This is a genomic window from candidate division KSB1 bacterium (genome assembly GCA_024655945.1).
Classification (GTDB): Bacteria; Zhuqueibacterota; Zhuqueibacteria; order JANLFK01; family Oleimicrobiaceae; genus Oleimicrobium.
In genome coordinates, this window is sequence record JANLFK010000001.1 from 461,373 (window position 1) to 519,043 (window position 57,671).

Sequence of the window (57,671 nt, forward strand, 5' to 3'; positions counted from 1 at the left end):
CACCGTGCCCAGCAGAATGGCGAAAGTCATCACACACTTTCTCATTGCCTTCACCTCCACACTGTTCGCCTCATCGAATCCCACCTGAAGAAAAGACTTTGATCACTTGGAGCAAGCCAGGTCCCAAGAGAACCACAAACAGGGCTGGCAAGATGAAGAACACTAACGGAAAGAGCAGCTTGATGCTCGTCTTGGCTGCTGCTTCTTCGGCGCGTTGCCGACGCCGCGTGCGGAGACTATCCGACTGCGCCCGCAGCGTCTTGGCCATACTCGAACCCAGACGGTCGGTCTGGATGAGGATCGCCACGAACGATTGAATATCCTCCACCGGGTTGCGCTGGGCAAGATGGCGCAGCGCATCGTGCCGGGAGATACCGGCGCGCGTTTCTTTGGTGACCATCAGGAACTCTTCACTGACCACTGGACAGTGCAGCTTCAGCTCCTCCCCCACGCGCAGCAGGGCAGCGTTGAGCCCCAAGCCGGCTTCCACACAAACCACCATCAGGTCCAGAGCATCGGGCAGGCCGCGAACGACAGCCTTCTTGCGGCGATTGATCTGGCCCCGCAGCCAGAGTTGGGGCATAATGTAGCCCGTGAGGGAAAATATGGTGATAATCGCCACGCTCACCATCGCCGGCTTGTGCGTGGCCGCCGCCATGCTCATGCCGGCCAGCCCAAGGAGCAGCGTGAGGACAATCTGGGCGCCGATGAAGATGTGCACGGCATCGTTGCGCATCACGCCGGCCTGCATGAGCTCGCGGCGCAGGCCCTGCAACTTCTTTTCGCTCAGTGGACGAGACTGACTTACGCGCTCCAGCACCCGCACCATGGCCGGACGGAGCCTGTCCACCCCTGGCACTGTGCCTTCCTTCTCACGGACAGCATAGTCCTCCTGAACGTAGCGATGAAGGCGCTGGATAACCGGGTTTCGCTTCGTGAAAAGCATGTATAGCCCGTATCCGACCAGGAGGGTGATCGCAAAAGTTGCCAAAGCTGTCGCAACGATCAGGTCCATGTGATGCTCTGCCGATCCTAAGGCTTGATATTCACAACCTTCCTAATGACCAGGAAGCCCAAGAACTGCATAAAGAGGGCCATGCCGATCATGTACTGCCCAAGCCTCTCAGTCACCAAGAGCATGATGTACTGCCGGTTGAGCAGGGAAATGATGAGGGCCATGATGAAGGGCATGCCCGTGAGCATCCAGCCGGTGAAGCGCCCTTGCGCCGTCTGTGCCCGTACCTGGCCAATCAGCTTGAAGCGCTCGCGAATCGTGAGGCTGATCTTCTCCAGCAGCTCAGTCAGGTTTCCGCCTATGTCCCTTTGAATGAGCAGCGCCGTGACGAAGAAGCGCAGATCGAGGCTATCGATGCGCTGCGTAAGCCTCTGCAACGATTCCTCGATGGGCACGCCCAGGGCCTGCTCTTCGTAGGTCTTGCTGAACTCCTCGCTAATGGGCGGCTGGGCCTCTTTGCCCACCATCCCCAAAGCGCCGACAAAGGAGAGGCCGGCGCGCAAGGCGCTGGTCATGAGATCTAAGGCGTCAGGGAAGTGACGCTCAAACAGCTTGAGACGGCGCTTCTTCTTGCGCTTCACCCAAAGCAAGGGCAGAAACCCACTGGCGATGGTGACGAGCATGGTGAGAGCAGGATTCTGCAGCCGCACCGTAAACAGAAACGCCACACTGGCCACGATGAGCATGATGAGCACCATGCTGCCCACAGTCATCTTCATGCCCGCCTGGTCGAGAAGGCGCCGCAGCGCCGCCGCAAAGTCCATGCGCCGGAGGATGCGGTTGAAGAGTGGGATGGTACTGAGCTGGTCGCGCGTGATGACGATCTCGGCGGGCTCCTCCTTCTTGACCTGCGCCTTCTGCAAGGTGAACCGCTCCAACCGCTCGCGCACTCGCCGGCGCCGCTTCTCTGTGGGGAGCGTCACCCCGAAGTAGAACAAGCCAAACCCTAACAAACAGGCAATGAGTATGTCAATAGCATCAATCTGCACGACTTCCTCGACTTCGTGAAGACCGTCTTCCCGCTCCTTGGTCACAGGGAGCTGGCCACACCTTCGCGCTTGTAAAGACTCAGCAGTCGGCCGAGGACCTCCACAACAAACACCTGAGCATTGATGGCCACCCCCTTTTGTGCAGCCAGCTCACCCTTGCTCAACTCTCTCTGGAGCGCACGGGTGTGGATTTCCACGACGTCCCGCGCGCCTGCCGATTCCTCCCGCAGTCGCATGACCAAGTGAGCTATGCGTGGGTCAGGAGACTGGCGCACGCCGTCTCCCAAGTAGTCGTCCATCAGCTCGGCGTACAGTTCAGCAATCTCCTCCACGAAGCGCGGCTTCCGCTCCTTGAGCGGCTGGTCAACATCCTCGAAGATGGCCGATCTGCCGTTGAGCATCTGTCGGTAAGCGGCCAAAGCGGCCCGCAGGCTCGTCTTGTCGTCCTGACCGTTTTCGCGCAGCGCCTTCAGGTCATCCAAGATCTTGCGCCTTTCCACCGCATAGCGGATGGTGCGGCGCAAGGTCTCGCCGGTGGCGGTGCCTTTGACCAGATAGTCTTGGGCGCCCATATGCAGTGCCTCCACCGAGCTGCGCTCGTCGTCAAGCCCGGTGAGCACAACCACCGGCACCTCGGGGTTCTGCTTGCGCACCGCCACGACCGTGTCTAACCCCTGGCTATCCGGCAGAGAAAGGTCCAAGAGGACGACATCGAACTTTTCCTTTTCCAGGCGGCGGAGCGCAGCAGAGAGCAGGCCCACGCGTTCCAAGCTGAAGGGAAGGGGCCCAGGCTCCGAGAGGGCAATTTCCACCAGCCGCGCGTCGCCGGGATTGTCCTCCACCAGGAGCACCTTGTAAGGTTCTTCCACCATCGCATCCTACTCCTTGGGTAGGTTCACTACGGAGAGCCAAAAATGCTCTACCTCCTTGACTACCTCCAAGAAACGTTGCAGGTCCACGGGTTTGCTGATGTAACAATTGGCGTGGAGCGCATACGACTTGACGATGTCCTCCTCGGCCTGCGAGGTGGTCAAGATGACCACCGGTATGTGGCACAGTTCCGGGTCGGACTTGATCTGAGCGAGCACTTCCCTCCCATCCACGCGGGGGAGGTTCAGGTCCAGCAAGATGAGTCCCGGGCGCGCCGCATTGGCATAGGGACCCTGGCGCCGCAGATAGGCCAGGGCCTGCTCACCGTCGTTCACGACGTTGAGCTTATTCCTGATCTTGTTCTCCCGAAAGGCCTCTTGTGTCAGGCGCACGTCACCCGGGTTGTCTTCCACCAAGAGTATCTCAATGGGCCGTGCGTTGCTGCGATCGTCCATCATGCTTGTTCCTCCCTGCCATTGTTCGCGGGCAAAGTGAAGGTGAAGCAACTCCCCTTGCCAGGTTCCGACTCGGCGCGAATGCGCCCACCGTGGCGCTCCACAATCTTTTTCACTACGGCCAGACCGATGCCTGTCCCGGGATACTGCTCCCGGGTGTGCAGGCGCTGGAACACGCCGAAGATACGGTCGGCGAATTTCTGCTCGAAGCCGATGCCGTTGTCACGCACCGAGATCTCCCAGTTCTTCTTGTCGGACGCCACTCCCACATGAATCCTTGGAGTCTTTGCGTTGCGGAACTTGATGGCATTGCTGAGGAGGTTTTGCAGGACCTGCGTCATCTGGGTTCGGTCCACGCTGACTGTGGGCAGCGGGTCATTGGTGATGACCGCCCCGCTCTCCTCGATGGCGAAGCGCAAGTTCGCCTTCGCATCCTCCAGCACGGCGCCCAGGTCCACGGGCTCGAAAGGCTTGCCGCGGGTGCTCACGCGCGAGTACTGCAGCAGGTCGTTGATCAGCACCTGCATGCGTCGTGCGCCATCCACGGCGAACTGGACGAACTGCTGAGCCTCGGCGTCCAGTTTGTCCTTGTACCGTTGCGCCAGCAGCTGGCAATAACTGGACACCATGCGCAACGGCTCCTGGAGGTCGTGCGAAGCAACATAGGCAAACTGCTCAAGGTCGGCGTTGGAGCGGGCCAGTGCCTGGGCGCGGAGGGACAGCTCCTTGCGCGCCTTGCGCAGGGCAGCCAGGTTCATGGCGCGCGATACGGCAACCGTGGCATAGTCGGCAAGGAGCGCAAGGTCGGATTCGTCCTCCTGGCCGAGAAGCCTCTCCTGCTGCGGCTCCCCGACCACCAGGAGGCCATACACGCTACCACCCGGTCCAAGCAGCGCTGCGGCCAGGAGCTGCCTCTTGCCCTCTCCGACGCGCACGGCGCGTCTTGCCCCTTGCCTGAGGGGAGCATAGGCCTTGTCATCGTAGCACAGCACTTCTTGCGCCCAGGCACTGGCCTCTGCCTCTTCCTCGCTGCTGACGACAAGTTTCGCCAGCCCCTTGCGGTCACTGGTAAACTCCCCAATGGCGGCACGGCGACATCGCAACATCTCGCGCGCCGCATCGCATATCTGGCGGTAGATCCCAGCCACGTCTGAGGAGCGGATGAGCTGCATGGTCAGGCGGTTGATGACATCGGCGCGGCGCAGGCGTTCCTCGCGCTCTTCCTGAATCCGCTTCTGCTCGCTGATGTCCTCGACCATGCCATCGTAGTACAGAGGCGCACCGCTGTGGTCGCGGATGCACGTCGCCGACAATTTCGCCCAGAAGCAGGAGCCGTCCTTGCGCGCCAGGCGCAGTTCCAGCCCGTCGACCTTGCCCTGTTTGAGCAGTTGGCGCCGGCACGCCGCGGCTTCCTTTTTGTCCAGGATAAGCGCGGCAAGACCGATGCGCAGCAGCTCTTCGGGGTCTTCATAGCCGAGCAAGCGTGCCAGAGCCGGATTGGCACTGCGGAGGGTGGCACGCCGATCAGGGGCGGCGCGGAAGATGCCCACCGGCACGTTCGCCTGCAGGGTTCGGTACTTCTCCTCGGACTCTGCCAACGCCCGCTGCGCCCGCTTGCGCTCGGTGATGTCCTGATAGATGCCAAAAGCACCGATGCGTTCGCCGCGAATCATCACTGGCACGCCGAAGATCTCCACGTCCACTGGCGAACCATCGCGGCGATGGCGCACGGTCACCACGTGCACTCGGTCGCCGGCCATCACCTGCTGCGTCAGGGCAAGCGCCTCGCCCGACTTGTCCTCTGCCGCCACGAATGTATCCAGAGGCTGGCCGATGATTTCATCGCGCTGATACTGGAAAAGACGCTCAAAGGCGGGGTTGACGGTAGTAACCTTCCCTTCCAGGTCGACAGCCACGACAGCCAACGGGGAGTTCTCGATGAGCGCCTGCAGATAGGTGCGCTGTTGCTTGATGCGCTCCTCTGCCTCACGCCGCGCGGTGACGTCCTGGAAAACGAGCACCACCCCCAGAATGCGTCCGCTGTCATCTCGAATAGGAGCAGCAGTGTCGTCGATGGGGATCTGGCGCCCGTCGCGCCTGTTGACCAGGACGGTGCGCAGGAGCGTCAGCGGCTTGCCGTCCTTGAGCACCGCCGCGACTGGGTCGCTCACCGGGTCATGGGTCTCTTCGTCGAGGATGGTGAGGATCTCGTTCCACGCCTTGCCCAGCGCCTCTTCCTGCGTGCAGCCGACGAGTGCCTCCGCCACCGGGTTCATGAAGACGATTCGACCAGCGGCATCGGTAGCGACCACCGCATCGCCAATGCTGCGCAAGGTGGTGGCCAGCCACTGCTCGCTCTCGCGCAAACGCCGCTCAAGCGTGTGCCGATACAGGGCCATCTCCACGGCCGTGTGCAGCTCGCGCTCCTCGAAGGGCTTGAGCACGTACCCAAAAGGCTGGGTCACTTTGGCCCGCTGGAGGGTAGTCTCGTCTGAATAGGCAGTGAGGTAGACGACGGGAATGTCCATTCGCCGCCTGACCTCTTCGGCAGCCTGGACGCCGTCCATCTCGCCCTTGAGCTTGATGTCCATCAGGACGAGGTCAGGGCGCTCGTTTTCGGCCTTGGCGATGGCGTCTTCGCCCGAGGCAGCCACGCCAACCACCTCGTAGCCGAGCCCCTGCAGCCTCCGCTTGATGTCCATCGCGGTGATGGCGACATCCTCAACTACCAGTATTCTCGCTCTCTTTGCCATGCTCGACGACTTCCTCCTCCCTTCCCAGCGACAACACGCGTCCTGCTGAGCTGGTCAGCTCCCTCTCCTCAAGCCGCACCAACCGCTGCTATGCGACGGCAGCCGGCGCGACGCTTGTACGGCCAAGGGACTCGTCAGCGGAGCTGGTGCCTTGTTCTCTTCCATGTCCGATATCGCCCCAAAGGTCCTGCGCGGCGTGCGCCTGCGCGCTGCTACCCCCGCTCTCATGCCGAACAGCTTGCCCTTGTGCCCCGCCGTTTCCTCGGTCCAGACGCTCGCGCAGTTCTTCGATCTGCCGTGAGACGCCCAGCACGAACTCCTCCTGATTCCAGAACACGTTGCCAAGTTTCAGCCCCTGGTCGGTGATCAGCAGCTCTCGCAGTTCGGAGTCGTGGCGCATGCCACGCGACTTTACCACCAACAACCCGCGGCTCTGCCGTTCCGCGTTGCTCACCTGCCGCAAGCTGATAATCGTGTCGGCCAGGCAGTAAAGACCGGAGACCCAAGAGTTGCCGTTCTCGTGTTCATTCGCTATGCTGGCCGTCGCCAACAGGGTAATGCCACGGTTTTTCGCCTCGCTGAACAGGAAAAGCGGTAGGTCAAACCCAGGCTCCTGGCGATAGATGCGCTGCAGGGCCGAGAACGAATCGCAGGCGACCACCGCAGGGCGAAATCGATCGATCTCGGTGAGGAGCATGGTGAGATGCTCTTCGCTTCCGTGGGCTTCGGGCAAGACCCCCATCAAGCGCAGCAGTCCTTTACCTACCCAGTTTTCCACGTTCATGCCCACGCTGCGGAAGTTGCGGTGCAATTGCGCAGGCGACTCCTCGTAGGAAACGTACAGGGCGCGCTCGCCGCGAGCACATGCGGCGTCCAGACAGGCCATGGCCAAACTGGACTTGCCGGTTCCGCTGCCGCCGACGATGAGCACCGCGCTCTCCCGATAATACCCGCCGTCCAACATGTGATCCAAGGCCAGCACCCCGGTGGAGATCCGCTCTTCGCTGACCGCGCTGCTCAGTGCGAAAGTAGACAGGGGCAGAATGAGTAGGCCATTGGGCGTGATTTGGTATGGGCACTCGTGCGCTCCGTGAGAAGTGCCCCGGTACTTGAGCACCCGCAGCCGGCGACTTGCCACATTGTTGACCATCCGATGCTCAAGGCTGATTACGCAGTCGGCCAGGTACTCCTCCACACCACAACGCTTGCCGTTGCGCGCCTCGCCCGTGGCGGTCATGACCAGCGTGACCCCCTGGGCCTCAATGCCGCGCATAATCGTCTTGAGGTCAGAGGCAGTGTAGTCTTCTTGTCCTGTGCCTGGAAGGGTCAGGTTGGTCTCATCGAGGGCGACGCGCTTGGCGCCGGTGTGTTTCACTGCGTAAGCGACCGCCTCGATGAGCATCTCAGGCTTCAGGAGCGGTTCTTGCCCCCTCTCGGCACGCTTCGCAGGGAGGTCGGCCAGCACCAGGCGATTGTCGCGCAGCAAGGGCTCCAAGTCCCAATTCATAGTCCTTACGTCGGCCAGGATCTTCTCCCTGGGGTCGCCGAAATTCACGTAGATACCCGGCTCCCCGTACTGGGTTGCCCCCCGGTAGAGGAACTCAAGACAGAGAATCGTCTTACCCGCTCCCGGGGAGCCCACAACTACGGTGGTTCGTCCGGAGGGCAGACCGCCATTGGTAAGGTCATCAAGCCCCACGATGCCGGTCAGCGTCTTCGGCAACACCGTTCTTCGACCTATCTCGTTCATCTGCTCTCATCTCCTGGCTTGCATCGCCAAGCATGGTGCCCACGACTGGAGTGCCACGGAACACGGTGCGTCGGTCAACGCATGAGCTTCCGTGCATGCATCTCTATGTCCTCCTGCTGGTGGTCGCGGTGAATCTCCAGCAGAATAGACGGCTCGAAAGTAATGCTTGGCGGCAGCTCGATACCACAAGCCTTCAACTTCTCGGTGCACTTTGGACGGACACCCGTCGCTTTGAAGCTACCCACCACCGTGCCATCAGGAGCAACGCCAGTCTTTTCGTAGACGAAGATATCTTCCATGGTGATCGTGTCGCCTTCCATGCCGGTCACTTCGGAAATGCTGAGCACCTTGCGCGTGCCGTCGCTCAGACGGGAGATTTGCACCACCAGGTCGATCGCCGAGGCCATGTACTCGCGAATGGCTCTTTCCGGGAGGTTGGCGGTGGCCATCAGCACCATCGACTCCAGCCGGCGCATGGCGTCCCTTGGCGAATTGGCGTGCAGGGTGGTCATGGAACCGTCGTGCCCGGTGTTCATGGCCTGGAGCATGTCGAAAGCCTCGGCGCCTCGGCACTCGCCCACGATGATGCGGTCCGGGCGCATACGCAGGGCATTGATCAAGAGCTCGCGCTGCGACACGGCACCCTTGCCCTCCACGTTGGGCGGGCGCGTCTCCAGGCGCACGACGTGCTCCTGATTGAGCTGCAACTCCGCAGCGTCTTCGATGGTCACGATGCGTTCGTGGCCCGGTATGAAGCTGGACAACACGTTCAAGAAGGTGGTCTTTCCTGAACCGGTGCCTCCGGAGATCAAGATGTTCAGCCGGGCACGCACTGCCCCCTGCATGAGGAATGCCATGTCGCGCGTCAAAGAGCCGATTTCGATGAGGTCATCCATGGTGAACTTGCGCACGCCGAACTTGCGGATGGACAGCGCCGGCCCGTCGATGGCCAAGGGTGGGATAACAGCGTTGACGCGCGAGCCGTCCGGCAGACGAGCGTCCACCATGGGACTGGATTCATCGACGCGCCGTCCCACCTGCGACACGATGCGGTCAATGATGTGCAGGAGGTGGTCGTCGTCCTTGAACACCGTGTCGGTACGCTCCAACTTGCCAAATCGCTCCACGTACACCTGCTTGTGGCCGTTGACCAGAATGTCGGAGACGGTGGGATCGGCCAAGAGCGGTTCCAGCGGCCCCAGGCCAAAGGTCTCATGCTGGATCTCCGCCAGCAATCGTTCCCGGTTCACGCCGGCCACCGGCAGTTCATCGGCCTCGGAGTTTAGCAGTTCCTCGACGATCCTCCGGACCTCGGCGCGCAGCTGCTGCTCAGGAACGGCCCCGATCTGCGAGAGGTCCAGCTTGTCGATGAGCTTGCGGTGAATGCGGGTCTTCAGCTCTTGATAGGCCTTTTCGCGCTCGTTGGCACTGGACTTCTTGGGCATGCCAGTTTCCACCGCCGCGTCCGACGCCACCCCGAACTTTGCCAATCGTGCGCTTACTGCCGAATCCATGCTCCGCTCACTCCTGTGGCCTGAGGTTTCTTTCCTGCGCCATCTCGCTCAGCCGCCTGTCCAGAGCCTCTGCCAACTCAACGAGGCTCTTGTTTGCCTTAGACTTTTCGCCGCGCAGCGCAAACGGCTCCCCCTTGTTCACTGCTGCCAAGCACTCCGCATACTTGTGATTGGGAATCTTCCAGTCTATGGAGCGCTTGACCAACTGCGTGAACTCCTCGAGCATATACTCGTTCTGACTGACGTGCCGGTTGGAAACCAACATGGTCTTTCCCAGGTCAAAACCCAGCTTCTGCAGCAGGTCCAGCGTGCGATTGGTGTTGACCAAGGATGGCACATCGAGGTTCACCACCAGTAACAACAGGTCGGTCTCATCGAGGAACAGCGCGGTCGTCTCGTCCACGAAGCGGTCCAGGTCGACAACGATGTAGTCGTATTCCTGCCTGAGCAGGGCAAACAACTTGGTGAGGTCTGCCGGCGAGAGCTTGTAAACGCCGTTGTTCGCCTTTGGCGGCGGCAGGAAATAGATACCCGACGGATGCTTCGGCAAGACCCGCTTCAATGACTGCGGGTCGATCTGATCGATGTCGCGCACAAGGTCGGTCATGGAAATCTTCGGCTGAATGTCCAGGAAGATGGCCACCGACCCCGTCTGGAAGTTGGCATCCATTACCACCACCGCCTTCTCGAGCTTGGTGCCAAGATTGACGGCCAGGTTGGTGGCGATGGTCGTTGCCCCCAATCCGCCCTTGACCGCGTACACGGAGATGACCATGCCCGTCTTCTGCGGCACCAGGCCTTGCGTGACCTTGGTGCTCAGAAACCGCCGCACTGCAGCCGCAAGCTCATGCCGGTCTAAGGGTCTGACCAAAAACTCTCGAGCACCTGCGCGCATCGATTCCAGCAGCAGCTCGGGAGAGCCGCTATGGGCGGTGAAAAACGTCGTCATGGCGGGGAAGGAAAGGGCAGCGCGCATCAGAAAAGAGAGCGCCTCAGACGCGTTGGGCACTCCACTCAAGATCAACAGATGCGGCCGATGCACGCGCACCTGTTGCATCCCCTCCGTCAAGTTGGTGCACTTGATGATCGGCTCGAAGACGCCGGGCTCGTTGAGCACCTCCTCGATGAGCTGGAGGGAGGACTCCTCCGGCTCAATGACAACCGCGACCAGCTTCTGCGCATGTGCCGCCTCTTGCGGCTTTTCCTGTTTCCGTGACTTGCCAAGCATCGCCACACCCACGCATTCTCTTCACGTACGCATCAGGAAGCCGAACAGCAGTCGGCCTCGCTTTCACTCCTGCAACTTGACTTCTTGCACCTCCTCGGGGCGCATCGGCTGTACGATCCGGGGTACGATGAGGATGATCAACTCAGTCTCCTGGCGATTGGCACGCCTGCTCTTGAAGAGATTCCCCAGCACAGGTATATGCCCGAGGATAGGTATGCGGGACATGGTGTCCATGAGCTCTTTGGTCATCAAGCCGCCTATGACCAACCCCTCGCCGTCCTTCAGGTGAACGGTGGTGAGCGCCCGGCGCGTGAGGAGGGCGGGAATGCGAAAACCGCTCAGGACCACGCCGCTTTCAAAGTCCAGGCTGCTCACCTCGGGAGCCACCTTCAGCTCGATGGTCTCGGAATCGAGGATCGTCGGGACAAACTTCAACCGCACACCAAACTCTTTGAACACAATGGTCACGCCCTGGAAGTTGACGATGGGCACAGGGAACTCGCCTCCGGCCAAGAAACTGGCAGTGTCGCCGTTGGCTGCGACCAGATTCGGTTCGGCCAGAGTCGTCAGCACCCTCTTCTCCTCCAGGGCGCGGAGGATGGACGAGAGCTTTTGGCTGGGAATGGAAAAGAAGAAGCTCACATTGTCGTCCAAGCCAGGGGGGATCGCCGGAGTATTTACCCTCCCGGCGAAGCTTCCGACGGTGAGCTCCTCTGAGCCGACCTTGAGTTGCTCGATGATGAAGTGGGCCCCCAGTTCACGCAGGGCGCCGCGGCTCATCTCGGCAAAGCGCACCTGCAACATCACCTGGTCGGCCGACTTTGCCCGGCCCACTTGGACCGTGTACTGCTGGTAGGTCGTCTCGTTCGTCCAGACCACGACATTCGTCACGCCAGCCTTCTTTCCCACCACCAGCAGATGCTTAGGCGTAGTGACGGTGACGTCGGCGATTTCGGGATCTGCGACGAAGACCTTGGTGATAGGGGCCGTAAACTCCAACACTGCACACCGCGACGGCTCCAGCGTCACGGCTCGCTCAGGGCCACCTTGGTCAGGTCCGGCCCATAGCTGCGTGTTTACTGCCCATACGAGCAGAGGCAACCAGGCACAAAAGACCCCCGCTCTTCCTGCATGCTTGAAGTCACACCCTCTGATGCGCATGTTCCTCTTCCCTTCCTCTTCCCATCCTTACGCATAGCGCCAGAGGGGGCACGGCGCGCTCATGGCTTCTCGCGCTCGGCACCCTCCTTGAAACTGACTTCCGACTTCTTTCCCTGGCGGAACACCTCCACGGTGTAGTCCTGTTTCTTCGGCTCCGGAGCTGGGCTCGGCCGCGGCCGGTAGGTTGGCTTGGCCGGCGCTGGCGTGTAGCCCTCGACCAGCTCTGGCAGGGAGGTACCTTTCGTCTCGTGGCGCAGCGAATCGGCGGCGTTGCGCAGAATGAGCTGCAACTTGCCTTCGCTGCTGGCCAGTGCTAACTTCTCAGCCTCCTCGGGCGTCACCAACAATGTGACCGCCTGCACCGACATGGGCGAGTCGCCCCCCCGCTTCGTCTCCTGGTCAACGGCGATTACTTCGACGTTCTGCAGAATAATCTTGGTCTTTGCGGTGTCCTTGGAGTAGCCGGTTGCAGTGGTGACAATCACATCCACGCGGCACCCGGGGAGGATGAAGCCGCTCACGCCGCTGACCACGTTGACGCCCACGGTCATGGCAACTTTGCCTGGCGGAATCACGCTCGACAGCCCTTTCCGCGCCCCCACCGGGGCGAGCTTTCGCTCCGTGAGGGGATCGCCGGCCAGAATGTCGTAGCGCACCACCCTGCCGACTATGTCGTCGATGCTGTGGAACGCGTCCGCGGGCGCCACCTCCGGGGGCCAATCTTTCACCACCAGTACCTCTTTGGTCAGCTCGGTGCCGATTTTGAGATCGGTGCCAGCCAAGACCACGCTGACCGTGGTCGGCTGGGCGACGGGTTCGCTCTCACTGTGGGCGGCCATCTGGGCGATGCGTCCCTTGGCAATGTAGGCCGCCCCTAACGAGCTGACCAGCGCAATTGGGACAATGATCTTAGCCTTTAGCATGGTTCCCTTGCCACCTCGTGTTGAGTCTCCACCATCCCCACGCGAGCCGTCTGCTTCGAGCTTCTCGCGTGTCTACCCCTCCCAACGCATTACTGCAGTGTGGGAGATGTTGAGCTGGCCACCAAGGCCCGGCACCATGTTGCCCGTTAAGAACGTGTGCGGTATCGTCACCGTGCAGCGCATGTTGTTGTTGCCGTCGGGCCCACTAATGGTAACCGAGTAGTTGTTGTAGCCAGCAGCGGTGATGACGTTGATGGCGGCCTGCCTGGCGCTGTTCGAGCCGGCGCCGGTTGCCGCCACGCGCACCCCCTCGCGCGCTGCGCCGCTGGCCACATTCAGGGTCATCATCGCCCGACCGAACTCGATAATGGCTGCCAGGATCACCAGCATCAAGGGCAGCACCAATGCAAACTCGGCCAGGGATTGACCGCGCTCGCCCAACAGCCGTTTTTTTCGGTGGATTCGTAGCACTGCCCCTCGTTGCCTCCTTGTTCTACAGCACCAACGCCAGCACAGCTCCTCCGGCAATCGCCACCCCGTAGGGGACAGTCATTCCTTTCTGCTGAACCTTCGGCATCTCTTCCTCACTGCAGGCGTTCCTCATCGCCCTGGCCCTGCGCCAGGCGACGGCCATGACCAGTGACAACCCGGCGCCCAAGAGCGCCATGTAGAAGAGCGCCCGCGGGACTGCCTCCCATCCGATCCATCCCCCCAGCGCCGCTGCTAACTTGACATCTCCTCCGCCCATCATGCCGCCGGCAAACAAGGCTGCCATGATGAGGAAGGCGATAGCCAATCCAACGGCTCCTTGGGCCGCCACCCCCGGTCCCCCTAGCACCAGCCGGACGGCAATCGCCACGGCTGCTGCGGGATATGTCAACCAGTTTGGTATGCGGCGCCATCGCCAATCGTAGTAGGCGGCCACCAGAGCCACCGCCATGACTGCGCCGCATACGGCTCCTTGGAGAACTGTTTCGTCAGGCATGCTTGCTCACCAACTACACCGGCAAGAGGAGGGAGGGTAAACGCCCTTGAGAAGGGGCTGCCGCCGGACACGGGAAGGGAGCGGGTGGGCAAGTACTGCCCCCCGCAGGGCCCGGGGCAACCTGGCTGCTTTCAAGTGGGTCTGCGGTGTGCCGGAACCCTCCCTCCTCCACGCTCAGTGCGTGCTGCTACGCGTCACAACGCATTGGAGATCTGGTTCAGCAGGTTGTTGATGTTGCCGCCTAGCAGCGTCAGGGCCGCGATGCACACGATCGCCACCAGGAAGATGATCAGCCCATATTCCGGAAGGGTTTGACCTTCTTCCCGCCTGACCAGTGACCAAATCTGCTTAAGAGCCATCACGCACCTCACCTCCCTTCGTCCACAGGTTTAGGGTTCACGGTTTATCGGAATTGACACTCTTTCTCTTCATTTCAGTGAAGACCTTCGTGCGACAAGGTAGTTCGCGCCTACAGCGCATTACTCGCGTTATTGAAAAGTCCACTCACGTTCACCCCCAGAGCCGAGAGCAAGGCAATGCAGGCGATGACAACGAAGAAGACGGTGATGGCGTATTCGAAAAGGGTCTGACCTTCCTGTCGGTCGACCAGCAGTCGCACCCAATGACGCGCCTTGTCCACCACACCTCCTCCCTCCGCACCGACCACGCTTGACCTCACTTCTTGCGCCTCTGCAGCGCACCACCACCCGACCTCCAGCGGCACGACGGCCAGTCACGAACGGCCGGGACAACTCACAAATGCGGGATTGTTGACGGGGTATCGCAGGTTCCCTCGTGCCTGGGACTTTCCTCAAGACACACGGGAATGGTCCACATTCTGTGACAATGCTCGGGTCCTACCTCCTGCTCAGATTACCGACCGCATTCACCCCTGTTTCGCCTCAGTAGTAACCGCATTCCGGCCTCTCCTCATACAACATGCATGCCATTCTTTGGAAGGAAGGTGTTCAGCCTTTCAAGTGCCAAAATATTAGACAGTTATTCGGCACCTTCAGACCTATTTGGGCATGGATTTTCCGCCGTTTGGATCGGAAAAATGAGGCGCAAAGGAAACAACGGCTAAAGGAGGCCGCCTAACATGTTGAAACTACAGGCAATGGTCGTGTGGCATGCGGTCTACAGTGCCGGTGCCGGCTGTCCCAACCGGGCCACAAACCGACGCCGAGACGTGCGAGAATCAGCGAGGACCACGAGGGGAGAACGAGAAAGAGTTTCGCGCTGCAGGTGGAGAAAGTAAGAGAGCGAGGTCCGGAAAGGGGGTGGGACGTGTCCTCAGCCGGTGTGACCAGAAAGGAGCGCACTCACCCGTGCCATGACATCTGCAAATGTCCTGAATGGTGCATGGGCCAGCCCCTCAAGCTGACAATAGCGGAGCAGATCCCCCTTGGCGAACACCACGTCGGCCTCGGCTGCCCCGCAGCGGTCGGAGAACCCGTCGCCCACGTAGACCACCACCTCTCCGTCCTGGCGGTGCGTGCGCACGTGATAGCCCTTGCAATTGCCGCAGACCCGGCAACCGAGCTCGAAGTACGGGAATTCCGGGCGGATGGTGCCATTGGGGCCGAACACGAGATGGTTGCTGCGAAACGGGATGTGCGCCAGCCCATGCCGTGCCAAGATACGCTCGATGTAGTAGTCGAGGCCATCGCTCAGCACCATCAGGGGCATGTGGTGTTGGGCGCAAAAGTCCGCAAACGCGCGAAAGTGGGGGTCAAGCTCCCGTTCGTCTGCATAGGCGGCAAGAGAGGCGGGCGTGACACGGGCCAGGCGACACTCCCGCTCCAAGCATTCCCGGGAGCTTATGAGCCCCTCCTTCCACGCCTGAACCGCTTTGCGCCAGTCGGGGTGGGCGAAGCGGGCGAAGAGCCCATCGCCGACGTCCTGAGCTGCCACGGTGCCGTCAAAGTCGCAGAAGATGCGCAGTCTCATCGTTACAAAAAGAGGCGCCCGCCTTGGCAGGCGCCTCTCTCCTCTTGTTCAGTCAAAGCCTACTTGGCACGCCGTGCAGGGCCAAAGCGGACTGCAGCCCTTGCTGCGGCAAGGCGCGCAATCGGCACCCGGAACGGTGAGCACGACACATAGTCGAGTCCGACGCGGTGACAGAATTCGATGGATGCGGGATCGCCGCCATGTTCCCCACAGATGCCCACTTTGAGGTTGGGACGCACTGCGCGCCCCTTTTGCACGCCCATCTCCACCAGTTGACCGACGCCCGTCTGGTCGAGGGTCTGGAACGGATCATCAGGCAGGATGCCTTCCTCAAGATAGCTCGGCAGAAAGCCCCCCACGTCGTCCCGCGAAAAGCCGAACGTCGTCTGCGTCAGGTCGTTGGTGCCGAACGAGAAGAACTCCGCACTGCGTGCGATCTCATCTGCGGTCAAGCACGCGCGCGGGATTTCGATCATCGTCCCCACCAGGTAATGGAACTTGACCTGGTACTTGTTCATGACCTCTTCGGCGACTTTGCGGACAATCTTCTCCTGGTGCTGAAACTCCTTAACCGTGCCCACCAGCGGTACCATGACCTCCGGATAGACGGTCACACCTTCTTTGGTAAGCTCAGCCGCCGCCTCGAAAATGGCGCGCGCCTGCATCTCGGTGATCTCCGGGTAGGCGATGCCCAGCCGGCAGCCCCGATGACCGAGCATGGGGTTCATCTCATGCAAGGAAGCGATGCGCGCTTCGATCTTCTTGGCAGGCATTTGCAGCTGGTCCGCCAGTTCCTTGATCTGCTTCTTGGTCAAGTTGATGAACTCGTGCAGCGGTGGATCCAGCAGGCGGATAGTCACCGGCAATCCTTGCATGGCCCTCAGGATCCCCACAAAGTCCTTCCTTTGGTAGGGCAGCAGCTTTGCCAGGGCCTTGCGGCGCTCCTTCTCGGTCTCGGCAAGAATCATCTGCCGCATGGCTAAGATGCGCTTGGGGTCAAAGAACATGTGCTCGGTGCGGCAGAGGCCAATCCCTTCTGCCCCGAATGCGCGGGCCTGGGCAGCGTCAGTCGGCCGATCGGCGTTCGTGCGCACGCCGAGGCTGCGGATCTCATCAGCCCACTTCATGAGCTGCAGATAGGCCTGATTGTGTTCCAGGTCCGGCTTGACCAGGGGCAGCTGCCCTGCGTACACCCGCCCGGCAGTGCCGTTAAGGGTCAACCAGTCGCCTTGTTTGAACACCTTGCCGTTGACGGACAGCTTCTTGCCGACAGGATCGATTTCCAGCGCCCCGCAGCCGACGATACAGCACTTGCCCCAACCCCGGGCGACCAAGGCGGCGTGGCTGGTCATGCCGCCCTTTGCGGTCAAAATGCCCGCCGCCCCGTGCATGCCGTGTACATCCTCAGGGGTGGTCTCTTGTCGGACAAGGATGACTTTCTGCTTGTCCTTGGCGAGCCGTTCGGCATCGTCGGCAGTGAAGACGATCTGACCGGTGGCGCCACCCGGGCCTGCAGGCAGACCCGTGGCCAACACCTGCGCATGCCGCTCCTTGATGGGGTCCACCATCGGGTGCAAGAGCTCATCGAGCTGCAAGGGCTTGACACGCATGATGGCCTCCTTCTTGTCGATGAGGCCCTCGTTGCACATGTCCACCGCCATGCGCACCGCCGCCTGGCCGTTTCTCTTGCCCACGCGCGTCTGCAGCATCCACAGCCGCCCTTCCTGGATGGTGAACTCAATGTCCTGCATGTCGCGGTAGTGCTTCTCGAGGGTGTTGCGGATACCCACCAACTGCTCATAGAGCTCCGGCATCATCTCCTCGAGGCTGGGGAGGTGTTTGTTCTCCTGGGTCTTGTTCGCCTTGTTGAGCGGGTAGGGGGTGCGGATGCCGGCCACCACGTCTTCGCCCTGGGCATTGACCAACCACTCGCCGTAGAACTCATTTTCGCCCGTGGCCGGGTTCCTGGTGAAGGCCACGCCGGTTGCCGAGCGCTCGCCCATGTTGCCAAAGACCATGCTCTGCACATTCACCGCCGTGCCCCAATCGTCCGGAATGCCCTCGATGCGGCGGTAGGAGACTGCCCGCTTGCCAGTCCAGGACTGGAACACCGCGCCAATTCCTCCCCAGAGCTGCTCCATGGGGTCATCCGGGAAGGGACGGCCCAGCACCTGCTGGACTTTCTTCTTGAAAATCTCCACCAGCTGCTTGAGGTCCTTCGCAGTCAGTTCGGTGTCCAGCTTCACGCCGCGCTTGTTCTTGAGCTTGCGCATCTCATCCTCAAGCCGCTGGCGCACCGCCTTGCCTTCCTTTCGCTCGATGCCCGCTGCCTTTTCCATCACTACGTCGGCATACATCATGATCAGCCGCCGGTACGCATCGTAGGCAAAGCGCTCGTTCTGCGTCTTGGCGATCAGCCCCCTAATGGTGGTGGAGGTCAAGCCGATGTTGAGCACAGTTTCCATCATGCCCGGCATCGAGCTCCTTGCACCTGAACGGACGGAGACGAGCAGTGGGTTTTCCGGGTCGCCAAAACGGCTGCCCATGAGCTGCTCCATTCGGCGCAACGCCGTCTCCACCTGCTCTTTGAGGCCGGCGGGATACTTCTTGCCGTTAGCATAGTAGTAGGTACAAACCTCGGTGGTGATGGTGAACCCTGGAGGGACAGGGAGGTTCAAGCGGCACATTTCCGCCAAATTCGCCCCCTTGCCGCCAAGGAGCTCCTTCCTGTTCGCATCGCCTTCTGCCTGGCCTTGTGCGAAGAAATAGACGTACTTCTTCTGTGCCATCGAAACAGTCCTCCTCGAATGATGCTCCTGCGTTATCTGGCACACGGTGCCGGTACTCACCCAGAGGGCTTAGACACCGTGCCTGTGGACACAACCAACTTCTTCCCTTGCTTCTCCAGCGCGCAAATCAACTGCTCGCTCACCCCCCAACCGTCGTCTTCTTGCCGAGAATGGAGCCATACTGGAGCGGATTGCTGAGCACTTCTACTGCCTTCTGTACGACCTCATCGTCGTCTAGGACCGCGCTAATGCCTGCGGCAGTACCCCACAGCTTGGTGATAATCTCCCTCTCCAGCGACTGTCTGATGTAGCTGAGGCTCTCCTCGAACTCACGCTTCTTTTGCTGCGCCAGAGCGGCTTTGATCTGCTCCAGCGCTGGCGTCACATCGGACAGGTAGCCACGCTTCCTGGCCGCGCGCTCGAAGGCCTCCAGCTCGGTTTCGCCGTCGGTCTTGTACTCGAACTTCTTCTCGGCCAGAAACTTGCGGAATTCGTCGACCACCTTGTCGTCGGCCACAAAGTCGCGGGGCAAGTCCGGGTGCCGCTGCACATAGCCCACGGCAAAGTTGAAGAACATCGACTGGCTGAGCAGGGCGAACTCCAGTCGGCTCAAAGTGTCGGGGCTGACCTGGATGTCGGGGACGATGCCCCCTCCGCCACGGACTAGGCGCCCGGAGGTGGTGCGATACTCCTTTTTCGGGTCGGCCGCCTCTTCCAGCCGTTTGATTCCTTCAGCGTAGAGCACGCTGGTGCGCCCCTTGTCGAAGACGGCCGGATTCTGGATCAGTCGTCCGCTGGGCACAAAGTACTCGGAGGTGGTGATGCGCAACGTGGAGCGGGGGCCCACGCCTACCACGCGCTGTACCAGCCCCTTGCCGAAGGTGGTGCTTCCGATGACTACCCCGCGATCCAAGTCCTGAATAGCGCCGGCCACAATTTCGGAGGCGGAGGCGCTGTAGGAGTCCACCAACACGGCCAGCGGCAGATCGCCCCACACCGGGTCTTTGCTGGCACGGTACTCGCGGTCATCGCTCTTGTTCCGCCCTTTGGTGGAAACAATCAGCTCGCCTTTGGGAACGAACACGTTGGCGACCTCGACGGCGGCCTCCAATAGCCCACCAGGGTTGGAGCGAAGGTCAAGGATGAGCTTCTTGGCTCCTTGCTGTTTCAATTTGCTGACGGCGCGCTCCACCTCCGTGCCGGCGTTGCGCCCAAAGCGGGTCAGGCGCACAAATCCCACGTCGCCATTGATGATGGTGGCGCAGTTGATGTCTTCCACGGTGATGACGTCACGGATGAGGCGGAAAGTCAGCACCTCTGACACCCCTTCGCGACGGATCTTCACCACCACCTCCGTGTCGGGCTCGCCCCGCAACAGAGAAGCAGTTTCCGAAATGGTGAGGTCCTTGGTGCTCTTGCCGTCAACCTCAATGATCTGGTCGCCCTCGCGGATGCCGGCACGGAAGGCCGGCTTGCCGTCAAATGGCTGCTCCACCACGGTGGCCCAACCGTTGCGCATGCCGATGCGCATCCCGACGCCGCCGTACTTGCCCGAGGTGAGGATCTCGATTTCGTCGTCCTCCTCAGCCTTCCGGTACACGGTGTACGGGTCCAGGCGCTCCAGCATCCCGTCGATGGCGGCCTGCACGCACTTTTCCGGGTCGACTTCCTCGATGTAACGCTGCACCACGGACTCGTAGACATTGCTGAACAGGAGGATGCTCCTGCGCAGTCCTTCATTGTAGTCCGGTCCGCGGTTGCCCACCACCGTCGAGAGCCAGCCGCTGACTCCCACCGTGACCAAGATGAGCGCCACGATGAGGAGAATTTGCTTCTTGGTGCTCATTGTGCACCTCCACACAAGAGAACTTCTCGCAACTACCCCCCGAGCACTGCCGTCACCAATTGCCGAATCTCCGCGGCGATGGTGCCGACAGCCCTATCGCCTTGAACAACTTTCACCCGATCTGGTTCCGCCCGCGCCAGGGCCAAGTAACCCTGCCGCACACGCTCGTGGAACGCGCGCTCCTCCTGCTCCAGGCGGTCCAGGGCGAGGCGTCCCTTTCTCTGCAGCGCCACCTCGACGTCCAGATCTAAGAGGATGGTCAGATCAGGCACCAGCCCGCAGGCGCCGATGCGATTGGCCTGCATCACAGCCGCCAAGTCCAGCTGGCGCCCGTAGCCCTGGTAGGCAGTGGCGGAGTCGTAGAAACGGTCGCAAATGACCACCTTGCCCAGGGCCAAAGCCGGCTTGATGCACTCCTCCACCAGTTGCGCCCGCGCCGCCTCGTAGAGCAACAGCTCCGTCCATGGGGACATTGCCCCGTTGGTTCGATCCAGCAGAATCCGTCGGATCTGTTCGGCAATGGGGCTCGTTCCCGGGTCGCGCAGCAGGAGCACCGCGCGCTGCTTTGCCGCCTCGAGCCATTGGCGCAATGCCTCTGCCTGCACGCTCTTGCCCGCCCCGTCGATCCCTTCAAAGGTGATGAGCAGCCCGCTCACGTCACACCCTGTGCGCGACTTGGCCACGGTTGCCATGCAGGCGATGGTAGGTCACCGTCAGCCTGGTCACTTCGCCGGTGCCGTGGACCGCCCAGAGCCCGACCAGCCCCCACCCCAGCACGAAAGCCGCAGCGTAGTTCAGTCCGATCTCGAAGATCAGCACCGACACGATGGTCAGCCACATCAGAAAACGAAGGTCGCCGGCGCCGCGCAGGCTACCGGCCACCGAGCCCAAGAGCGCCTTGGGAATTTGCGCTAAGGCGAACACATAGACGGCGGCGGCTCCTTTGGCCAGCACCGCGGTCTCGCGCCCGGTCAGGAAGAGCGCCATGATCTGGTTGCTGAATAGCACGAGCAAGACGGCAACCGCGATGACAAAGGCGAAAGTCACCCTCATGGACAGCCGCGCCGTGCGCAGTGCCCGCGCTTGGTCGCCTGCTCCCAAGTCCATGCCCACTAAGGTCATGGCGCCTAAGCCAAATCCCATGTAGGCCATGGACAGGACCGCCTGCACTCTTACAAAGACCGCATGCGCCGACAGCGTGGCCAGCCCGAGGCGGGCAGCGTAGCTCATCATGAACAGTACGCCTACCGAGGTAGCAAGCTGTTCCACCGTGGTCGGCACGCCCGTGCGGAGCAGGCGACGGAAGGTTTCCTCATTGGGCCGCAGCAGCTCCCGCAAGGGGAGGCGGAGCCGCCCGTGGGGGCTCAGCAATAGCCCGAAGGTCAGAAAGAAGCCCACCGAATGAGCCACGCCTACGGCCAGGGCAGCACCGCGCACCTCCAGGCGCGGCAGCCCGAACCAACCAAAAATCAGTGACGGCGCCAGCACCAGATTCAAACCGTTGACCACCATGTTGATGACCATGGAATGGCGCGTGTCGCCGCTGCCACGGATGATCCCCACCCCGATGAAATTGGTGACAATCAACGGCGCGAAGAACGAAACCGTACGCAAGTAGGTGACGCCGGCCCGCTCCGCGGCAAGGCCTGCCTCCTCCGCCCCTGCCTTGCCAATGAGCTTGAACAGGTGAATCGCCCCAGAGTACCAGATCACGGCAAAGGCAAAGGCCATGACCACCCCGAGCAGCACGGTCTGGCCAAGGATATGGTTGGCCTCCCACTGGTCGTTTCTCCCCAGAGCGCGGGCGATGATGACCGAGCTGCCCACCACGAAGGTGAGGAGCACGGCGAAGAACACTACCACGATCTGGATGGCCATGGCCACCCCGGCAAACGCCGCCGCCGATAACCTGCCCACCAGAATCGCCTCGATCGTCCACATGATGGTCTGCGAGGACAGATCCACCACGGCGGGCATGGCGGTCTTGAGAATACTTTTCAGGTGCGCGGAGCGATGCAAGCAGCGTCAGCCTTCAGTCGTAGTACTCAAGACCCAGGTGGGTGATGAGCTCCTCGCCGCGTAGGTAACGCAAGGTATTCTTCAACTTCATCAGCTGAATGAACAGGTCATGCTCCGGATAGAGCTCCCGGGCACACATCGGGCTCTTGAAGTAGAATGAGAGCCACTCCTGAATGCCGTGCATGCCCGCCCGCTGCGCGAGGTCCATGAAAAGCACCAAGTCGAGCACAATGGGCGCCGCCAGAATGCTGTCGCGGCAGAGAAAGTCCACCTTGATCTGCATGCGGTAGCCAAGCCAGCCAAAGATGTCCAAGTTGTCCCACCCCTCTTTGTTGTCTCGCCGCGGCGGGTAGTAGTTGATGCGCACCTTATGGTAAAAGTTGCCGTACAGTTCCGGATAGAGCTCCGGCTGGAGGATGTACTCCAGCACCGAGAGCTTGCTTTCCTCCTTCGTTTTGAAGGAATCCGGATCATCCAGCACCTCGCCATCGCGGTTGCCGAGGATGTTGGTGGAAAACCATCCATCCAAGCCCAGCAGACGAGCCTTCAGCCCTGGTGCGATGATGGTCTTCATCAGGGTCTGGCCGGTCTTGAAGTCCTTGCCGGCGATAGGCACCCGCTTCTCGCGCGCCAGCTGCACCAGGGCCGGAATGTCCACCGTCAGGTTCGGGGCACCATTGGCAAAGGGCACGCCGCTCATGAGGGAGGCGTAGGCATAAATCATACTGGGCGCAATGGCCGGGTCATTCTCCTTCAGCCCCTTCTCGAAGCTGGCGATGTCCTGATGGACAGCCGAGGGGCGGATGAAGACTTCCGTGCTGGCGCACCAGACCATGACCATGCGATCGAGGGCGTGCTCGCTCCGGAAACGCTCGATGTCCTCCATGAGCATCTTGGCCAGATCGTACTTCGTCTTGGCCTTCTTGACGTTGGGGCCATCGAGTCGCCGCACATAGTCCCTGCTAAAGACGGCAGGCCACGGCCGGATGGCAGCCAGTTCGTCTTTGACCTTTTCCAGATCGCTGACCTCCAAAACCCCCGCTTTGAGCGCCGACTCGTAGCAGTTGTCCGGGAAGATATCCCACCCCCCAAAGACCAGATCCCCGAGTTCGGCAAGAGGCACAAAGTCCTTGATCTTCGGGATGCGCTTCTCGGTGCGCTTGCCCAGGCGGATAGTGCCCATCTGCGTCAGGGAACCGAACGGCTTGCTGTGGCCGTTGCGCACCAGTTGCACACCGGCAATGAAAGTGGTACCCACGGCGCCCAGCCCTGGCAAGAGCACCCCCAACTTCCTCTGTGGCTGCTTGATCTCTACTGGTTGCTTGCTCAAGAGTCTCCCTCCTCAGCTAACACAAGCGGTCCTATTTTCTCGAAGCCTTTGCTGGCTCCACAACACGGTTGCGCTCGTCGACGTGCACAATCTTCGTCCTAAAGGTGCCTACCTCCTCCTCCGGGACCCAGGCAAAAGACAACAGGATCACCAGGTCGCCAGGATGGGTGTTTCTGGCAAGTGCACCGTTGGCGCACACGACGCCGGAGCCAGGTTCGCCCTCGATTACGTATGTCTCGGCTCGGGTACCGTTGTTGAGGTTGAGCACGTGGACCTTCTCGTTGGGGAGCAGGTCGGCTGCCTCCATCAGCAGGCGGTCGATGGTCAAGCTCCCCTCGTAGTTCAGGTTGGCGTCCGTAATGCGGGCGCGGTGAACCTTTGATTTACACATCTCGCGAAACATCTGCGGTCGTTCTCCCTCCTCTGTTCTTTCCCATACGCAGGAGCGCTGGCCAGCCACTTGCCTTGGCCTCTATTCGCTTCCTGCGTTTTGCCTTAGGTGGCGTCCTGCGACCTCGCCCTCTTCTCGCTGGCCCACACATGATAAAGCCTCTGCCCGGCAGTAAAATTCGACAGAAGGGCGATCACAAAAATTGCCGCGATGAGGGCATACTCATGCGCAAGGCTGCCTGCGCCCACCAACACCAGGCGCTCAGGTCGTTGCATGAGCCCCACTTTGCACTCAAAGCCCAGGCCCTCGGCGCGCGCGCGCACATAGCTGACCATGAGCGAGCCGGCGAGGGCCACGCAGATAGCCACCGAGACCAGCAGCTGCTGGTGAGCCACGAAGTAGAAGGCCATTCCGAAGAAGGCGATTACCTCTGCGTAGCGGTCCAGGGTCGAATCGTACAGAGCGCCAAACCTCGTCACCCGGTTGGTGGCCCTTGCAACTTTGCCGTCCAGAGTGTCCAGCAAGCCGCAGATCAGCACCAGCGCTCCGCCCCATCGGAGGTAGCCTTTCGCGTAGCACACGCCCGAGGCCCCGCCCACCAGCAGGCTGAACGTCGTCAACCAGTTCGGATTCAACTTGAGCTTCACCAACCACCCTACCAAGGGGTTCAGCCCGTTGAGGAACCCCTCTTTCAGCCTGGGCGGCAAGATAGAGAACTTCATACGCGGAATAGTCATTTCACCTCTTCACCGGGTGCTGTCTGCCTGTCGCTTGGACCGGCCTTTGCCGTCGACAACCAGCACCACCTCGCCTTTCACCGTCTGCGTTTCGAATCTGCTCACCAGCTCACTGAGCCGCGCCCGGATGATTTCCTCAAACTTCTTCGTCAGCTCTCGTGCCACCACCGCTTGCCGGTCTCCGAGCACGGCCAAGAGGTCGCGCAAGGTTCGCTGCAAGCGCCGCGGCGACTCGTACAAGACGAGCGTGCGCTCCTCATCCCGCAGGCTCTCCAGGCGTGTCTTGCGCCCCTTTTTTGTCGGCAGAAAGCCCTCGTATGCGAAGCGCTCCGTGGCCAACCCGGAAGCGGCTAAGGCCGTCATCAAAGCCGTGGGGCCGGGGACTGCTTGCACAGGGATGCCGCTGCTGATGGCAGCCCGCACCAAGTAGGAGCCAGGGTCAGAGATGCCGGGGGTGCCGGCATCCGAGACCAAGGCCACGGCTTGCCCTTGTTTGAGACGCTCAATCAGCTGGGGTGTCCTCTGCACCCTATTGTACTGGTGATAGCTTATCAGGGGCTTGCGGACCCCATAGTGCCGCAACAGGATGCCGGTGTGGCGCGTATCCTCAGCAGCGATAAGGTCCACCTGCGCCAGCACATCCAGCGCCCGCAGGGTGATATCCCGCAGGTTGCCAATCGGCGTGCTCACTAAGTAGAGGACGCCAGGAGTCACCGCCGTCTCGCGCTGCGGAGCACCTCCGTCATCCTCCTCCGGCACCTGGCCACCGTACATCGGCCGACCCGCCCAGGAGTCGGAGCCACGTCTTGCGTCACGGCTGGGCCTTGCCATACGTGGCCCTGGCTTCCCTCACGAAAAGGCTCAACTGCTCTGCCTTCCTCGCGCAGGCTCTCGGCAGCGCTGTCTCCTGAACGGCGTTCCGCACCACGTGCATCGCCGAGTCCTTCATTTCCCCGAGGGCCTCTGCCAACGTGAACGGTTCATTACGATGCCTCACATTGGGATAGGCCTTGGCGTAGTAGTCCACGGTTTTCGCCATGATAGTTGCGAATATGTCTGCGTCACTCATGCTCATTCTGGAGCCCACCGTAGCCTTCACGCACTGAATGGCGTCGCCGAGGATATGCTCCCTAATGTTCGACCAAGCAGACTCTTGCCAGTTGCTCGGTCGCTTTCGGCACACCAGGACACAGTCATATCGAATGTTGCCTTTGCTTGAATGGAAACCGCTCTTTCCCTCAGATCGCACCATGGGGCTGGCTACCACGTAGAAACCCGTATCCAGGAGGATCCTGCCGAGGCTCTCCCACGCCCACACCTTATTGTGGTGAAAGGTAAAAACCAAGAGGCCCTCGGCCTTGAGTACCCTGTGGCATTCGGAAAAAACCCTGGTCAAGCCTGCGCAGAACGCTTCGATCGACATTCCCTTCTTGTCGTTCTGCACAATCTCCTCGCCTCTACTGGACAACTCCGGCTCGAACCAGGGATAGTCCTTCCTCAGACCGAGTCTTAGCCACACGTAGAAGAAATCTGCAAGCTCGGAGTACTGAATGTTGTCAAAATAGGGCGGATCAGTTATCACCGCGTCAACGGACTGGTCCGGGAGGAATGACCGGTCCTCCGAGGAGGCGCAACGCAGCAGCGCAGCGCGCTCGGTCTCGCGCAGCTGGGTATAACAACTATCAACCAGCCTGCCCTCGATCCTCTCGCCAGCAGAAGTCTGGCGCTGTTCAGTGGCCCTCACGCGACCGACTGGCAAGGGGCTTGCGCAGAACTGCTTTGCTCGCCGGACCTTGTGAAAACACCGAACAAAGGTGCCGCGCCCAAACTGAGTACCCCAAACGTTGTTCTCTGTGAGTCTCTCGATGCGATGATAGGCGTGCAATCCAAAGAAGAGGGAGATCTTGTGCCACTGCACCTCGTACGTGCAGAACATGTTGTTGGCATCCAGACAGTCAGAGAAGGCGAGAAGCATCGCCTCGCGTACGTTCGCATCGGGGATCTGTAATATTGCCTCGAGCAGACGTGACAAACACAGAAGCTGCCGTTCGTTAAACATGTCGCGGAAACGCATATAGCCGTGATTGACAGGGCGTGGGTCACTTCTGCCTTCTGCTGGGATCACTTGGTCAGGGAGAAGAAGTTCTTCGCGCACTCTCTCGTATTCGGCTTGAGCCCGCCTCCACAAAGCCAAGTCTTCGTCGTCTACTTTCTTGAAGAACCTACCGCAACTCGGACAATACCCCTCAAGCGCGTGAAGCTGACTTGGAATGGCACTGCCCCGGTGAGCGACAATCTCGAGCAAAGAATCCTCGGCGTGGCACCTCGGACAACGTACATTGCCTCTGCTGGCTCCTCCTGCGTGCGGGTCGAATACTCTGCCACAGTCACTGCAAGTTACGGTGCCACTCGTCGCCTCCGTTTCCAGCACCTGCAGGCAACTCGGACACACCACTACCATTGAATGGTTTCTTCTGGATAGCTGGTAGTCCGGGAAGAGGTGCACCACCTCTCCACAGGTGCGACACTGGATGACTTTCACCCAGAAGAAGTACATCACCTCGGCCTCATGTCCGCGAGGGCACGTCGTTCGGTAGTACTGCTTGATCCAGCTCCCGACGGTGCTTTCCAACTGCTTGAAGGCGCGGTCCAGTTCGCCGATGTCGACTGGTTCAATCTCTTTCTTGGTGACAAACCACGCCACAGGGTTGATATCCATCCCGATCACTTTGCAACTCAAGCGAAGAGCTTCCACCACCGTGGTACCTCCGCCCATGAATGGGTCAAGAACCACAGGCCCATGCAGGTCGGCCCCAGTGATGAACTTCTGGCATGGGTGCTGTTCGGTCTCTGCTTCCTCGCCGAAGGTGGCCAGAATGATCATGCGAAATACACTTCCCAACCGTCGAGCCCACCACTTGTGCATCTTGTACACCGGCTGCTTGGCGCTGCCTTCGGCCAAAGCCATGGGGTTGAGGAACCTCGACGGGAATGTGCGCTCTAGGGCTCGCATTACCTCGCGTAAGAATTGCGTCTCAGGAGCTCATTCCACATTCCGGCGCCGCCTTTCCCGTATGTCCGCTCAGATTCTTCAGTCAACTCGTCAATCTCGTTCCGTAGGACCTCTGCAAGAGATTGCCCAGACGTATCCCGGAACGACTCCGCCACGGAACGTGCGATTTCATAGACCGTGTCGATGCAATCTGGTTCACCAGAGATGAACTCCCAGAACTCGCGCCCAGAGAGATACTCGACACCGCCTTCCTGTTCGACGTATTTCCTCACAATGCTGGACACTCGGGCGCGGTTGCCATGGCACATCCCGTACAAAGCCACCGAGCCTCGATTGCGACGCTCCGCCGAGCGGAGGAGTTGAGCGATACGGACACTAAGGTCCTTGGGAATGGTATTGGGCCCGCTCTTCACTTGGATGTAGTAATGCCTCCCCTGCTTGGTCTTGAGAATGTCAGCCCCTTCCACTCCAGTCCCTTCTGAGAACACCTTGGCTGCATCTTGCAGAGCAATGCCAAAACCCGTGACGGTGCCACGCTCCAACCGTTGATTCACCAGCCACTCTACGATAGCCCGGGGCCGATGCAACCCCAATTTAGCTGAGAGCATGCGGACAAGAAACGGGTTTATGTCCAAGTCGTCGAGTTTCAAACGACGAATTCGGTCCGCCCGTTTCTCCAAGAAAGAGCGAAATATGCCCTCGATCTCGGCTCTCTCTTTTTCGCCGATCACAGGCCGAACCCCGACCAGGTGCGCATCGCGCTAATTCGCCCTCAACTGCTCCACCTTCTCCTTGCACCTAATCCCCAGTCCCTCTAACTCCTTGAGGATCGGCACATAGATCTCCGGCGTGACGGGGGTGATGACACCCTTCCTGGTAATCTTCCCCTCCAGGATGTAGCGGGCACCAATAGCCGCAGGCAAGCCCACGGTGCGCGACATGGAAGAATCGCCGCCTGGGATGCCAAAATCTATCAGGCTGGAGGTGATTTTCTCACGACGCCCCTCTGCCGGAAAATCAGCGAGGAATTCGTGCACCAGCACAATCATGTCGCGCTCGTTGGGCTTGTACGCCATCTTTTGCAGCATGCGCGCAGCCAGGATGTCCAAATTGGAGCCCTGCTCCACGGGCAAAGGCTCTTCGCTGAACAGGCCCAGCCACTCCAGACGGTCCAGAATGTCTGAGTCCACGGGAAGTTTGAGGAAGGCCGCCACCTTTGCCCGCAAGTCTTGGCCTGGAGCCGCTCCCACCAGCTGTCTGATCAGCTCGGCGAAGGTCATCCCTTTCACCGAGCGCACCTTGTCATCCAGCATGCCCAGCTCGACGATCTTCTTCATCGTCTTGCACCATCCCAAGTTCCGGAAGGTGCCGCGGAACATGGTCTTCGTCTCCTGGATGCCGTAGGTGTCGATGTACGGCAGCGAGTTGCGATTGGGGTACACCTCCATCTCGCCGAGCGTATCGACCTTCTTAGTCCAGTAGTGGTCAAAAAGGTCCTCGCCTGGAATTTCCACAATGTTGCCGTCCTTGAGGTATTTGGCGGCATTACGCCCCGCCATGACCACGCCGCGGGGACTCCAGGAGAACTTGTAGCCAAATGGGTTGTCGTTCGCCTCTGGCGCCGGCAGCCCACCACAGCACGATTCAAAGCTGACGATTTGCCCGCCCCGTTTGTGCACATCGTCGATGATGCGCATCGCCGACATGTGGTCGATGCCCGGATCAAGCCCCAGCTCGTTGAGGATGGTGATGCCCGCCGCCTTCGCCTCGCCGTCGAGTGCCGCCATGGCGTCGCTCACGTACGAGGTGGTCACCATGTGCTTCTTGTGCTTGATGCAGTGCTTCGCCACCACCACGTGATAGGTGTAGGGGACCATGCTGATAGCCAAGTCACAACCGGCAATCAGCGAATCCAGCTGGGCCTCGTCGTCCACGAGCAACGCCTTGGCCACGCCGCGCGGATGCCCTTCGATGAGCGCTTCCGCCTTGGCCACCGTTCGGCTGGCAACGATAACCTTCAGGTTCGGTTGCTCCAGAAGGTAGCGCACCAGTGGACGAGCAACCAAACCGGCGCCGAGAATCAAGACGTTTTGCATAGCCAGTTCCTCCTGTTGTCCCTCTCTGCGTTGGCCACGTACTGCTGCAAATACCGATAGTCCGGGGTCAGCTCGCCACGGTGCACGATCACCGCGCGCTTGATCTCCGGCGGCAATTCGAGCGCCTGGAAATCGCCACCATAGTCGGCGGTGACGATGGCCGGCACATAGTCCTTGAGCACGCTGCTGAAATAGACCGATGAGGCGCGCGGCAGCTCGCAGGGGAGATTGTCCACCGCCAATACCACAACCCCTCGCCCTTCATGCCCAGGCGTGGCAGTAGCCGTCAGCGGGTCATAGACAAAGATCGGCTCATCCGGACTCGTAGCGCGCACGGTACATTCAATCGAGCCTTCGACGTCGCAGGAGATGTCGCCGATCACCCGCAAGCGCGGCTTCGATCCTTGTGCAAAGAGAAGGCGCAGGTGCTCTTTGGTCACGAGTCGTGGACAGCGCGCGTCCCAGTAGATGCCGTTGACCAGCACCGAGAGGTGGGGCACATAGTCGGCGAAACGCCCCTCGTACCGCTGCGGATGCTGGTAGTAGTCTTGCAGGTCGAAGCGACCGTTGGGCTCCACCGGTCTGACCATCTCCTCCTCATGGAAGACGACCTTGTAGAGGATGTTGCGCGCGCAATCTCCACCAGCACTCAACTCCGATAGCTGGGCAGGCGCAACCTTGCGGTGGGGGAGCAAGTCGAAAATTTCCTGCGCCCCCTGAGAGACATGCCCATATCCCGCAAACCCGCAGACAAAGGGCACCAAGCCCTCGGGGAGGCCATCGCTGGCAATCCGCTGGCCCACGCGCTCCACCGCCTCTTTTGCCTCCTGCAGCGTCGCATAGCGGTGTGCAGGCTGAAGCGCGGCGAACGGCGTCTCCAGCCCCTCGTTGCGCAGGCGCAGCCCCAGCGCCCACAACGTGTCCAGCATCCCCGCCAGACCGGCATGCCTGCCGAAAAAGATCAGCCGCCTGCCGCGCTCGTCGACAATCCTCTCATAGTCTATCAGAGTGCAACCCAGTTCCAAGAGCCTCTTTAGCATGGGCATATTGTGCTTCTGGCCCTTGATGACGTGAGCAAAAAAAACGTACGTACCGCCCGGCCGGAAGAAATGCAGCGGAATTTCCTTCACGGCAAAGACCACGGGGCAGTCGCTCACATCATCCTTGACGGGAATGCCCAGCTCGCGGTACTGCTCGTCGGTGAACACACGGATGGGCGAGCTTTCGACGACGCACTGCAGCCCGTGCTCCGCACACAGCGCCTGCACGTGGTGCGGCGTGAGCGGCGCGCGCCGTTCCCAGCGATTCTTGTCTTCACGCCTTATGGCAAATAGCTTGTTCACAGGCTCTCCGGTGCTCAGTCACCAAACTTGATGCCCTGGGCCAAGGGCAGCTCGGTGGACCAGTTGATGGTGTTGGTCTGGCGCCGCATGTAGGCCTTCCAGGCATCGGAGCCTGCCTCGCGACCGCCGCCTGTGGACTTTTCGCCGCCAAAGGCGCCACCGATCTCTGCGCCGCTGGTGCCGATGTTAATGTTGGCGATGCCACAGTCGCTGCCCCGCGCAGAAAGGAAGGTCTCTGCCGACAGCAAGTTGGTGGTGAACATCGCCGAGCTCAACCCTTGCTCCACGCTGTTGTGGATTTCGATGGCCTCATCCAGAGTGGCGAAAGGCATCACGTAGAGAATTGGGGCAAAAGTCTCTTCGCCGACAATGGGCATGTCCGGGCGTGCTTTCACGATGGTCGGTTCCACATAGCATCCTGACTTGAACTGCGGGCCGGTCAGCTCCCGCCCGCCATAGACAATCTCCCCGCCCTGCTGCTTGATAATCTCAATCGCACGCAGGAAGACCTCCACCTCAGAACGAGCAACCATCGGTCCCATGAGAACGCCCTTCTCCAAGGGGTTGCCGATGCGCACCTGTTTGTAGGCATTGACGAGCCTTTCAAGAAGAGTATCAAAAATGGTCTCTTGGACAATAAGCCGCCTGGTGGTCGTGCAGCGCTGTCCTGCGGTGCCCACGGCCCCAAACAGCACTGCGCGCACGACGAGGTCCATGTTGGCATCCTCCATGACGATGATGCCGTTGTTGCCGCCCAATTCCAGGATGGTGCGCCCCAAGCGCTGGCCCACCACCGCGCCAATGCGTCGGCCCATCTCGCAGCTCCCGGTGGCGCTGATGAGCGGGAGGCGCGGGTCGTTGATCATCTTCTCCCCTACCACTCGCCCGCTGCCCACGGCCAAGTTGAGGATCCCCTCGGGCAGGCCGTTGGCCTTCGGCACATCGGCCAGGATTTTGTGCACGGCGATGGCGCACAGGGGCGTCAGGGACGACGGCTTCCAAATCATCGTGTCGCCACAGACCAAGGCGATCATAGCGTTCCAGGACCAGACGGCCACCGGAAAGTTGAACGCGGTGATGATCCCCACAATGCCAAGGGGGTGCCACTGCTCGTACATGCGGTGCATCGGGCGTTCGGACTGCATGGTCAGCCCGTAGAGCTGCCGCGAGAGACCCACGGCAAAGTCGGCCATGTCGATCATCTCCTGCACCTCGCCCTCGCCCTCGGGCAGGATCTTGCCCATTTCCAGCGTGACCAGCTTGCCCAGCGGTTCCTTGTATTCGCGCAGCTTCAGGCCCATCTGGCGCACGATCTCGCCCCGCTTGGGGGCAGGCACCATCCGCCACCACTTGAAAGCTTCTTGGGCTTTGGCCACGATGGCCTCGTACTCCTGTTCGTCCACCTGGCGCACGGTGGCAATCACCTCGCCATCGATGGGGGAGATGGACTGCAGCACACCACCTTTGCCTTCCAACCACTGGGTGCCGGTACACCCACCAGAGTTTTCCTTCTCAATGCCAAGGGTCTTTAGGAAGTCGTACATGGGCAAGTCCTCCGTCACGCATGTGCCACTGTCCGGTGCGCCTCCCTGATCACAGCTGAGGACCTGTGGACGCGCTTCTTAGCTGGTAAGTATAGCAAAATTTCGCCTAAAAGTCAAGCTGAAAGGCCTTGTGCGGTGGACGATCCTTGTCACGCCAGGGTTAGATTGAGGAGCGTGCCCACTGCCAACGTGACCACCAGCATGATCGCCGTCGCACGCAACATATCTTTGATCCCCAGCTCTTTGAGCATAACCACAAAGGTCGCCATGCAGGGGAAATACATGGTCAGCACCACGCTGGCGATGACCAGCTGCCTCATGCTCATTTGCAACGGGGCCAGCATGCCCACCGCCACATCTTTGCGCAGGAAGCCAACAATCATTGCCCCGACCGCCTCCTTGGGCAACCCCAGAAGACCGGTCACCACCGGGGCAGCAATGCTTCCCACCACGCCAATAATGCCAAAGCGGTACAAGAGGTTCACGATCAATACCCCCAGGAGTACGAACGGCACCGCTTCCTGGAGGAACCAACGCAGGCGCAACAGCAGCTTGCGCAGCAGCCCAGGCACGTAGGGGAACCTATAGGGAGGGATCTCCACGAAGATTTCGGGGCTCTCCCCTTTGAGTAACAGGTTCATGACCACGCCCAGCACTATCCCGACCGCCAAGAGGGTGCCAAACACCATGAGCAGGGCCGAGGCGCCGTAGCTGCCCACCAGACCGATGATGACCGCGGTCTGGGAGGCACAAGGAACGGCGATGGCCATCAAGGTGGCTGCGATGAAGCGCTCACGGCGCGTCTCAAGGATGCGGGTAGCCATGACTCCTGGCACATTGCACCCGCACCCCAGGAGCATGGGCACAATAGCTAAGCCGTGCAGGCCGAGGCGGTGCATGATGCCATCCAAAAGCACGCTCAGCCGCGGCACGTAGCCAGAATCCTCGCCGATGCTCAAGACCAGATAAACAGCGACCACATACGGAAATACCACCGCAAAGTCGACAAACAGCCCTGTGGTCAGGAGCCCCAATGACTGGAGAAAGTCGATTCTGCCTTCTACCAGCCGACCCACCAGGATGTCGTGCAGCACTCCTCCAGACCCCAACAGGTGGGAAAGGCGCATCATGAGCGAGCCCCAGTAGCGCTCGAACAGAGGCTCCATCAGGCGCGTGGCCAGTCCCTCGCCGACGAAGCGAATGACCCGGAAGGAGAGATAGAGGACCACTGCGCCCATGATGGTGCCGGAGAAAGGCTGCAGGGAGGCATCACTCAACTTCTCCAACCAGGTGTGGTGGCGATGCTCGACCTCCTGCACCTTGCGCACCACCTTGCCGACTTCCGCCCACCGGTCTTCCTCGTCGAACTCCCAGGTGCCGCCGCGCGCTTCAGGCAAGCGCTGCACCAGCGAGCGGATTCCCTCCCCAGTGATGGCTACTGTCGGCACCACCGGCACGCCGAGGATCTGCTCCAACTCCTCGACATTGATGGACACTCCGACGTGCTTGGCCTCGTCCCACATGTTGAGCGCGACCACCATCGGCACGCCGGCCTTCAGCAGTTGCAGCGTGAGGTTGAGGTTGCGCTCCAAGTTGGTGGCATCCACCACGTTGATGACTATGTCAGGACACTCGCCAGCGGTATGCGCCTCCCGCAACATCTCCAGGGCAACTTCCTCGGCACGCGATGTAGGCTCCAGCGAATAGGTCCCGGGCACGTCTACCACCTCCACCTGTTCATCGCCCATGCGCATGAAACCCTTGGTGTACTCGACGGTGGTGCCCGGGTAGTTCGAGGCGATCACGTTTGCGCCGGTCAGGCGCGAAAAGACCACGCTCTTGCCCACATTGGGGTTACCCATGAGGAGCACACGGCGGCGCCTCTGCGGAACCCGCTCGTTCATCGCCGCACGATTACCTTCCGCGCAAGGCCAAGACCGATGGCGTAGTGGCTGGAGCCTACGCGAAAGGTCACCGGTCCGCGCAGCATCTGGCTGGCGACCTTGGTCACCGTGACCCCAGGTTTTATTCCCAGGACTTCCAACCGCTTGACAACTCCATGGCCTCCGGCAATTCTCACCACTGTGCCACTCTCGCCCGGGCGCAACGCAGCCAAATCCACCTCAGCGGACCTCTCCTGCTCTTCCTTCTGCCGCCCGTGCATCCAAGGGCCCCAACACCAGTGGCGTGCCGTTCTTGTCCTCTGCCTGAACCATTCTATCATTGCCATCCTGCGAAATCACCGTCCTTTGTCCGAGTGCGTGTCTGGAAAAGAAATGCTATCTCGGGTCGAGAAAACCGCGGAGTAGACGTGAGACGTTCATGGTCTTCTTGGCCGGTGCAATGATACAAAAAAAAAGCCACCTGCGCAAGGTCTTTCTCCGACCTCCTAAGGCGCAGGTGACTCACACTGCTCGGGTCGGCAAGGCGCTAAGCTGAAGGCCGCAGTTGAAAGTGCTCTAAGCAGCGAGCGCACCCGTCTTGCTGGCAGAGCGTTTTCCAGAGCTGGATCAATCCCTGCTGGCGGCGAGCGCTATCCACCGCTGCTCCCGGCCTTCTGGCGAAGAGGCGGTGCCTCATCTGCCTGATGATGGTGTTGTCCGCAAGCAACGGCCTTTGGGCGTAAGCTTGGGCGAGGAGCGTGCACAGCTGCCCGTCGTCGGTCTCTTTGGCGTAAGCCATCAGGCAGGGGAAGACGATGTTGACCACCATATCGGCGGCGCGTTCTGGGCCGAGGAGTCTACCACCGCCGCTCATCGCGCCACAGGTGGCCGCCTCGAACCAGTAGTGGCTGCGCCAGAATTGGTCCGCTTCCACGGACAGCGCGGCGGTCAACTCCCGTCCCAGGTGTGCGATGCGCCGCGCGCCCATCTTCACCTTCCGCACCAAGCTCTCCAGGAAGCCTTGTGCCGCGAAGCGTACCACGAGGGCGGCCAGGGCGGGGATGCGCCTGGTGGGAAAATTCTGCGGGCGCAGGCGAAAGAAGAGCCACTCCTCCTTGCGCAATGGGTCGATCTTGCGCCGGTAAGGGAAAGCCTCCCACTCGGCGGCCAGAGCAACCACGTAATCGCGCATGGCAGCATCTGCGCCGGCCAGCTCCTCCGGCGTGGGCAGCAGGCCAGCCGTGCCGAACAGATAGGCCTGCGCGCGCCGCAATGCCACCTCCTCCCCTGTCCCGTAGATGGCGCGGCACATTTCGGCAAAAGGAAGGCGATCAGCGAGCTTGCGGAACGGCACCTGGTTCTTGGCGTAGCCCAGTGCTTCCGCAAAACCGCGATACAGAATCTGGTCCCAGTCGTCGGTTAGGCGCTCTTCCTGAAAGCGCAGGCATTTGGTGCTCAGCCGCTCGTCGCCGGCCATCTCCACCACCTGCAGAATCTCCGCCTCACTCAGCCGCTGCAAAGCGCAATCAACAGCAGGCGGCACGGTCGATGGTGCACCCTCGTCGGCGAGCTGCTCTGCCGGCTTCGGGAGAAACTGGTCGAGGTTGAGCACGGGGATTTCCACCCCGTCTTGCCGCGTAGTGCGTTCCTCCGGGTTGGCCTCCATGGTCACCACGTGCAGCACAACACTGTTGTAGCGCGGGTCGCGGTGGTGGCCGTGGCGGTACCAGTCAACTGCTACGGGATGGATCTCGATGTCGCCGCAGCACATTTGGCCATCGATGATGACGGTGGCGCCGCGAAAGTCGGGGCCGGCGTCCAGGTTTCGGGTACCGCGGGCGACAATCTCCAGGCTCCGGCCGTCCACCGTACACAGCCGACGACCGATGAGATCCTCCCCATCCCACAGCTGGTAAAGGAAGCGCTCCGGGGCAGGTTCTTCGATTTTCATGCCACCCCCTCCTTGCTGCAGAGAGAGAACCTTTTGCTTGCTTCGCCGCGTAGCCTGCGGCAGTCCAGTCCCTCAGGGTCTCATCCCTGCGCGACTTTCTTGACACAGCTCCAAACGGGTCAACGCCTGATCCGCGAGCCAGAGGAGCCCTGCCCGCCGCGGCGGCCATTGGCGTGGGGAAGAAGAAAGAAATGCCTGCCAAGCCCAATGCGCCGGGTGACCTCGTTAAAGGTCTGGCGGACCAAAATGGCAGTGGGCACAGCCTCCTTTTCGCGAACACGGTGCAACAGGAACAACCCTGGGAAGCGCAGCACCGACGTCAACGTGAAAAGCACCTGGTAGTTGCCAAAGGGGAGGCCAGCCAAGTGGAATTGGAGCCCACTCAGGCGGAGGGCTATCCAGCCCCCCAGCGTGATGGCAACAAAGTTCATGACACCACTCCACGCCGAATAGGCAGCCATGTAACCGGGTCTGCCCTTTGCCGGCAGCGCGGCCAACACCAGGCTGAAGATGGCCAAGTTGAAACCCGACCAAAACACCCCGGCCAACACGGCATTGACCCATATCGGCCACGACACCCCCGGCGGACAGAAGGCGTAATAGAGCGGCAGATGCAAAATGGCCACTTCGCAGACGGTCAGCACGGACTTGTGCCCAAACCTGTCGATCAGCCGTCCCCACAAGAGCTGAGGGAGTATCGTCATCGCCGCCGTCACGATGTTCAGATAGGCGATGGCCTTAAAGTTCCACCCCAGGTTTTTGAGCAGGTGCGCCGCGAAGAAGGGCGTGGAAATTCCCACCGCGAACAGCCAATAGAGGTAGAACGCCAGGATACGGCGATAACTGCGATCGCGCAGGGGGCGCGCCACGTACTCGCCCAAAGGGGGCGTCTTCTCGGCACGATAGGGTGGTTCGGGCTGCTGGCGGATGTAGTGGAAAGCAACCGCCGCGGCAACCACCGAGATCAACTGAACGGCAAGAAAGCCATCATATTCCCGCCCGTGCTCCTTGGCCAAATCCAAAATGAGGCCGGCAATGATGCTCGTGCCCATGGTGACGATGCCCACCACGCGGTTGCGCCAGCCGAAGTAGCGACCGCGAATCTGTTTCGGCACCAGATCGCCCATCCACGTCAACCAAGCTGGCGCAGACAGGTTTTGCAGCAGCGTCCCAAAGCCATACAGCGCAAGAAACGGCACAATGACGTCACCCCGGTGGAGCAGAGGCAGCAAGGCGATGGGGAGCCACATCAGCCGGCCCGTAAAAGAGCCCCAGGCGCAAATCTTCTTGCGCTGGCCGGTGCGCTCCACCAGCCGTGCGCCAAAGATCTGGAACAGCTGCATCAGCAGCGGCACGGAAGTGACCAGGCTCAGCTGCAAGTCATTGGCCCCCAAGAACAAGGCATAGCCGGTGAGGAAGGCATTCGTGGTCATCACGATGTGCACCGTTGCCCACGACCCCTCGATCACCGAAATGCGCAACCCGCGCCGCGTCGCTTCCGGAGTCAGCCTTTCGCTCTTCGTCCGCCTCCGAACCTGAGTTGCTATGCTATCCTCTCCCACGCCGATGACCAGTCACCACCCTTCAGTTCACCTTTTCACGCCACTCTCTGCCTTGATGCTGCCGGTAGCTCTGATGACCAGCAGTTCCATCACTCCGAGGCAGGGCTCTGCCCTTCTCGCCCCACGGGCTCGGGCGAAAAAAGCACGAATCCATAGTCGTCCAGGATCTGTCTGCCGTTGTTCAAAGGTGCGGAGATCTCTGCCATCCGCGCTAAGGCTGCCGCCCGTGCCTCTCCGCGCAGCAGGCGCGGCTGATAGTAGACCTCGCGATAGTACACAGAGATAGGAATGACTCGCGCCAGGAGCGGGCCTTTTTCGTCCAGGTAGACCTTGAGGATCATGCTCTCGCGCGAGGACTCGCTGCGCGAGCCGAAAGCAAAGTTTCCCAATCCGTAGGCGATGAGCTTGCCCCGATAGACTTCCAACCCCTGCAGCACGTGCGCGTGATGTCCCAGCACCAAATCTGCCCCGCAGTCGATGGCCTGGTGGCCCAAGAGCCGCTGGTAGTCCTTGGGCATGGTAAACAGCTCCGCGCCCCAATGGAAAGAGACCACCACGAGGTCTGCCCGCGCCCGGCTCTCCTGGATAGCCCTCCTCAACTTCTGCTCAGAAGGGAAGCAGGTGCCCGCGCGGCTGTGCGTGGCCCAGAATTCTTCTGGGAAGGTAGTGGAAAAGCCCAGGAAGGCAACGGTCTTATCCCCGACCTTCACCAGCGCCGGCGCGGCTGCCAGCGAATCGTTTGCGCCGGCGCCGCAATGAAGGAGCCCCAAAGAGTCGAGGGTGGCAATGGTATCGAAAAGACCCTCGTGCCCATAGTCGAGGATGTGGTTGTTTGCCAAGTTGAGGACGTCGAACCCGGCGTTCTTCAACCCTGCTGCCCACGGCGGCGGCACCCGGAAGGTGAACGTCTTGTCGAAGGCCTTACCCCGTGTGGTGAATGGGGCCTCCAGGTTGCCAATGGCGACATCCGCACTCTGCAGCAGAGCCCTGGTCGAGTCGAAGGGGTACCCGCAACCCTGTGCCTCGACGATGCACAGCGCGGCGCCGGCAAGCATCACATCGCCGACAGCCGCGATGGAGACAATCTTGCGCTCGGAAATGGTTTCCACCGATCGGCGCCACCGCACCGTGTCCTGGGCGACCGAAAAGGTCGCGTTCATTTGTTCGCCGGCGGGCAAACGCTCCTGTTTGCCACCGCAGCACGTCAGAAAAAGACCTACGGCCCACAGTCCAAGGGCGATTGTGGTTCTTGAATGGATCAAATTGTTCTCCCAAAAAACTACCCCATCTCCGTGCGATGGGGCATTCCCGAAGTCCTCCCCTCCCTCGTTTTTTAGCAACCAAGGCTCCCCTGTGCTCAACGCTCCGAAATCGCTCTCGCTCGCATCCCTCGTTCAAGCTCCTTTCGGCGCCCCGGTGTACTCCGCGCCCCTCAGGGCCGCACCGGACGCATGGCCAGCTACAGGCCCGAGTCCTCACCGCCTTCTGTCTTTTTCGTGCGCGCTGCGCGTGGGCGCTTCTTGGCTGCCACCTTTGCGGGCTCAGGCTTTGGCTCCGCCTGCGGCGTGGGGGAAGGGGCCCGCGAGGAAGCTTTCTTCTTCCGTTGCTCTTCTTTTTCCTGCTTTATCTTCTCTGTCTCCGCTTGCTTTTGGCGCAGTTTCCCCTCCAACTCCCTGATGCGCCCCACCAGGGAACTGACCTTCTCATCGGCTGCTACCTGGCTGCGGGCATCCTGTGCCAGAAGCTCGTACACTCTCCCGCCCAGTTCGGCGAACAACCGATTGATGCTGTGCTTGATCGCCGTCTCGTCCACCTTGAGCCGACCGATCTTGGTATACTGGTCGGTGTAGTCGGCAACGGTCTCCAGCCCTTGCTTCAGGCTCTTGCGGATATCATCCCACAGGGATCCCATAGACCTCAGCTCCTGTAGTGCCGTGTTTGAGCGTTACGTCAACGGACCTTAGCGCAATAGCACCAACTTTCGGACGCCCGAGTAGCTACCCGCACGCAAGCGACAGAAGTACACGCCGCTCGCCAGGGCGGCGCCAGCGTCATCCCGTCCATTCCACACCACGTACGTGCGGCCTCCTCTGATTGTGCGTACCTGCCTGCCCCGTGTGTCGAAGATGGCGATGCTGACGTCAGAAGGCAAATTGTCTTGAGGAAACTCATACCTGATCACGGTGCTCTGCACAAAAGGGTTGGGGTACCCGGGGAACAGCCGAAAGGCAGTCGGCAGATTCCCCTCCTGGGGCGGGAGAGCGATCACGGCCCCAGCCCACACCTTGCCATAGCCCCAACTGTTGTTGGGCACCATGCCCGTAAAGGCATCTCGGCGCGCAGAGTCCTGCAGCATCTGCCGGATCTGCACACACGTGAGCGTGGGATCGCGCTCCAGCGCCAGTGCCACCACCCCGGCCACGTGCGGTGCCGCCATGCTCGTTCCCTGGCTTATGGCATGCACGCCGTCGGGCAGGATAAAGCCGTTGGGGAACTGGGCGCTGCCGGTATAGAACATGCTTGTCGGCTGGGAGGGATCAGCATCGGCCGAGAGAGCGGCGGCGATCTTCTCCCCTGGTGCTGCCACTTCCGGCTTGGTGCGATCGTCACGCGTCGGCCCGGGGTTGGAAAAGTCCGACAGCTCGCCGTCATGCTTGTTGCTCAACCCTGGACTGGTCAGGGTGTGGCCGTCCAGGTCAACCCATGTGCGCTTGGTAATGTACGAGCCCACCGTAATGGCAAATTGGGCAGTGCCGGGGATGCTGACCTTCATGGTGTGGTCTACGTGGTCGACAAAACGTGCCTCCATCGAGGAGGCGGCAATCCAGCCATCGAAGCGCCCCGAGGTGCCACTGATGGTCAGTTCCCAGGTGCCTGCTGCCGGCTCCGAGCCCGCGCTGCGGTCGTAGATCTGAATGAGCAGCTCCTTGTCGCCGTTCCGCGGGTTCACGCCCCCATGGGCGTTGTCGATGTAGAGAAAACCCTCCTTGGTGTCCTCGTAGAAAAGGCGCCCGCTGAGGAAGGGGCCGTACGTCCGTCCCGCTGGCGTCGTGACTGTGATCGATTGATTACTAAACCCCGAATACCAAAAATCCAGCACGAGATAGTCATCTTGGGTAGCGCTGTTCTTGTCGTAGGGAGCGATCTCTGTTCTGATGGTCACGCTCCTGGTAGCCGGGCTGAGGGTGCCGCTGGTGTGGATGTTCTCCTGGCCATCGTTACCGGCAGCCACCACTACGGCGCGCCCAGGACGCCCCGGTCCCACAAGCTGGTCAATTGCCTGTTCGGCCACATCGGTGCCGTCGTGTGCACCCCAGTTGGAGCCAAGGCTTAGGTTCACCACATAAGGCATCCCCAGTTCGCCGGCTTTGCTGTGCACAAAGTGCAGTGCGTTGACCTGATCGTCGTCGGCAATCTTGTCTGCCCCTTCCACCCGCGTCCCTTTGACGATGACAAAGGCCGCCTCCGGAGCCACCCCGACATACTGCCCGGCTGGCTGCTTCCTCCCGGTAGCGCGACCGTTGCCCCCGGCACATCCTGCCACGTGCGTGCCGTGGCCCACCACGTCGCGATGCGCAAGGGAGGGCCCTCCTTGCAAGGCGGTGTTGATCTCGGCTTCCGTGTGCAGCGTGCCGCCGTAGTCGTCCGGGCCGTCCAACTTGTTATCGCCGTTCACGTCGCCAGGGTCGCTAAAGTCCAGCAGGTACTTGATGCGCGTCGTGCCGTTGTTGTGCCGAAAATCCGCATGCCGCCAATCGATACCGGTGTCCACGATGCCCAGCACGGTGTTCTTGCCGGTGAGGCCTGAGGAGCTTCGCACCGCCGTCACACCGATTTCGGGCACGCTGCGGTCCAACTGCAGCCGGCGCGCTTTGGGTGCCTGCACGTAGACAACCTCATCCAGGCCGATAATGGCCAGCAACTCGTCCTCGGTCACCAGGGCAGTAGCGACGTTCCCGACCACTGCCTGCACTTGGGCACCGGTGGCGAGCACACCCGAAAACCCATTGCGGACCTGGATCAAAACGCGCAGGTACTGCTCGGGGGCGGTCTTCATCAGCGCCGTGCCCGGCACGGCACCTCTGGCCACCGCATCCGGATGCAGCACCACCATACGGAGGCAAGGGTCCAGTTTTGCGCGCTGTGACTCGGACAGGTCGGCCGGAACGCACACATCGACCAAAGCCAACAGAACCACCGCCCAGACCACGCTCCTGCCAAGAGTCATTCTTCGCCCTCCAGATGTGGGGCAGAACAAAGCAATGGGCAACATTAGACTGGCTCCCAAGAGGTGGCGGGCCAGTCCGGCTCAAAGATAGCAAAAATGGAACGCGTGCACAAGGGGAAAATGAGAACGAGATGGCTCTGTCGAGCGCATCGCGCACAGAGGAGGGGACGGCGCCGAAGGCACTTTGTACTGGGTTCGCCTACGGCACCCAGGAAGGGTACTCGTTGGTGTGGTCCCCGAAGGTAACTCGTTCGACCTGCGAACCGTCGCTGTGCATGATGGCCAGGTGGTCGCCGCGCCCGAAAAGGATCTGCGTGCCATCACGCGACCAGGCCGGGTGCCAGTCGCTGATCCCAGTGGTCAGCCTGGTAGGCATGCCGCTGGTCAGGTCCAGCACCCAGATCTCGTCCACCCCGGTCACCTGCACGCGCACAAAAGCGAGCCTTTCATCGTCTGGTGACAACGCAGGGTGCTTGATAATGGCCTGGTCCACGGCCACCTCCAAGGTGTAAAGTAAGGTGCTCGAGGAGGAAGCAAAGTCGAAGCGGTAGAGCGCGGCGTGGCGCGCCGTGTCCACACTGACGTAGATGAACGAACGGCCGTGCGAAAACCAGGCGACGCGAGTGTGGATGGAATCGCTCACATCAACCACATGGCGGGCCGAGTCGCTGGCCAAATCGACCAGCCAGATGGACGACCGCAGGTCCCGGTTGGACCAGAACGCAACCTGACGGTCATCCGGCGACCACGTAGGGAAACTGTCGTCGTAGTCGGAGGGCGACAGGCGCCGCCATGAGGTAGTGGCAACATCCATGAGGTAGAGTTGCCAGTTGTAACCCCACAATATGCTGGCCGGGATAAAGTAGCTGAACAATGCACGGGTGCCGTCATGCGATAGCGCAAAATTAGCCGGCACATACGCGCCGAAATAAGCTATGGCTCGCAGGTCACGGGCCTCCGCATCGAGGAGCATGAGGTAATACTCACCCGGCCAGTCGTGCAGGGTGCGACGGAAAAGAATCTTGCCGGATAGCCGATGGAAGGGGATCTGGGAAAGCTCATCCTTCGACACCACTTCTGGCTCGGTGGGGACGTGCTCGCAACTGAAAGCGATGGCAAGCGCTGCTGCAGCCATCACCACCCAGCGTCGAAAACGGCAGTTCTTCATGACTGCCTCCTTTTTGCCCGCGTGCGCGGGAAATGGAGATTCCCCAAAGCACGTCAACTCACGCTTTGGCCCCCCGGCGCCGCCTCTCCTTCCACCAGGTGTAGATCCCTGTGCCGAGCAACAGTGCCATCACTGCCGCAGACAGCGCCGCCTCCAGAGGATTGCCCTCCTGCAACCCGTCCACGAGCAGGCCAAAAGCAACAAAGAAGGCTATCAAGCCAACCCCTTCCACAATCCACGAGAGAATCGCTGCTTTCTTCACCGGCGTGCTCCCTACTTCGTGAAGTAATCCAAACACTCCCCTCGGGCTGGTGTCCCCTCCACCGAAACGCTCATGCGCTACGAGGGCTCACTCACCGCTGGTCGCAAATGGCCAGGACCAATGCCGCCGCCAGCACGGCTGCCGTTTCGGCCCGCAGCCGACGACTGCCCAGGCTCACGGCCGTGAACCCTCGTGCCACTGCCGACGCCACCTCCTCGGCGGTAAAGCCGCCTTCTGGACCGACAAGCAGTGCCGCTTCGGAGATGTTTCTGCCTTTCAGGCCGAGGAGCACACTCACCAACGGCTCGCAACCCGCCCCTTCGTGAGCCAACAAGCGCAGTGGCGCACCCGACAGAGCGTCCATGGCCTGCGGCAGCGTGCACGGGCCGGTGATTTCCGGCAGCATCGATCGTCCGCACTGCTTCATTGCCGCAAGGGCGACCCTGCGCCAGCGGTCGATGCGGTTCTCAACGAAGCGCCCGCTCCTTGCCGTGCACAGGAGCACGAACTTGCTCACCCCAAGCTCGGTGCCTTTCTCAACCAAGAGGTCAAAGCGCTCCCCACGCAGCGGCGAGGCCGCCAAGGTAAGCCGCAGCCGCGGCTCTCCCACCCCCTGCATGCGTCGCACGATCCTTGCCTCGGCGCGCTCCGCTTGCGTGCCCGCGAGCTCGCACTCATAGCAGTGACCCAGCCCGTCCACCGCGAAGAAGCGGTGTCCTAGGCGCGTGCGATGCACCACCACCAGATGGTGCCGCTCTTGGTCGACGAGGAAAAGACGGTCCTTGTGCACGTCCTGCGGCCTGACGTAGAAAAAGTCCGCATGTGATGGCGTGTGCATCTCGTCGGCTCAAAATACGGAACAGCCCGCAAGCAAGTCAGAAGGCAACGCCCAAGTCCAGAATCATCTCGCCCTTCAGCTTGCCGTCCCACGCATACTCGGCCCGCAGCACATAGCCGTAAGGCAGGTGGAAATGCAATCCGGCGCCAAACCCTCGCCACCACAGGCGCTGCTCCGTGCTTTGGCGGAACCAGACGCTTCCAGCCTCACAGAAGATGCCGGCGTTGAGCGCGAACTTGAGATTGCGGCCATAGCCCCCAAGCAGCGCCTCGGCCGTCTCCAGGGTTACGTACCTCACCGGGATGACGGTGAAGCGAAGCTCCGAACCCAGGAGGACGCGGCTGTCCCCCTCTGCCACTTGCCGAAAGTGCCCGCGGACCCGCTCCCCATAGCCGAGATAGAGGCGATCGTACACGGCCACCTGGCCCCGCGAGAATGAACCGCTGGCCCGCATGGCAAGCGACATCTGCCCCTTGAGCCGTTGGTAGCGGCGGATGTCGAGGCCCCAAAGCAGGTAATTGGCCGTCAAGCCGGGCAAACCCACGCGGCGAGCGCTCAGACTGAACCACCAGCCCCGCCGGGGATACTCCGCCAGATCACGAGTGTCGTACGAGGCAGAGAGGCCGCCCTGCGGCGCTCGGTCCAGACCGTCAGCGCTAATGATCGCCCCGGGCAGCGGCGGAACCACCCGCACTTGCCTGTACCCCACCGTCAGACCGAGGTAAAGGTGGTAACCGAAACGCTGGCCGATGGTGCACGAGAACCCCGCCACTTCCTGCTCAAAACGGGGGAATTGGGGACTGAGGTTCCGCACTCGCTGCCGGGAGACCAGCGCCGTGACAAACATCCCCCCTTTGCCCAACAGCCACGGGCTCGTAAAGTCCACCTGGTAGCCTGGATTGTACCCCCACCAGACGGTGATGCCCGCCTGCTCGTTTCTGCCCCGCAGGTTCATGTGCCTGGGGCCAAATCCGTAGGAAAACTTGGCCCAGTCCCTCTCATGGCGCTCCAGAATCGGAAACGGAAAGATGTACCATCGTTCGCTGACCAGGATCACCACGACCAGCCCCTGCTCGGTCCTTATAGGGAGGGCCTCCACCCTGGTGAAAAGGCCCAAGCTCTCGATGCGCAGTCTGTCGAGCTCGAGCTTCTGGGGGTCAAGCTGCTCACTGATCGCAGTCTTCATTTCCCGCAAAATCACTAAGTCTCGCGTGTGTTCGTTTCCCGACACGACGATCTGAACGATGCGCAGGCTGTCGCTGAGCGACTGCTGGCCAAGGCATGGCCCAGCCGACAGGCTGAGCAGCGTCGCAAGCGCGAGCAGCAGGCCACTGTTCCTCTGGCGCCCCATCTTTCACAAGGCGCTGAGCAAGCGCATGGTGACGCGCCACGAGCCGTCCCCACCTTTCGTTTGCCGGGCAAAATCAACGCGCACCACGCCGTCGGCAACGAGGAGGGACACCCCGGCGTCGGCCAGCACACGGTAGCCATCGAGGTCGCTGAGCAGGCCCTCCTTCACCCGCTCTGTGCCCCAGGCCGAGCCCGCATCGAAAAAGAGGCCCAAAGAGAGTTGCTCGCGGCCATGTGCCCGACGGCCGGTGAGCATGCGCCACAGGTCGCCGCCAAAATAGTACGCCGCGTTGAAGAGCGCCAGATTCTGCCCGGCCTGACACCGCTCAGGAAACCCCCGCAACGTTCCCACACCGCCGAGGCTCATGAGGTGCTGCGGCGCCAGACTCCCGGAGCGCGCCCCCAACATAGTGCGCAGCACCAGCCGCTGATTGCCAAAGGTGGGACGAAAATGCGTGACGGTCAGAAACAAGCCGTCCGTGGCAAAGTCCTGCCAGGTCTTCTCGTAGATGGCCTGCACCAACGTTCCCTCGAAGGGGAGCAAGGGGCTGTCCCGCCAATCGAACTCGACGATGAACTTCACACTCTGCTCCTCCCCTTCGCTGACATGCGGGTTGGGACGGAAGCGCTTCTTGCCGCCGAAGAGTGCACCGGCAAACCCTTCCTCCTTGCCCATGTCCTGGTAGTCGTAGGCGGCGTACACCACCCTGACATCATGGCGCCCGCCCAGGCGCTCGTTCACAAAGACTTGCCAGCCCTTTCGTCCAAAGTAGTCCATAAAGTCTTCTTTCAAGACCAAGGCGGCCAGCGAGTTCTCGACCCACCGCAGGCGCCAGCCGTCGTTGGAAGCGGTCTCGTCGAACAAGGCACCGCCAATGGTCAGTCGCTCCCCCCTGAAAAGAGCTTGCTGCACGCCCACCGAATAGCGCCACGTCTTGTTGGTGAATCCATAGCCGGCCATCACCGGGAAGCTCAGCCCGAGACGGCGCATCGGGCGCCAGGTCAGGTGGGCGCCGAGAAAAAGCCCTTCCACCCGGTTGTACCGTGGAACCGGGGCCAGCGAGACGGGCTTGTCCTCCCCAAAGAGTTCGGGCGGGTGCAAAGGCGGAACCTCAAACTGCGCCAGCGCAGGGCCGAGCTCCACCACTAACAAGACGCCCACCAAGCAGACCGCAATCAAGTGCACTGCCCTCGGCGTGGCACCTCTATTCTCACGGCACATTGGCTTGCTCCTCCTCATTTCTCTCGCTACAGCCTGCCAAACTCATGGCGGCGCGTTCAAAGCCCTCTCCTGTCTTCGGGAGAGGGAACTGCGGTGTTTTACCTGCGGGCTTTCCGTTTCACCAAGACGACCTCGGTCCCTGTGGGCGAGAAACAGAACCGGACCTCATCCATCAGGGCGCGAAGAATGAAGATGCCGCGACCGCTGTCCTTAAGCACATTCTCTGGCCGCAGGGGATCTTGGAGCTTGCCCGGGTCAAATCCCTGGCCCTCATCGCTCACATGCACGACCACCCTCTCCCCGAAGAGCTCGAAAAGGACATGTACCTTCTTCCTCTTATCCAACTTGTTGCCGTGGTGCATGGCATTGTTCACCGCCTCGGTGACGGCAATGGACAGACTGTCGGCATCATCCTCGGCAAAGCCCAGCTCGTGGGCGACCCCTTCGGCAAGGCGTTCAACCTCCGCGATGTGGCCGGGATCGCTGGGGACAGCGATAGCATACGTCTTGTGAGGGCGCTCTTTCACGAATGCCTTTCCCTCGCCCCTCAGAACAGCCACGTGAGGCCGAGGTCGACGCTACTCAGCGTGTGCGGAGCTTGCCCAGTGGTGTGCACCCTGCGTCTGGTTGCGCGGGCCTGGAGGCGCAGCCCAGAGGACCCGGCGTATTCCACTGCCAACACCGGCCCCCGGCTGAAATGCCGCTCGTACTCTTCCTCCAGCCAGCCCCGCTGAGTGCTCACGGCGTGGCGCCACCCTTGTCGGCGATAGTAGAGAAGTCCAGGGGCCAGCTCCAGGCCGCCAGTAAGGCGGTACTTCCACGCCAGGCGCACCCAAAGGCTGGTGCGGGAGACAAGTGGCCGCTCTGCCCACTGCTCCCAGTACAGGCGCCCGTTCTCTTCCAGCAACAGACGCGACTCCGCATAGAGACGCGATTGGCTGGTGAGCTGCCAGTTTAGCGAGTCGGCGGCGGCGAATTTGCGGAAAACGAAGCTCCGCGTCTCTTCGAACACCTGCTCATAGTCATAGGCCACATAGTTGGCCAGCACTTCGAACGACTGGTAGAGGGACAACTCTGGAGTGGGGGCATAGAATCCGCGCGTGGTGAGGCGGAAGACCCGGTTCCAATTGTTGTCGGCGCTGCGCTCGGCAAAGAGGTAAACCATGTGGAAGAGGTTTACGCTGGCCATGAGCTGAAGTTTCAGCGCAGAGGAGAAGAGGTGTTGCACCAAGAAGGAACCGCTGATGCGCAGTTCATCGCGATCGTCAAAATTGTTCGTGTCCGGGGTATCGTAGCGCAGCAAGCTCAGCGAAAAACGGCCCGCGAGGGAATCGGCGGCCATGCGCAGGCCAGCCTCGTTCACCAGCGTGAGACGTGAGGAGCGGTTTTCCGGCGTGACAAAGGCAGCACGGGGCGAAAATGGCGAAGGCGCCTTGGTCACCGGCATGTCGTAACGCTGATCCTGCGCCCAATAGCCCAAGAGGGCGCGCCATGAGGCCCCGCCCTGGGCAAAGTCGAGTCCCACCCAGTGTTCGAACTCCTGGTCGCGGCGGCGACGGCGGTCTCTCACCTTGCTCTCCTCGCGCAGCGACACCTCCACCTCGCGATAACTGGCGGCATTCTGCAGGCTCAAATGGAAGTTGCGGAAGAGACGATAGGTAAGGTGGTTGTAGATCCCTGCCGGACGCTCCTCATAGGTCTCGATGTCGCCCGCTGGCGAAAAGTAGTTGTCCCGTCGCCGGTTGCTCAGCGCGATGCGCAGCGAATCGGCAGTGCCCGGGGCGAACTCCCGCCAGACTGCATAGCCCAGGGCCACGTCCCGATTGGATCGCACCGGAAACTGGTCGCCGCCGAGCTCGAGCTGGAGCGTGTTCACATATCCTCCAAGAAGCGCGTGGTCGATGTCGAACCGCGTGCCGTAACTGAGGCCCCAGTCGGCGCGATCGAAACGCTGGTCCCATTTGCTGCCCAGCGAAGCTTCGGCCCACATCCGCTCGGTGATCCCGACGCGCACATTGCCACCGAGATAGTCGGTGCGAGCGTCGTTACGGAAACCCGACTGCCTGTCGACGAAGGCAGAAGATGTCGCGCGGAAGGAAAGCCGCAGGCGCCGAGCAAGCTGGTAGGCGGCTAAGGCCTCCAGGTTCTGGTCATCCTTCCACTTGTCCTCGCCCATGCCCACGCGCAGCATGGAAGCCTGGAAGCGCTCGCGCAGGCCGAGAAGGAGACGTCCTCTACCGTAGTGGTAGCCAAGATCGTACAACCATCCGTACGCGTTCAAATCTTGGCGAAAGGAGACCGTGCTGGGGTTGCGCGCAGATGCCGTGGGCAAGACCACCTGCTGTGCCTCCGCGCTTGCGCACCCCAGCGCGGGCAGGCAGGCGGTGACAACGCAGGCTAGTGCCATCTGGAACCGGCCGCGCATCAAGAGGTGAACTTTTTGTGGCGTCCTTGCCCGGAGCGGCCACCTTTGCCTGCCGCCGCTTGCGGAAATGACGGATTGCGCACGCGAAGAGTCGCCGGAAGTCGCTCTGCTTTGCCCCTCTCCATGCGTTCCGGCAGGGAGATGGTGCCACCGGAAATCACCAGCTTCAGGGCCTCTTCCACCGACAGCCTCACATCGATCGTTTCTTCCTTGGGCACAAAGACCAGAAAACCGGAGGTCGGATTGGGCGTGCTCGGCAGGAATACGCTGTATACATCGGATTCGAGGGCATCTTGTACTGGCCCCCTGGTGTCTTGCGTCACAAAGGCCACGGAGTACAAACCTCTGCGCGGGTACTCGACAAGCACCACCTTGCTGAAGACCTCTCGCTTGTCCGAAATAAAGGCTTGAACAATCTGCTGAAAAGTCTTGTAGACTCTGTTCAGCAGCGGAACGCGCGCCACAAAATCCTCACCTGCGGCGATGAGCTTGCGCCCCAGAATGTTGCGGGCCACCACGCCCGTCAGCAAGATGAGGAGCACCAGGGCAACGAACCCCAGCCCGGGGATCGGACGCCCGGCAATGGTGAGGCCCAGACGTTGCGCCAAGAAAGCCCCAATGACTCCCTTGAACAGGCCATCGATGGCAAGGAAGAGCTTGTAAAGCACAAAGACGCTGAGCACCAACGGCACGATGACCACCAGCCCGGTGAGAAAGTGGGTGCGCAGGGCCTTGCGCCAGGGCTGCCGCCCGCCGGCAATGTGTTTCGCCTTGGGTGTCGCGCTACCGTCGCTCACCGCCTCCACACCTCAAAAGTCCTCGTCCTGCAGTTTCATCATGAAAACCACTTCGTCAGGACGGCACAAACCATAGACCTCGCGTGCCACCTTCTCCAAGTACGCCCGGTCGTGACGGAGCCGGTCGATCTCGGCCTGCAGCTCTGCCTTGCGCGCTTCCAACTCCCGCTCCCTCTGCTCCAGTTGCCGCTTCTTCTGCACCAGGCGGTACTGATTGACAAAGCCGGCACTCCCGCTCAGATAGATCACCGCCAAGACGATCGGTATGAGTGGGTACAAGAAGCGACGAAAGTTTGTGCGGCGTCGGGGTCGTACCCTGCGCCGGCGTCTGTCCACCAGCAATTTCCTCCCCGCCACTCGCAAGGCAACAGGGGCCAAGGGGCCTGGCCCCTCATGCTACCTTCTTTGCACCACCGCCAGTCCGGCAAACTGTGCCGCCTCGCCCAGGCTCTCTTCGATGCGCAGGAGCTGGTTGTACTTGCACACCCGGTCGGTGCGGCAGGGGCTTCCCGTCTTGATCTGCCCCGCGTTGATGGCAACCACCACGTCGGCAATGGTCGTATCCTCGGTCTCGCCGGAGCGGTGCGACACCACCGCGCGGTATCCGGCGCGCTTGGCCACTTCTACCGTCTCCAGCGTCTCGGTGAGCGTACCGATTTGATTGAGCTTGATGAGAATGGCGTTGCAAATGCCCCGCTCGATGCCCATGCGCAGACGCTCGATGTTCGTCACGAACAGGTCATCCCCCACCAACTGAATCTTTCCCCCAAGGCGGTCGGTCATCAACTTCCACCCTTCCCAGTCGTCCTCCGCCATGCCATCCTCGATGGAGTAGATGGGGTAGTTCTTGACCAGTGCTTCGTAGTAGGCCACCATCTGTTCGGCGTTCAGGCTTCGCTTCTCCGAAGCCAGGACGTACACCTTCTTTTCCTTGTCGTAGAAGGCGCTGGCCGCCGGGTCCAGGGCCAGGAACACTTGCTCTCCCGCCTTGTATCCTGCCTTGTGGATGGCCTCCATAATCACCTGCAGCGCCTCTTCATTGGAGCTGAGGTTAGGGGCAAAGCCACCTTCGTCGCCGACCCCAGTACTGAGTCCTTTGCTCTTGAGAACTGACTTCAGGCTCTGGTAGATCTCTGCGCCCATGCGATAGGCTTCCGCAAAGCTGGCTGCCCCGGCCGGCACAATCATGAACTCCTGGAGGTCGACGTTGTTGTCGGCGTGCGAGCCGCCGTTGATCACGTTCATCATCGGCACGGGCAGAGTGCGCGCGTTGACGCCGCCAATGTACTGGTACAAGGGGAGCTCGTACGCCGCTGCAGCCGCCTTGCACACCGCCAGCGAGACGCCCAGGATGGCATTGGCGCCGAGCTTGGACTTGTTCTTGGTGCCGTCCAGGTCAATGAGCATGCGGTCGATGATCGCCTGCTGCGTGGCATCCTCGCCGATGATGTGCTCAGCAATGATGTCGTTTACATTCGCCACCGCCTTGGTCACACCCTTTCCCTTGAAGCGCGCAGGGTCGCCATCGCGCAGTTCCACCGCCTCGTGTTCGCCGGTCGATGCACCTGAGGGGATGGCTGCCCTGCCCACAGCGCCACACTCCAAGGTCACATCCACTTCCACGGTGGGGTTGCCACGCGAGTCGAGTATCTCACGTGCAAAAACGTCAACGATAGTGGTCATCTCATCCTCCATTGCTCCATGCCGCCACGTCTCAAACTGTTCACTACCAGAGAAAAGAGCGGAACATCCACGCCAAGAGTACCCCACTCACCGCGCACGCAACATTGACAACGTCATTGTTCACCCAGCGCACACCCCGCAGGAACTCCGTGGTCTCCCCACAATGGGCCTTTTTCTCGGTGATCTTGCCACAGCTCCGGCAGCGATATTGCGCCTGGACGGTGGCCCCAAGGAGGCTATCCACGAGACTCGCCCCTACGCCAATGACCGTTAAGGCGGTGAGTGTCTTTGCCGTCCACACCAGCGTGTGTCCAGGGGCTCCCACCAGGGCTGCCGAGGCAGCCACCACAATGGCTCCCAACGCCCCGCCCAGTGTGCCGAACAAAGTGATCCCACCCGAGCTGCCAATGGGCAGGCGTCGCCATGTGAGGATCGAGCGCGGAACTTGCTTGCCCAGCACTCCCAGCTCGGTGCCCCAGGTGTCTGCCGTCACCGCCACCAACGAGGCGACGTACAGCACATACCACAACGGCTCCGGGAAGAAGTTCCATACGAGAAGCAGAATGCCCGCCACGCCGCCATTGGCGAACACCTGGCCAAAGTCTCTTGGTCCCACCTTTGCAAATGCGTTGGCAACTACTAAACGCTTCCGCTGCTCCCCTAAGCGCGACAGCAGACTGGAGAGCACAAAGAACGTCAGGATGGGTACTGCAAACTGCCAGCGTCCCACACCGAAGACGAGGGTGGCCAGCACAAAGGTGACCGCCGCACCGCTACCGTTCAGGAAGCGCGCCTTGACTGAGGCCACGGCAACGACCAGCGCCAGAAGCACCCCCACGCTGAACGCAACCCGGTCTGCTCCGGCGTGGGTGAGCATGTAGTGCATCACGAAGGCGGCACCCAGCGGCACACTCAAATTGTCCGAGCCAAATGCCGAAACAGCCTCGCACATGGTGGTCACCGCTGCCACCACGGCTGCTATCCACACTAGCGCGGGGAGGGTCAAGGCAAAGCCATCCATCGGCCCCAACCAGAGACCTGTCGCAACCACCACCCCGAGGGTGACCAGAAACATCGTCGCCGACCCCTCGAGCGATTTTTTCTCCTGCCCAAGGCGGTACTCGTGTGGCCGCGGCAGGTTTTCGCCCACAATAGCCGCCGCGGCATCAGCAAAGGCCATAATCAACATCGAGGCGACAAAGATGCTCTTGTGGCCATGCCAGAGCAAGAGCAACAAGATCAAGAAGGCAAGGGGGTAGAACACCGTGCCGTAGGTGGCCCGCTGCGTGCCGTGCATCCCTTTGAGCAGGCCTTTGCGCACCGCCACGAGATTGACGACCACAAACAATCCCCCGAGCAGCGCCATGGGAGCCATGCTCTTAAAGACATACGGTGTGCCCGCCACGAGCGCACCGGTCAACACATGCACTGATTTGCGCGTGACCTCGGCTGAGCCGTGCAACAGGCGGCGCACGAGCTCAGCCAGAGCAATGAGCACCACCAGGGCGAAAAAGAAAACAGGTAGAAGGATCCAGTCTGACAATTGCTCTCCACACTTGCACTCTCGGGGCCATCTCCGCCTCAATTTTACTGAAATATTTCCTCAAAATCAACCCCTATTTGCACCCCTGCCTGCCGCTCCTGTCGGCGCCTGCCCTTCGAACAAGGCTCCCCTTCAGAAGCAGACGGATGGCTCAGTCGCCGCGGGCGAGCTCTAGCGTGCGCGAGCGACCCGATTCAAAGCCTGGTGCGAACAAGGCCGAGCCTTCCCCCACGTGGCGAGTGGACGAGCTTTGATTCGGAAGCCGACAGAAAGCGGCAGGGTCGTTCCGCCCGTTGGCCTTCGGGCGGCGCCAGAGAGGCCGCCGGTCGCTGGCGGCCTGCGGTGAGCGCAAGTTATCCACACAGGATAACTCGACGAAAACCAAGAGGAGGACGAGGCTGGCAATATTTTGCACACCCGGCGAGCGATGCAGCGGCCAGGGAGTTCGCCGTGGATGACATGGGCCAGTCGCCAGTGCTGTTAAGTCCTTTGCACTCAATAAGCAAAAGGGGCCGCATGTTGCAGCCCCTTGGCTCCCTCTCGCTTGCGCGTTGCGCGCCAGGCCCTCCTGCCGGCGGATGCAGGCCCGCCCGATGCGGGGCCCAGACGGGCGACACTTTTGCACAAGTTATCCACATTCGCCACCCATGGCCAAAAGCTACAAATAGGACCATCTCACTCGGAGCGCACCAATTGATAGTCACCGGTCCCGTTACGATCGGCAAACAGGAACCGCCGGTTGAGATGCCGGTAGTACCAAATTTCGTAGGCGGGACTGTCCAATTGCGTAGGCTCCCGTTCCACCTCAGTTGGCGGGCCATAGATGATGTAGATGCGACCCCGGTCGGTCCGCCAGCCGTCCCTTTCGCTCAGAAGCACGGTGAACTGCCGGTTGGCGAAATCCACACGCCGGAAGAACTCCTCGCGCAGCTCGTTGCGCTCTGTGCCCGGGGTGGGGTCCCGCCGCCGCCAAAAAACCTCGAAGAGCATCTCGCGCTCGGCGGGAGTGGCAGCCAGCATCGCGTCGATGTCCTTCTTGCGCGCCACGTACCGGAGCTGCTCGATGGCCAGGTCGATGTTGGTATCGCGGAAGCTCAGGGTCCCCCATTGCACTGCGAATCGTGACTTAACCGTGGCGCGTCCCCTGGTGCTCCGCGCCTGAATGGCCAACTCGTAGCGCCCTGGCTGCTGCACCACGCTGCGCAGGTCTATGGCCAAGGGTAGCACGCCTCCCTTGCCACTGAAGACCTGCCTCTCCCGCCGGATACTCTGCTGTCGGCTGTCAAACACCTCATAGCTCACCTCCACGGAGTCCGCTCCTAGCGGCGGGTAGACCTCGCAATATGCCTTGAATTGGGACTTGGGCGAACCGAAGGCGCGAAGGAGGTTTGGCACTATCTGCCTGAGCTGACCGTTGACCAGCTGCAGAGTGTCGGCGAACACAATGTCGCTCATGTGTACCCTTGTGCGGGTGAACTCCCGCAGCTCCACGTCGCGCTGGCGCTCCATGGTCTTGCGCGTGTCCATGTCCGTGAGGCCGATGGCTACCTGGTATTTCTGCGGCTCCAGCTCGAATCGTATGCACTCGGTGGTGAGACTTGTCCAGGAGTTCGTCTCCGCAAATGACCGGACCACCAGTCTGCCCGTGCGACTCCGCGAGGCGACGAGGTTCTTCTTGCGGTCGTAGACCAGGGCATGCACTTCGTACGCCGCTGAGAAGGAATCAGGGGCAAGTTTCACGAATTGCAGCACATCGTTGGCAAAGCAGATGTACACGTCCAGACGGCTCTTGGTAGAATCGCCACACGCAAAGTTGAACACGTCATAGGAGAAGAGCGCGCCACCGAAGAGCGGTTCGCCTGCCGGCCGAAAATGCTCCTGCGGGCTTATCTCCATCTGGCTCCACGCTGCCTGCGGTGGAACGACCGAGCTGCAGGCGGTCATCACCCATGTGGCGATCCACAGCACAGCCTTTCTGCTCACCATCATCCTTGCGCTCCTCCATACGTCGCTCTCTCGGCCGCAGAAGCACCGGCCCGGGAGTCTCTTCTCCCCAGTGACCTCTCTCATGAAGCGAGCCCCTCCAAGACTTGCGTTGCCACCTCCATCCTCTCTTTCCCAAACGGAGGCATGAGGTAGATTCCCTGCACCCGCTCCCGGAAATGACGCACCGTCTCCTGCGCGGTAGCGATGCCCACTTCGCGCGCCTCTTCCTTGGTCTTTGCCTTGCGCATACGCTCGGCCACCGCATCGCACACGTGCACGCCAGGGACTTCGTTGTTGAGGAATTCCACCATGCGGTAGCTCATGAGGGGCATGATGCCCAGGAGGACCGGAATGCGGCAATCGGCTATGCGTTCCAAGAAGTGGGCAAAAAGTTCATCGTCGAACACCGGCTGGGTGAGCGCCAATTCTGCCCCCGCCTCGATCTTCTGCGCAAAGCGGGCCAGCTCCCGCTCGAGGTCCGGCGCTGTGGGATTCACACCCACAGCGATGAGAAAGGAAGTGGGCGCGCCGATGGCGTTGCCAGCGATGTCCATCCCCTGGTTGAGCCCAGCGATAATGCGCGTCAGGCCGATGGAGTCAACATCGAAGACCGCCGTGGCGCTTGGATAGTCGCCCAACTTGGGTGGGTCGCCGGTGATGGCCAAAATGTTACGTATGCCCAGGGCATGTGCACCAAGCAGGTCCGACTGGATGCCCAGCAGGTTGCGGTCCCGGCACGTATAGTGCAGAAGAGGCTCGACCCCCAGCTCTTCGTGGATGATTTTCGCCAAAGCCATGGGGCACATTCGCGCCGAGGCGCGCGGCCCATCCGGGATGTTCACCGTGTCGATTCCCAGCTCCCGCAACCGCGCCACGCCAGTCAGCACTTCTGCCGGATCGCAACCCCGTGGAGCCAGCACTTCCACCGACACCACGAACTGCTTGCCCAATTTGCGGCCCAGAGCAGACTTTTCCTCCCGGGCCTTGACCGCCGCCTTCGGGATGACCTCGGCACGAGGAGCAATGGCCATCGCCGCATGCCGCGGGGCGGTAGCACGCACCGCATTGGCTATGGCGCGTATGTGCGCGGGAGTGGTGCCGCAACAGCCCCCCACGATACGCGCACCGGCCGCAATGAAGCGCCGGGCGAATTCGGCGTGGTACTCAGGCGAGGAAAGATAGAGGTACCGCCCCTCCACCAGGCGCGGCACGCCAGCGTTGGGCTGCGCCGCAATGCGCGCTGCGCCAGCAGCGTGCATCCGCTGCACCACCTCTAACATCGGCTGCGGCCCCACCGAGCAGTTGGCCCCGACGACGTCGGCCCCCTCATCCAGCAGACGAGTGGCCACCTTTTCCGGTATGGCCCCCAACAGGGTGCGACCATCGTCGCCAAAGGTCATCTGGGCAACCAGCGGCCTGCCGCTAATCGACCGCACTGCCCGCAAGGCAGCGACAATCTCGTTGAGGTCGGCAAAGGTCTCCAATAGGAAGATATCCACGCCGCCGGCGAGCAATCCCTCTGCCTGCTCGCGAAACGCAGCCTCCGCCTCCGCAGGCGTCACGGTGCCATAAGGCTCGAGCTGCACCCCCAACGGCCCGATGGCTCCCGCCACGAAAACCTCCTCCCCACCCACGCTCCGTGCCAGCTCGGCCCCTACGCGATTGATCTCGGCCACCACGTGGTCAAAACCATGTGGCGCCAGCTTGAAGCGGTTGGCGCCAAAGGTATTGGTCTCGATAATCTGCGCCCCTGCCGCCACATACTCCCGGTGGATCTCGGCCAGCAGCTCCGGCTGGCTCAAATTCAACTCATCGAAGCAGCGGTTCAGATAGATGCCACGGGCGTAGAGCATGGTGCCCATGGCCCCATCGCACACGAGCACGCCCTGTTCAAGCCGCTGCAAAAAGTCTGCGCCCACAGCCCTTGCCTCTTCGCGATGCCCAGAAGGGCGCTCTCAAAACTCCGCGCCCAACGACCAGTAGTACCTGGGCTTCGATGCGGTGGCATACAAGTCGGTAGGCCAGCCCACATCGAACTGCAGCACCAAGAAGCCGATGTTGGCGCGCATGCC

At 61.2% G+C, this 57,671-nt stretch carries 50 protein-coding genes (2 of these 50 cut by a window edge); all 50 read right to left on the reverse strand.

Translation table 11 applies throughout. The features are described 5' to 3' along the window. On the reverse strand, positions 1 to 45 hold the start of the coding sequence (locus NUW13_01930; protein MCR4437787.1) for a hypothetical protein. 306 nt of this gene lie to the left of the window's left edge; the window shows 45 of its 351 coding nt (coding positions 1–45); the start codon lies at positions 43 to 45; its stop codon lies off the left edge, out of view. Positions 46 to 70: 25 nt separating this feature from the next. Beyond that, positions 71 to 1,015, reverse strand: coding sequence for a type II secretion system F family protein (locus NUW13_01935; GenBank protein ID MCR4437788.1), 945 nt, complete (start codon positions 1,013 to 1,015; stop codon positions 71 to 73). Positions 1,016 to 1,032: 17 nt separating this feature from the next. Beyond that, positions 1,033 to 2,049, reverse strand: a complete 1,017-nt coding sequence (locus tag NUW13_01940) for a type II secretion system F family protein (protein ID MCR4437789.1) — start codon at positions 2,047 to 2,049, stop codon at positions 1,033 to 1,035. Further along, positions 2,046 to 2,876, reverse strand: a complete 831-nt coding sequence (locus NUW13_01945) for a response regulator (GenBank protein MCR4437790.1) — start codon at positions 2,874 to 2,876, stop codon at positions 2,046 to 2,048. Before NUW13_01945 ends, NUW13_01940 begins: the two co-directional genes overlap by 4 nt. A 6-nt stretch (positions 2,877 to 2,882) precedes the next feature. Beyond that, entirely contained in the window at positions 2,883 to 3,332 is a 450-nt protein-coding gene (locus NUW13_01950) for a response regulator (protein ID MCR4437791.1), read from the reverse strand. Further along, a complete protein-coding gene (locus NUW13_01955) occupies positions 3,329 to 6,082 on the reverse strand; it encodes a PAS domain S-box protein (protein MCR4437792.1) in 2,754 nt (917 codons plus the stop codon). The genes NUW13_01950 and NUW13_01955 overlap by 4 nt, the downstream gene beginning before the upstream one ends. An 88-nt stretch (positions 6,083 to 6,170) precedes the next feature. Next, positions 6,171 to 7,832, reverse strand: coding sequence for a circadian clock protein KaiC (gene kaiC / locus NUW13_01960; GenBank protein ID MCR4437793.1), 1,662 nt, complete (start codon positions 7,830 to 7,832; stop codon positions 6,171 to 6,173). A 74-nt stretch (positions 7,833 to 7,906) separates the two neighbouring features. Continuing rightward, entirely contained in the window at positions 7,907 to 9,277 is a 1,371-nt protein-coding gene (locus tag NUW13_01965; protein ID MCR4437794.1) for a CpaF family protein, read from the reverse strand. A 76-nt stretch (positions 9,278 to 9,353) separates the two neighbouring features. Beyond that, positions 9,354 to 10,586 (reverse strand): AAA family ATPase, encoded by a 1,233-nt coding sequence (locus tag NUW13_01970; protein MCR4437795.1) that lies wholly within the window; start codon positions 10,584 to 10,586, stop codon positions 9,354 to 9,356. A gap of 51 nt (positions 10,587 to 10,637) precedes the next feature. Next, the gene (locus NUW13_01975) at positions 10,638 to 11,603 is read right to left on the reverse strand and encodes a pilus assembly protein N-terminal domain-containing protein (GenBank protein MCR4437796.1); all 966 of its coding nucleotides are present in this window, start codon (positions 11,601 to 11,603) and stop codon (positions 10,638 to 10,640) included. 191 nt (positions 11,604 to 11,794) lie between these two features. Beyond that, positions 11,795 to 12,658 (reverse strand): Flp pilus assembly protein CpaB, encoded by an 864-nt coding sequence (gene cpaB, locus NUW13_01980; protein ID MCR4437797.1) that lies wholly within the window; start codon positions 12,656 to 12,658, stop codon positions 11,795 to 11,797. Between the two features lie 72 nt (positions 12,659 to 12,730). Next, positions 12,731 to 13,129: a pilus assembly protein gene (locus NUW13_01985; GenBank protein ID MCR4437798.1), complete on the reverse strand. Its 399-nt coding sequence runs from the start codon at positions 13,127 to 13,129 to the stop codon at positions 12,731 to 12,733. A gap of 22 nt (positions 13,130 to 13,151) precedes the next feature. Next, on the reverse strand, positions 13,152 to 13,643 hold the full coding sequence (locus NUW13_01990; GenBank protein MCR4437799.1) for an A24 family peptidase: 492 nt from the start codon (positions 13,641 to 13,643) through the stop codon (positions 13,152 to 13,154). A 194-nt stretch (positions 13,644 to 13,837) separates the two neighbouring features. After that, positions 13,838 to 14,002, reverse strand: coding sequence for a Flp family type IVb pilin (locus NUW13_01995; protein MCR4437800.1), 165 nt, complete (start codon positions 14,000 to 14,002; stop codon positions 13,838 to 13,840). 110 nt (positions 14,003 to 14,112) lie between these two features. After that, on the reverse strand, positions 14,113 to 14,310 hold the full coding sequence (locus NUW13_02000) for a hypothetical protein (GenBank protein MCR4437801.1): 198 nt from the start codon (positions 14,308 to 14,310) through the stop codon (positions 14,113 to 14,115). A gap of 626 nt (positions 14,311 to 14,936) precedes the next feature. Beyond that, positions 14,937 to 15,593: an MtnX-like HAD-IB family phosphatase gene (locus NUW13_02005; protein ID MCR4437802.1), complete on the reverse strand. Its 657-nt coding sequence runs from the start codon at positions 15,591 to 15,593 to the stop codon at positions 14,937 to 14,939. Between the two features lie 59 nt (positions 15,594 to 15,652). After that, positions 15,653 to 18,382 (reverse strand): pyruvate, phosphate dikinase, encoded by a 2,730-nt coding sequence (gene ppdK / locus NUW13_02010; GenBank protein MCR4437803.1) that lies wholly within the window; start codon positions 18,380 to 18,382, stop codon positions 15,653 to 15,655. Positions 18,383 to 18,521: 139 nt separating this feature from the next. Continuing rightward, positions 18,522 to 20,228 carry a S41 family peptidase gene (locus tag NUW13_02015; protein ID MCR4437804.1) on the reverse strand — a complete coding sequence of 569 codons (1,707 nt, stop codon included), beginning with the start codon at positions 20,226 to 20,228 and terminating at the stop codon, positions 18,522 to 18,524. Positions 20,229 to 20,260: 32 nt separating this feature from the next. After that, the gene (gene tmk / locus NUW13_02020) at positions 20,261 to 20,911 is read right to left on the reverse strand and encodes a dTMP kinase (GenBank protein ID MCR4437805.1); all 651 of its coding nucleotides are present in this window, start codon (positions 20,909 to 20,911) and stop codon (positions 20,261 to 20,263) included. After that, positions 20,886 to 22,205, reverse strand: a complete 1,320-nt coding sequence (locus NUW13_02025) for an MATE family efflux transporter (protein ID MCR4437806.1) — start codon at positions 22,203 to 22,205, stop codon at positions 20,886 to 20,888. Before NUW13_02025 ends, tmk begins: the two co-directional genes overlap by 26 nt. 55 nt (positions 22,206 to 22,260) lie before the next feature. Then, the gene (locus NUW13_02030) at positions 22,261 to 23,577 is read right to left on the reverse strand and encodes an inositol-3-phosphate synthase (GenBank protein ID MCR4437807.1); all 1,317 of its coding nucleotides are present in this window, start codon (positions 23,575 to 23,577) and stop codon (positions 22,261 to 22,263) included. 31 nt (positions 23,578 to 23,608) lie between these two features. Next, entirely contained in the window at positions 23,609 to 23,980 is a 372-nt protein-coding gene (locus NUW13_02035) for an aspartate 1-decarboxylase (GenBank protein ID MCR4437808.1), read from the reverse strand. 92 nt (positions 23,981 to 24,072) lie between these two features. Next, positions 24,073 to 24,705 (reverse strand): CDP-alcohol phosphatidyltransferase family protein, encoded by a 633-nt coding sequence (locus NUW13_02040; protein ID MCR4437809.1) that lies wholly within the window; start codon positions 24,703 to 24,705, stop codon positions 24,073 to 24,075. A gap of 9 nt (positions 24,706 to 24,714) precedes the next feature. Beyond that, positions 24,715 to 25,536: a 16S rRNA (cytidine(1402)-2'-O)-methyltransferase gene (gene rsmI / locus NUW13_02045; GenBank protein ID MCR4437810.1), complete on the reverse strand. Its 822-nt coding sequence runs from the start codon at positions 25,534 to 25,536 to the stop codon at positions 24,715 to 24,717. After that, positions 25,517 to 27,673, reverse strand: a complete 2,157-nt coding sequence (locus NUW13_02050) for a DNA methyltransferase (GenBank protein ID MCR4437811.1) — start codon at positions 27,671 to 27,673, stop codon at positions 25,517 to 25,519. The genes rsmI and NUW13_02050 overlap by 20 nt, the downstream gene beginning before the upstream one ends. Before the next feature lie 44 nt (positions 27,674 to 27,717). Then, a complete protein-coding gene (locus tag NUW13_02055) occupies positions 27,718 to 28,449 on the reverse strand; it encodes a PmeII family type II restriction endonuclease (GenBank protein MCR4437812.1) in 732 nt (243 codons plus the stop codon). Positions 28,450 to 28,479: 30 nt separating this feature from the next. Then, on the reverse strand, positions 28,480 to 29,814 hold the full coding sequence (locus tag NUW13_02060; GenBank protein MCR4437813.1) for a saccharopine dehydrogenase NADP-binding domain-containing protein: 1,335 nt from the start codon (positions 29,812 to 29,814) through the stop codon (positions 28,480 to 28,482). Beyond that, positions 29,799 to 31,157, reverse strand: a complete 1,359-nt coding sequence (locus NUW13_02065) for a bifunctional lysine ketoglutarate reductase /saccharopine dehydrogenase family protein (protein ID MCR4437814.1) — start codon at positions 31,155 to 31,157, stop codon at positions 29,799 to 29,801. Before NUW13_02065 ends, NUW13_02060 begins: the two co-directional genes overlap by 16 nt. 14 nt (positions 31,158 to 31,171) lie before the next feature. Next, the gene (locus NUW13_02070) at positions 31,172 to 32,701 is read right to left on the reverse strand and encodes an aldehyde dehydrogenase family protein (protein MCR4437815.1); all 1,530 of its coding nucleotides are present in this window, start codon (positions 32,699 to 32,701) and stop codon (positions 31,172 to 31,174) included. 149 nt (positions 32,702 to 32,850) lie between these two features. After that, positions 32,851 to 34,605 (reverse strand): ferrous iron transporter B, encoded by a 1,755-nt coding sequence (locus tag NUW13_02075; protein MCR4437816.1) that lies wholly within the window; start codon positions 34,603 to 34,605, stop codon positions 32,851 to 32,853. Beyond that, entirely contained in the window at positions 34,602 to 34,823 is a 222-nt protein-coding gene (locus NUW13_02080) for a ferrous iron transport protein A (protein ID MCR4437817.1), read from the reverse strand. Before NUW13_02080 ends, NUW13_02075 begins: the two co-directional genes overlap by 4 nt. Before the next feature lie 308 nt (positions 34,824 to 35,131). Further along, complete coding sequence (locus tag NUW13_02085) at positions 35,132 to 36,535, reverse strand: DUF2851 family protein (GenBank protein ID MCR4437818.1); 1,404 nt, start codon at positions 36,533 to 36,535, stop codon at positions 35,132 to 35,134. A 119-nt stretch (positions 36,536 to 36,654) separates the two neighbouring features. Then, positions 36,655 to 38,016 (reverse strand): MFS transporter, encoded by a 1,362-nt coding sequence (locus NUW13_02090; protein MCR4437819.1) that lies wholly within the window; start codon positions 38,014 to 38,016, stop codon positions 36,655 to 36,657. Positions 38,017 to 38,186: 170 nt separating this feature from the next. Next, the gene (locus tag NUW13_02095; protein MCR4437820.1) at positions 38,187 to 39,257 is read right to left on the reverse strand and encodes a CapA family protein; all 1,071 of its coding nucleotides are present in this window, start codon (positions 39,255 to 39,257) and stop codon (positions 38,187 to 38,189) included. A gap of 299 nt (positions 39,258 to 39,556) precedes the next feature. Beyond that, complete coding sequence (locus NUW13_02100) at positions 39,557 to 40,009, reverse strand: hypothetical protein (GenBank protein ID MCR4437821.1); 453 nt, start codon at positions 40,007 to 40,009, stop codon at positions 39,557 to 39,559. Positions 40,010 to 40,057: 48 nt separating this feature from the next. Beyond that, on the reverse strand, positions 40,058 to 42,325 hold the full coding sequence (locus NUW13_02105; GenBank protein ID MCR4437822.1) for a S8 family serine peptidase: 2,268 nt from the start codon (positions 42,323 to 42,325) through the stop codon (positions 40,058 to 40,060). A gap of 199 nt (positions 42,326 to 42,524) precedes the next feature. Next, on the reverse strand, positions 42,525 to 43,493 hold the full coding sequence (locus NUW13_02110; GenBank protein ID MCR4437823.1) for a hypothetical protein: 969 nt from the start codon (positions 43,491 to 43,493) through the stop codon (positions 42,525 to 42,527). Between the two features lie 58 nt (positions 43,494 to 43,551). Further along, positions 43,552 to 43,755 (reverse strand): hypothetical protein, encoded by a 204-nt coding sequence (locus NUW13_02115; protein MCR4437824.1) that lies wholly within the window; start codon positions 43,753 to 43,755, stop codon positions 43,552 to 43,554. Positions 43,756 to 43,846: 91 nt separating this feature from the next. Next, positions 43,847 to 44,593: a 16S rRNA (uracil(1498)-N(3))-methyltransferase gene (locus tag NUW13_02120; GenBank protein MCR4437825.1), complete on the reverse strand. Its 747-nt coding sequence runs from the start codon at positions 44,591 to 44,593 to the stop codon at positions 43,847 to 43,849. Between the two features lie 37 nt (positions 44,594 to 44,630). Continuing rightward, complete coding sequence (locus tag NUW13_02125) at positions 44,631 to 45,944, reverse strand: BamA/TamA family outer membrane protein (protein ID MCR4437826.1); 1,314 nt, start codon at positions 45,942 to 45,944, stop codon at positions 44,631 to 44,633. Positions 45,945 to 45,947: 3 nt separating this feature from the next. After that, positions 45,948 to 47,165 carry a BamA/TamA family outer membrane protein gene (locus NUW13_02130; GenBank protein MCR4437827.1) on the reverse strand — a complete coding sequence of 406 codons (1,218 nt, stop codon included), beginning with the start codon at positions 47,163 to 47,165 and terminating at the stop codon, positions 45,948 to 45,950. Between the two features lie 98 nt (positions 47,166 to 47,263). Then, positions 47,264 to 47,692, reverse strand: coding sequence for an ATP-binding protein (locus tag NUW13_02135; protein ID MCR4437828.1), 429 nt, complete (start codon positions 47,690 to 47,692; stop codon positions 47,264 to 47,266). A gap of 20 nt (positions 47,693 to 47,712) precedes the next feature. Continuing rightward, entirely contained in the window at positions 47,713 to 49,572 is a 1,860-nt protein-coding gene (locus NUW13_02140; protein MCR4437829.1) for a hypothetical protein, read from the reverse strand. A gap of 17 nt (positions 49,573 to 49,589) precedes the next feature. Further along, positions 49,590 to 50,387, reverse strand: a complete 798-nt coding sequence (locus tag NUW13_02145) for a DUF502 domain-containing protein (GenBank protein MCR4437830.1) — start codon at positions 50,385 to 50,387, stop codon at positions 49,590 to 49,592. Positions 50,388 to 50,399: 12 nt separating this feature from the next. Beyond that, positions 50,400 to 50,723: a septum formation initiator family protein gene (locus NUW13_02150; GenBank protein ID MCR4437831.1), complete on the reverse strand. Its 324-nt coding sequence runs from the start codon at positions 50,721 to 50,723 to the stop codon at positions 50,400 to 50,402. Between the two features lie 60 nt (positions 50,724 to 50,783). After that, positions 50,784 to 52,070: a phosphopyruvate hydratase gene (eno, locus tag NUW13_02155; GenBank protein ID MCR4437832.1), complete on the reverse strand. Its 1,287-nt coding sequence runs from the start codon at positions 52,068 to 52,070 to the stop codon at positions 50,784 to 50,786. A gap of 43 nt (positions 52,071 to 52,113) precedes the next feature. After that, entirely contained in the window at positions 52,114 to 53,613 is a 1,500-nt protein-coding gene (locus NUW13_02160) for a DUF92 domain-containing protein (GenBank protein ID MCR4437833.1), read from the reverse strand. Between the two features lie 675 nt (positions 53,614 to 54,288). Further along, positions 54,289 to 55,602 (reverse strand): GWxTD domain-containing protein, encoded by a 1,314-nt coding sequence (locus NUW13_02165; protein ID MCR4437834.1) that lies wholly within the window; start codon positions 55,600 to 55,602, stop codon positions 54,289 to 54,291. 77 nt (positions 55,603 to 55,679) lie between these two features. Next, the gene (locus NUW13_02170; protein ID MCR4437835.1) at positions 55,680 to 57,518 is read right to left on the reverse strand and encodes a bifunctional homocysteine S-methyltransferase/methylenetetrahydrofolate reductase; all 1,839 of its coding nucleotides are present in this window, start codon (positions 57,516 to 57,518) and stop codon (positions 55,680 to 55,682) included. Between the two features lie 36 nt (positions 57,519 to 57,554). Beyond that, positions 57,555 to 57,671 carry the 3' end of a BamA/TamA family outer membrane protein gene (locus tag NUW13_02175; protein ID MCR4437836.1) on the reverse strand. 3,021 nt of this gene lie beyond the right edge of the window, so the window shows 117 of its 3,138 coding nt (coding positions 3,022–3,138); the start codon falls outside the window, past its right edge; it ends in the stop codon at positions 57,555 to 57,557.

What these genes read in the sequence shown, in the direction of transcription:
- NUW13_01935 (MCR4437788.1), bottom strand. Translation starts at nt 1,015, where the DNA reads ATGGACCTGATCGTTGCGACAGCTTTGGCAACTTTTGCGATCACCCTC.
- NUW13_01945 (MCR4437790.1), bottom strand. Translation starts at nt 2,876, where the DNA reads ATGGTGGAAGAACCTTACAAGGTGCTCCTGGTGGAGGACAATCCCGGC.
- NUW13_01950 (MCR4437791.1), bottom strand. Translation starts at nt 3,332, where the DNA reads ATGATGGACGATCGCAGCAACGCACGGCCCATTGAGATACTCTTGGTG.
- NUW13_01955 (MCR4437792.1), bottom strand. Translation starts at nt 6,082, where the DNA reads ATGGCAAAGAGAGCGAGAATACTGGTAGTTGAGGATGTCGCCATCACC.
- kaiC (MCR4437793.1), bottom strand. Translation starts at nt 7,832, where the DNA reads ATGAACGAGATAGGTCGAAGAACGGTGTTGCCGAAGACGCTGACCGGC.
- NUW13_01965 (MCR4437794.1), bottom strand. Translation starts at nt 9,277, where the DNA reads ATGCCCAAGAAGTCCAGTGCCAACGAGCGCGAAAAGGCCTATCAAGAG.
- cpaB (MCR4437797.1), bottom strand. Translation starts at nt 12,658, where the DNA reads ATGCTAAAGGCTAAGATCATTGTCCCAATTGCGCTGGTCAGCTCGTTA.
- NUW13_01990 (MCR4437799.1), bottom strand. Translation starts at nt 13,643, where the DNA reads ATGCCTGACGAAACAGTTCTCCAAGGAGCCGTATGCGGCGCAGTCATG.
- NUW13_01995 (MCR4437800.1), bottom strand. Translation starts at nt 14,002, where the DNA reads ATGGCTCTTAAGCAGATTTGGTCACTGGTCAGGCGGGAAGAAGGTCAA.
- NUW13_02005 (MCR4437802.1), bottom strand. Translation starts at nt 15,593, where the DNA reads ATGAGACTGCGCATCTTCTGCGACTTTGACGGCACCGTGGCAGCTCAG.
- ppdK (MCR4437803.1), bottom strand. Translation starts at nt 18,382, where the DNA reads ATGGCACAGAAGAAGTACGTCTATTTCTTCGCACAAGGCCAGGCAGAA.
- NUW13_02015 (MCR4437804.1), bottom strand. Translation starts at nt 20,228, where the DNA reads ATGAGCACCAAGAAGCAAATTCTCCTCATCGTGGCGCTCATCTTGGTC.
- NUW13_02025 (MCR4437806.1), bottom strand. Translation starts at nt 22,205, where the DNA reads ATGCCCGCCGTGGTGGATCTGTCCTCGCAGACCATCATGTGGACGATC.
- NUW13_02035 (MCR4437808.1), bottom strand. Translation starts at nt 23,980, where the DNA reads ATGTTTCGCGAGATGTGTAAATCAAAGGTTCACCGCGCCCGCATTACG.
- NUW13_02040 (MCR4437809.1), bottom strand. Translation starts at nt 24,705, where the DNA reads ATGACTATTCCGCGTATGAAGTTCTCTATCTTGCCGCCCAGGCTGAAA.
- rsmI (MCR4437810.1), bottom strand. Translation starts at nt 25,536, where the DNA reads ATGGCAAGGCCCAGCCGTGACGCAAGACGTGGCTCCGACTCCTGGGCG.
- NUW13_02050 (MCR4437811.1), bottom strand. Translation starts at nt 27,673, where the DNA reads ATGGCTTTGGCCGAAGGCAGCGCCAAGCAGCCGGTGTACAAGATGCAC.
- NUW13_02060 (MCR4437813.1), bottom strand. Translation starts at nt 29,814, where the DNA reads ATGCAAAACGTCTTGATTCTCGGCGCCGGTTTGGTTGCTCGTCCACTG.
- NUW13_02070 (MCR4437815.1), bottom strand. Translation starts at nt 32,701, where the DNA reads ATGTACGACTTCCTAAAGACCCTTGGCATTGAGAAGGAAAACTCTGGT.
- NUW13_02075 (MCR4437816.1), bottom strand. Translation starts at nt 34,605, where the DNA reads ATGAACGAGCGGGTTCCGCAGAGGCGCCGCCGTGTGCTCCTCATGGGT.
- NUW13_02085 (MCR4437818.1), bottom strand. Translation starts at nt 36,535, where the DNA reads ATGAAAATCGAAGAACCTGCCCCGGAGCGCTTCCTTTACCAGCTGTGG.
- NUW13_02095 (MCR4437820.1), bottom strand. Translation starts at nt 39,257, where the DNA reads ATGAACGCGACCTTTTCGGTCGCCCAGGACACGGTGCGGTGGCGCCGA.
- NUW13_02100 (MCR4437821.1), bottom strand. Translation starts at nt 40,009, where the DNA reads ATGGGATCCCTGTGGGATGATATCCGCAAGAGCCTGAAGCAAGGGCTG.
- NUW13_02105 (MCR4437822.1), bottom strand. Translation starts at nt 42,325, where the DNA reads ATGACTCTTGGCAGGAGCGTGGTCTGGGCGGTGGTTCTGTTGGCTTTG.
- NUW13_02110 (MCR4437823.1), bottom strand. Translation starts at nt 43,493, where the DNA reads ATGAAGAACTGCCGTTTTCGACGCTGGGTGGTGATGGCTGCAGCAGCG.
- NUW13_02120 (MCR4437825.1), bottom strand. Translation starts at nt 44,593, where the DNA reads ATGCACACGCCATCACATGCGGACTTTTTCTACGTCAGGCCGCAGGAC.
- NUW13_02125 (MCR4437826.1), bottom strand. Translation starts at nt 45,944, where the DNA reads ATGGGGCGCCAGAGGAACAGTGGCCTGCTGCTCGCGCTTGCGACGCTG.
- NUW13_02130 (MCR4437827.1), bottom strand. Translation starts at nt 47,165, where the DNA reads ATGTGCCGTGAGAATAGAGGTGCCACGCCGAGGGCAGTGCACTTGATT.
- NUW13_02140 (MCR4437829.1), bottom strand. Translation starts at nt 49,572, where the DNA reads ATGGCACTAGCCTGCGTTGTCACCGCCTGCCTGCCCGCGCTGGGGTGC.
- eno (MCR4437832.1), bottom strand. Translation starts at nt 52,070, where the DNA reads ATGACCACTATCGTTGACGTTTTTGCACGTGAGATACTCGACTCGCGT.
- NUW13_02165 (MCR4437834.1), bottom strand. Translation starts at nt 55,602, where the DNA reads ATGATGGTGAGCAGAAAGGCTGTGCTGTGGATCGCCACATGGGTGATG.